Origin of the sequence: Delftia sp. K82, assembly GCF_002193035.1 — a bacterium.
Classification (GTDB): Bacteria; Pseudomonadota; Gammaproteobacteria; order Burkholderiales; family Burkholderiaceae_C; genus Comamonas; species Comamonas acidovorans.
This window is the reverse complement of record NZ_MYFL01000001.1, coordinates 3,440,030-3,481,600: the sequence shown is the minus strand read 5'-3', so window position 1 is coordinate 3,481,600 and position 41,571 is coordinate 3,440,030. Positions and strand designations below refer to the sequence as shown.

Sequence of the window (41,571 nt, the reverse complement as noted above, 5' to 3'; positions counted from 1 at the left end):
TCGTACGGGATGCGACAAGTAGATACGGACTACCGCCCACAACACATCCCGCTGCGCCGCCGTCACCACATCCAGTCAGCTCTAGTCATGAACCTCAACAACGTCTTCGACAAGCGCTACTGGATCCCCGGCTTTGCCGAGCAAAACGGCAACAACGACTTCGGCGACCCGCGCAACGTCATGTTCACGCTCAAGTACACGCCGCGCATCTGAGAGACAGGCGTGCGCGGGGACTGAGGGCACGGGCCGTGCGCGCATTGCCACCACGGCCCAACTCAGGCCCAACTCAGGCTCAACCCACGCCCAACTGCTCCAGCGTGATGCAGGCCAGCCACCTGCATCCATCCAATGGCCAGGCGGCGTCATCCGCGATGCAGCGCCCGGTGGCGTCCATCTGGATGCGGGTGACGTGGCGGTTGGCGCCGGGCCTTGAGCGGCGGGCGGGCATGGCCAGCAAGGCTTCGGGCAGCGGCTGCGCTGGTGGATGGGATTCGAGGCGCGTGAGATTTTTTGCAGAGCGCAGGCGCAGCGGTGATCGCTCCATGCCGATCACCCAGGTCCAGAAGAGCGCCGGGTGGCGAAATCTGTGACCTGGCATTTCCAGCAGCAGCATGGCGCTGCCGCCCCGCTGCATGGCTTGGGCACAACGCAGCGGAGCGAGGGCGGGGAAATTCTCAAGCTGCGCTTGCCAGCCGGGCAGCAGCAAAGCCAGAACCTGCGCCAGCTCTTGCGGACCGGGCTGTGGCGTCAACTGCAGCGGCAATTGCACCTGCAGCCATGCCCGTTGCCGCAGCACGGCAGCGCATCGCCGTGCACACCACCAGGCGCCCAGCGGATCGGGCAGACACTGGGCATCGGGAACCGTGGGCAGTGTGGCCCAGCGCGTCTTGCGCGTCTGTGTACCCACCTCGTAGCGCCATTGCGTATCGAAGCGCAGGCCGGGCATGAAGGTACGAATTGGAGACCTGGGCATGTGCATTGCGGCTGCAGATCCACTACCGTCAGTCCGGTGCGGGCCTGGCTGCAAGCGTGACCGTGCCAAGCCACTGGCATGGGTGCCAGGGGCCGCCCGCATCATGCAGGAGGCAGGTCCCGTCGGCTTGCACCTGGATCCGGGTGGCGTACCCGCTGGACCAGGGCAGGGTCGAACCAAAGGGCATGGCAAGCAAAGCCTTGGGAGGCGCCATGGCCTGCGCGCCCGGTGACGGCAATGTGTCGGGCGCAACGCAATCGTCGGTGCACGACAACGGCAGCTCCGGCTCGTACCCCACCACCCAGGCCCAGAAAATGCCCGGCTTGGGCCCTTCGCATTCCGGTGACTCCAGCATCAGCAAGGCACTGCCTCCCTGCTCGACTGCCTGGGTGCACAGCAAGGGCGTCCGGGCGCATTCAGCAGGTGCCTGCACGTCCCAATCGGGCAGCAGCACATCAAGGATCTGCGCCAGCTCCTCCACGCCGGGAAGCGGGGGCAGGTGAACGGGCAGCCGCAGGAACAACCAGTGCTGCTGCTCCAGAACCACGGCGCACCGGCGAACGCACCACCAGGTGCCATAAGGGTCGGCCGGGCCAGCAAGGTCGGAGGCCATCGGCAGCTGTGTCCAGCTGGTCTTGCCGGCTTCCGCACGCCTTCTGTATTGCCAGTGACCATCAAAGAGCAGGCCGCTGATGAGGCGTTGACCGGGACTGCTTGGCTCCAGCGGAATTTCCCGCTCGTACTGCTCTGGCGTGAGATTGGAGTTCTGCATTTCATCGGGTCAGGAAAGCCGGTCAGGAAAAACCGGTCAGGAGAAACTGCCGTTGATGGCAATGTCGTTGCTCAGTGGCTCCAGCGTGATGGCCGCCGTGCAGCGGTACCGGCTTGCGCGCGCATCCAGGCCATCCACATCACACTGCCCCTCGCCATCCACCGTCACCCTCAAGGCGTGGTTCCATGCCAGGGGCGAGCCGAAGGGCCAGATCAGCAGCGCGCCAGGGCGCCCGGGCATGTCAAAGGCTGAAATGCGCTTGGCGCGCTGGAATCTCTCGTGCATTTCCACGCCGATCACCCAGGCCCAGAAAACGGCTTGCACGCCATCGCTTGAATCCTCGGCCTGCAGTTGCAGCAAAGAGCAGCCACCGGCAAGCAGCGCATCGGTGCTGCGCAGCAGCGGCGCCTGTGTCGAGGGGTCATCCAGCACCTTCACGTTCCAGTCCGCAAGCATTGCGCCCAGGGCCAGCGCCACATCGCCACATTCCGGCTGCGCAGGCAGGCCCGAGGGCAGATGCGCGGAACGCCAGGGCCTGCGATTGAGCACTGCAACGCACTGGCGCACGCACCACCAGGCCCGCTGTGGATCTGCTGCAGCCATGCCGCCTGCCCGGGTTGCCGGCAGCCGTGCCCAATAGGCTCGGCCTGAAGGCGTGAGCGCCGAGTAGGTCCACAGTCCGTCAAAGCGAAGCCCTCGGGTGAAGCGGTGGGTGAGGTGCGTGGTCTCAGCCACAGGACCTCTCATCATCGTGTGCCGAAGGCTGGGCACCGTACGGAGTCTTGATGCCGCAGCGGTCCCCGATGCGCATGAGCGCCATACCCAGGGATGTGCGCGGCTCTTTGGTCTTGCCCAATGCGAGGTCAGAAATCGTTGCTTGACCGCAGCCCACTTCGCGGGCGATCTGGCTTTGACTGACACCCTTCGCAGCAAGTCTGGCGAGGTAGTCTTTCCATTCCATAGTTTCATGCTATCGAAAAGTCGATTTTTTTACAATCGAATTTGACATATCGGTTTTCCGTAAGCTACGGAGCATGTCAACCGATTTCGGCCAACGCCTCAAAAGCGCTCGCAGTCTCGCGGGCCTCACCCAAGCGCAGCTGGGCCGCCAGGCGGGCATGGGGCAATCGACCATTGCTGACCTTGAGAGAAGCGGAAACGGCACCTCCAAAACAGCCACGCTCGCGTCCCTGTGCGGTGTCTCGGCCCTGTGGCTGGAATGCGGCAAGGGCCCCATGTCGGCCGATGCCGCAGCGCTGCAGCGCCAACTGCCCCAGGGCACGCGCCGCTACCCGCTGCTTGGCCTGCAGCAGGCCGGCGGCCGCAGCGCAGAAGACGCCATGGGCGATGCCGACGACGAGCAGTTCCTGGGCATCGAAGTCGCCAGCGACAACGCATCGCCTCGTGCGTTCTTCGTGCGATTGGAAGACAACGCCATGGCCCCGGAAATCCGGGAAGGGGACCGCGTGCTCATCGATCCAGCCCTGACGCCGCGGCCCGGGGACTGCGTGCTGGCCACCGACTGCCGGCAACAGTCCATCTTGCGCAAGTACCGGGTGCGCGGCCTGGACAAGGCCGGTGCGGAAATCTTCGAGCTGGTGCCGCTCAACGAAGACCATCCCACACTATCCAGCGACGAGCAGGCGCTGCAGTTGCGCGGCACCGTGGTGGAGCATCGCCGGCGGTTCCAGGCCCGGTAGCAGGGCCGAGGCCTTGGCACCGCTGCGGCGGCCTTGGTGCTGCCGGCTGCCGCGCCCGTGATTCATGGATGGCGGCAAGGGACAAGCGGCTTGGGCAAATCTTCCGGCTCGGGCGGGCATCAACACAGTGGGTGCCCCTGCAGGAGGCCGGCATGGCCGAATTGGTCGACTTGACCGCATTGGCCATCTCGCGCGGGCGACAGCGTCACTGCGGCCAGGCAGCGGCACTCGCGCCACTGCCCGTCAATGCCATCCACGTCGCAGTGCCCGTCGCGGTTCATCTGCACCCGCGCCGCATAGCCGCAGGCCCAGGGCATGCTCCAGCCAAAGGGAATGGTCAGCAGCGCGGCAGGGCGGGGCGCGCGGCTTGCGGGCCATGGCTTCACCGGCGCGGGCAGCATTCTCTGATGCATCTCCACGCCAATCACCCAGGCCCAGAACGTGCTCTGCGGCCGCTGGTGCAGCGCCTCTGACTGCAGTTGCAGCACCGCTCCGCCCCCGGCCATCACTGCCTGGGTGCAGGACTGCATGGACATGTGCCCGGCCCCTGCGCTCAGTTGTACCTGCCAGCGCGGCATCAGCGCGTTCAGGGCCAGCGCCACATCTTCCGGCCCCGGCCGCAAGGGTATGTCTGAAGGCAGATCCACCGACTGCCACATCTCCCGCCGCAGCACGGCAGCGCAGCGCCGCACACACCACCAGGCGCCATGCGGATCAGCCCTGCCCGCATCAGGCTGCCCCAGCGGCAGCCGCGACCAACAGGCCCGGCCCGATGGCGCGCGGGCGGCGTACTTCCATTGCGCAGCGAAGCGCAGGCCAGGGGTGAAGTGGTGGGTGATGTGCATGAATGTAGGCGTCTGCGTCTAGTTGAAGCTTGTGCGGCCAAGTTGATCCAGAGTTTGGACAGCTTCACCGAAAGCGGTATGAGAAGTTTTAAGTTGAGCCATAGGCTGGCTCTTCAAAACTGGCGAATTCAAGTGAATTTGCACTAACTCTATCGTACCGAAATCGGTATAGCAAGACCAAAGAATGCTGCCCATGCGCAGCTTCGTGAACGCAACATTGGCCGAAAACGCTGCCCTGATGATCAAGGGCAAGGCGATCGGGCGCCTGCGTAGTGACATGAAGAATGCTGGATTCGACATCGGGCAGGGCACTTTGCAGCGCATCGTTGGCGGGGAAACCGGCGTGCGAATGGAGTCACTGCAGAAGTTTGCTGATTACTTCAGCGTGGACGTCGATACCTTGTTGCGAGGCCGTGTCGCGGAAGGTGAGGACTTCATCCAACTCGTCCGCCTGGATGTTGAAGCCGCGCCCGAACGCTCTCGAAAAACCAATCTTGTCGAGGAACTCGGGGCCCTCCAGTTCCGACGCGATTTTCTGCGTGCTATCGGCGTCAGCCCGGTGAACGCAGGCATCGTCCATGTCACCGGAACCAGCATGGAGCCCACGATTCGGGACGGGGCCGTGCTCTTGCTCAATCGTGCGGATCGAACGCCGCGCCGTGGCAGCGTCTATGCATTCGCGTGGGAAGGGCAGATGCTTGTGCGGCGCTTTCAGCGGGTGGGCGATGTTTGGCATGCCGTGGCCGACAACGCTGACAAAAGCGAGCACCCGGATATCGTCATTGCCGGGAAGGCTGAGGGCCTGGTGCAAGGGCGAGCCATATGGGTGGGGGCCAAGCTCTGAGTCTGTGGTTTGTTGATGGCTGACTCTTTCATTCGTCGCGGGAACTTGAATGCCTTGTGCGTTCGTTTGGGATGGGTCAGTCGCAGAGCCAAGCAATTGGGATCTCCCTCGGAACTGATCAACCGGCTTGGCCAGTTGTCCAGCTTCTGGTCTGATATCGATCCATTTGGTGATGCTGATCTGTGGGGTGTGGGTCTCGGCTTTGCAGCGGTTGCCGCTGTTCATTAGTGCCTCGTGATCAATCGCTCACGCTCACGGCTATATAGCAGTCATTCGAGCACCCAAACTGGCGGCGGCCCAACGACAGGTCTGGGCAGCCGACAGTGATCGTCAGCGCAGCCTGAAGGCTGCTGGAAGTCCGCTATTGCGGCTCATGAACTGGTACTGCCGACCCGAAGCAGTAGCTAGAGCATGAGGAGCACCTTCCGTGCGGCGTGCCATATTGTGTTGTTCTCAGTTTCATCGGCCACGCAAGAAGTTGTCATCAAAACTCGTAGCAGCCCATTCGGCACTGCCTAGGCGACAGGTTGTTAGTTATCCTTGCCGCTCATGTATATCGAACTGCACCGCACCTTCCGAGAACTGCTTCCAACAGGGCGGCCAGGCGATGACGTGGCGATGGAGCCCGGTCGGGGACAAGATGCGGTGCTTATGTCTGCTCTGCTGGAGCAGCCCAGGGTGGTCATGCTGGCAGAAGGTGGGTCCGGCAAGACATGGTTGCTGCAGGAAGCTGCGCGGCGCTTGCGCAGCGAGCGCAAGGCGGCCTTTTTTCTCCGCCTAGAGCATGTAATCCAAGAATTCGATGGGTCTTTTGACATCGGCAGTCACGAAGATTTCGAGGCATGGTTGGCCTCTGAGGAGCCCGGTTGGGTGCTGTTGGACTCCATCGATGAGTCGCGGCTGCGCTCATCGCAGGATTTCGAGAGGGCGGTGCGCAGGGTTGCCGTGAAGCTGGCTAAGGCGTTAGACCGGACGCACATTCTGATAACGGGGCGGCCGTCGGCATGGCGGCCCCGGACTGATCTGAAGCTCTGTGGCCAGCTATTTCCGTCATCCGCGAAGCGGTCTGAACATCCCGGCCAGGGTCAGGATGAAGGGCCGGTCTTCCAGGTGGTGGGGTTGGAGCCACTTTCGTCGTCGCAAGTTGAGGGATTTGTAACCGCACGCGGCATCGGGCTCGTCAGGCCGTTCATGGATGCCATCGAACGGGCCGATGCCGGTTCTTTTACCCAGCGCCCTCAGGATCTGGACGAGCTCGTGGGATTTTGGGCCGAACGGGGGCGGATCGGTTCACGGCAGGAACTAATGAACGCCAGCGTGCAGCGCCGCTTGCAGGACAACCAGGATCGCGCACAAGCGCATCCCATGACTCCCGCACGTGCGCGAGAGGGGGTGGAAAAGCTCGCGGCCGCCCTGGTCCTAACGCGCTTACAAAACATCCAGGTGCCCGATGGGCCGCAGGCCGGTCTGGGTCTGCGCCCGCGCGATGTGCTGGGCTGGGACGATGTAGAGATCGCTGCGCTGCTTCAGCGATCTCTGTTCGATCCGGACGTCTACGGTAGCGTTCGGTTCCATCACCGATCCGTGCTGGAATATCTCGCTGCGCATTGGTTTCACAGGCTGCTCAAGCAAGAGGTGTCGCGTCAGCGCGTAGAAGCCCTGTTTATTCGCGAGCAGTACGGGCTTCAGGTGGTGACACCCTCGCTGCGCGGTCTGTTGCCGTGGCTGGCTATGTCCGATACACGCATCCTTTCGCGAGTGCAGCAGGTGGCGCCGGAGATTCTGTTCGAGGGTGGTGATCCACTCCTGCTTCCTTCAAACGTGCGCAGCGCCATACTGACGGATGTCTGCAAGCAACTGGCGTCGGGTATATCTGATCGCAGCCTGATTCAGTACGGCGCTATTCATCGCTTCGCGGCGCCGGATATGTGCGAGACAGTGCGCCGGCTGATTCAAGAGTACAAGGACAAGGAAACCGTAACCGGCTTCCTCATGTGGGTGGTGTACCACGCGCGCATCGCCGACGTTGGCCCGGAGGCCCTGCAGATTGCCCTCTCCGCCATATTGCCTTCCGAGGGGCGCATTGCAGCATTCCATGCCGTGGATGCTGTGGGACACCCGTCGGATATGGCAATCGTTCGCAGTAAGTTCGCCTCGGAAGGCGACAGCCTAGACCGACGGTGCATGGCTGAGTTGCTCAACCGAATCGATCAACCCGACGCGGCGACGTTGCAGTGGCTGATCTACTGCATTCCCCGGCTGAAAGAATTCAACGAATACGAAGTTACGGGGCTTACCACCGCGACAGTACGGTTCTTGGAGCGGACGGACCTTTCTTTATTGCCGAACATCATTGACCAGTTGTATGCACTGTTGATCGAACCCCCGGTCATGGACCGCCATGACTACTACCTGTCCGTCAGGAACCGATGGTTGCGCCGACCTATAGGCGCTTTGCTAAGCCGCCTTGTGACCGCGCGTCATGCGCTCGCGCTGAGGCCGAGCGCTGTAGCCACGCTACATGTGCTGATGCGGGACGTTCCCTACGATGAGGACGTCCACGGCGTGATGGAGACAGGCCTGCCTGAGCAGGTGCAGGCTTGGTCTGCCCTCAAATGGGCTTGGCTTTGGTATCTCGTCGATTGGCTGCGCTCGGAGCAACGCGTCATCAACCATTGGGCAGCACAGGCCGCCATGCACCCCATAGTCTGGGATGAGAACGACTTCGCCGCCGCCATCGCTGCCACTGCCGAACGCGACTTGGCAGAGGACCAACGCACGGCACTGGAGATTGCGTTCTCGCTGTATGTGCAGGTTGATCGACCGCAGGGTCTGCACGATCAGTTGGTGAGCGCCGTGGTAGGTAATGAGGCTTTAGCACTAAGACTGCAGCAGCTTGAGGCGCCTCCAGAGAAGGATGATGCGCGCCAGAAGTTGGAGCAACAGAGTGCCGAATGGACTCAGCGTAACAAAGAAGCTGCGGAACGAGCCAGGCGACAACGCTGCGAGAAAGTCGTCTTTCTCGCTGGCAGGCTGGACATTTTGCGTAACTCGAGCTTCGATGATCCTTCGAACGTGTGCTATGAGCAGCGTTACCTGCTCAACGCTATGCGCAAGCTGGATAAGGTCAACCACTCTCGATGGGCCTGCAGCAATTGGCGCAGCCTCGAAGCAGAGTTTGGAGCGCCGACGGCGCTCGCGTTCCGGGATGGCATGGTAGCGTTCTGGCGCCGGTATTCGCCCCCTTTGCTCTCCGAAGGCGCGCAAATAAGCAACATGCCGCATGCTGACTTGTTGGGACTCACCGGATTGACCGTCGAAGCCGTGGAGACCCCTGGACTGATGGCATCTCTCTCGCCTGCGGAGGCCGGTGTGGCGTTCCGCTACGCGATGCGGGAGATAAACGGCTTCCCGGACTGGTTTCCTGCCTTGTTCGCAGCCCACCCGCAGGTCGTCGCAGCGATGTTGCTGGTCGAGATCGCATTCGAACTTCAGATGAGCGACTCGTACACGGCCGCCCAATATGTGGTTGCGCGCATCCATAGCGCCAGGGAGTGGCTGGCCAACGCTGTGGCGCACGACATCCTTTCGCTGCTGGCCATCCACTCGCCGCAGCGTTCCATTGTGCTGGAGCACCTAGTTGACATTCTCCAGGTGTCAGCTCTGTCCGATGGGCTCATTGCCACCTTGGCGCGTGAACAGATGGGGGCGGCAGGTTCCATGCACCATGCACTGTGGGCCGCGGCATGGACCAGCGTTGATCCTGGCCCAGCCATCCATACCGTGGAGCAGCACTTGAACGTACTGGGCGACGCCACTCAGCGCACGGAATTCACGATGGCGTTTGTCGCGCATCTGCTAGGCAACCGGCGGACCTCGTCCTGTATGCGCGGCGCTTACCGGACGCCAGCGGTGCTCAAGCGCCTCTATCTTCTGGCGCACCAGCATGTGCGCGCCGATAAGGACATTGACCGCTCTGGCAAGGGCGTGTTTACACCTGGCTTGCGCGATGACGCCCAGGATGCCCGCGAGTACTTGGTGCGGCTGCTGCAGGATATACCTGGGCGCGATTCCTTCTTGGCACTGCAGAGCCTTTCGCAGGAACATCCCCACGCCGACTACCGCCCTTGGCTGGCGCGGCAGGCACTAGCCAGGGCCCAGGCCGATAGCGAGCGGCCAGCATGGAGTGAAATACAGGTGAGCGAATTCGCCGAAACCTACGAGCGCTCTCCGGCTAACCACCGCGAGATGTTCGACTTGGCTGTCATGCGCTTGCTTGACTTGAAGCATGAAATGGAAGACAGCGATCTCAGCACTGCGTCAGTGGTCATCCGCACGGAGCTTGAAACCGAGCTGCGCAACTGGGTCGCAGCATGGTGCCAACGACATGCCCACGGTCGATTCGTGATTCCTCAAGAGGACGAGCTTCCTGACGCAAAACGTCCTGATTTGCGATGGACCTGCTCGACATTTTCTGGCGCAGTTCCGACTGAGTTGAAGATCGCTGATAACTGGACGGGGCCGAAGCTATTTGAGCGGCTCGAGGGGCAACTTGCGGGCGACTATTTGCGAGACCAAGCCTCCAACCGTGGGATCTACTTGTTGATCTGGCGGGGTGCTAAGAAGCATCGCTGGGAACTGCCTAATGGTAGCTTCGTTGATTTCGTGACGCTGGTCGCTGCTTTGCAGTCGCATGGGACATATGTGGCCGCCCATCATCCCGGAGTCGAGGAAATCCAGGTTATTGGAATTGATCTGACAAAGCGGGCAAATAAGGCCGGATTGGCTCCGCCCACAGAAGGCTAGCAATTCAATCGCCCGGGCTGCAAGCAAAAGATCTCATCGCTTCACTAAAATCCTGAAAATGAGGCCCAGCGACTACGGCGATAGCCTAGAATTCCCCGCTGCCGGACGTGTGGACTAAGCGCCGCTGCCGGCCATAAACAGTCAAGAAGTCTCGAAGTTAAGGCGATAAAATAGAATGGGCACTGCAATAATTTTTTGAGCTCTTCTGTCATGAAGGGAGTACAAATTTTATATCTCTATTTTAAAATTGTGTGATATCTGAATTTGCCATATCAAATATGGATAAAATTAATAAATTAAATAGATAGGGGTTTATTTTGCAGCGTAAAGATTTTTTCAAGAGGCTTTACAGTGGATTTAAGGCTGAGTATATAGTTGCCGGAAAGATTTTTGGTGCCGGCTTGGAAGCATTCAAGCTTCCTGCAGATTTCGGTTTTGATCTTTTAATCTCTAATCAGATGAATAAATCTTTTGGAGAGAAAAGTGAAATTAACCGGATCTATGATTTTCCTTATGTTCTTCAAGTTAAGTCGAGAATTATTCAGGCTAGTTATTTCCAGGAGAAAAATCAACGACAAGAAGCTGTAATTAATTTCAAGATTACCGAGGATGAATTTTTTCTACTTTCCAAAGAGAAAAGCTCCTACTTGGCGCTTGTTCTTATATTTCCTGAGGAGAAAAATACTCTTTCCGAGAAGCATGCGATTGTTTGGTTTAAAGGTACACAACTTCCTTGTCTTAGAGAGCAAGTATTCCTTGAGCCAGTAATTGAAAATGATCGACGTTTCTATGAAATCTCCGTCGTTATACGCCTTAATAGAAAAGAAAAAGCAAAAGAGATGCTTATGCAATTAGTGAAAAATAATGATATCTCAGAGAAAGTGGCTAAGATCATAGAGGAAAAAATTCCAGCTGAATATCTTTCGGGAAATACTAATGAATATATTTCAATTAGACGCAGAAGCTACACTAAAGATAATTATGAAAGTAAAAAAGCATTTGTGGTTTGTAAAGTAAGTGATGTCCAAACAGCTATCGAAAATATTGGGTGTGAAGTGTTTGACATCTCTTCTGATATAAGGCCTGCTCATCTTAAGTTGCCGAATTTCTAAAATTCAAAGAATAAGTTTTTTCTCTAAAATGGTAATTAATTCTTAATTTATCTATGTAATTGATATTCCCGATTTGTAGCTCAGATGAGATATTGAATTTTTCCATACTGAAATCCGCTTAAGGGCGATTGCCGTCATCCAGTTTCCGTCGTCGAACGCGGACTATTAGCTTAAAGCAGCCATCAAGGTTAGCATCGCGACCGGTCATACCTTGGCATCAAGTCTCAGCCTGCATTAAGCTTGATCTCAAGGAATACGCGCAGGGCATCCTGATGAGCGCCTGAACTGTTTCTTCTTCGAGATTTTCGATGGCCGCATTCAGCCGAGACATGCCGACAGAGTGTCCGAATGCAGTCCTGGCGGGATTGACTACCCCAGGCCGTTAACAGTCCTTCGCTGGAAGCTGTTGCCGACCATGTATTCAACCAGCCTATTCAACAGTTTGAAGTGTGACTTCGCCGAGATCACTTCTAAAGCGGTGGCTGTTGAGGACATGAAGAGCATGGAGCATCTGTTCATTGACTTTGATCTTTCGGCCAGCGAGCATGCGGACTTCAAAGCTGCCTTTTCCGAAGTCTTTGCCGTAGGCAGCCGCCTGTCACCGAGGGCGGACCTGCCGTCCTTTCGCTCTGTACGCTCTGCGCTTTGGCAGGCCTGGGCAGTTTGTCATTGATGGCGGCGCGAAAGACGCATGCACTGCCCGGTGCCTGCGCCTGAGGTCGGTGGAGATGAGTGGCAGCAGCCCTCCACAAGCACCTCAAAACAGGTGCTGCGGGTCGCTGCAACCGCCCTCAAAAACTATGCATCAACCCCGCAGTCACCCCCGTAGCCACATCCTTGTTCTGCCCGCCCTGAAACCCTCCGCTCCAGTGCGTGCGGTCCAGTTCCGCATACAGCTTGCTGCGGCGTGACAGCTTGTATTCCGCAAACAGCAGGGCGCGGGTGTAGCCGTCTGCGGCGCGGCCGCTGCGTTCGCGTTCCACGCGGTACAGGGCGGCGGTCAGGTCCAGCGTGCTGCGGGCGGACCAGGTGGCGCCCAGCGAGTGCACGCGCTGCACGGTGCGGCTGGTGGTGGCGTTGGTCTGGCCGTCGCTGCGCGCGGTGTTCAGCGCCAGGCGCAGGTTGTCCCATTTGTAGCTGGCGCCCAGGGTGGCGGCTTTCAGCTCCCATTGGTCTGCGGTCTTGAAGCGCTGGTAGGCGCCGGAGACCGTCCATGTCTGCGTGCCATAGGCCAGGCCTGCGCCGGCCGATGAGCGGGCGGAGCCGCCTTGCGCCGTCTCGCCAAAGCTGTACATGGCGCGGGCGGTGAGGCCGCCGAAGCGGCCGGTGTACTTGACCGAGTTGTCCAGCCGGTATGAGCCGGTGGTGGCGCCTGCGCTGCCGTATTCCACGCCCAGGCCGTGGCTGCTGAGCGCGGCGGTGGCGATGTTGGGGTTGAAGGCGGCGAAGCGCATGCCCACGGGGTCCACGGGGCTGATGGCATCTGCCAGCAGGTTGGTCTGGCGCCCGGCCGTGACCTGGCCCCAGCTGCCGCCCAGGCCCACGATGGCCGCGCGGTCGAAGAATTTGCTGGAGTTGGCGGTGGTGCCGGTGTCCAGGTTCAGGCCGGTTTCCAGGTTGAACAGGGCGTACATGCCGCCACCCAGGTCTTCGCGCCCGCGAAACCCGAAGCGGCTGGTGGTGTTGACGCCGCTGGACAGCGCGGCGCCCGAGGTGTTGCTGGCCGCGTTGGCGGCGGTGAGGCCGCTGGTGTAGCGCACGCCGGTATCGGCAATGCCGTAGAGCGTGATGCTGGATTGCGCAAGGGCGGACAGCGGTGCGGCGGCGAGGGTGATCAGCACCAGGGTTTTGGTGTTCATGGGTGTGGCGAGGGTGATAGGGCTGGGCAGCGGCATGCCGCAGCAGTGCCGTTGCAGCGCCGCTGAATGGAGGTCGAACCGGGGAGGGGTGAAGGCCCCCTGTGTGTCGAGGGCCCTGAGGGCCTTGAGGGCCTTGAGTGCCTAGAGAGCCTTGAGGGCTCGGGGGCCTGCCGTCAGGGCTTGGCCGCCGGCTCCATGCCGGTGCTGCGCACGATGGGCGCGGCGGCGGGGGCTGCCAGGAAGCGGATCAGGTGGCGCGCCGTGTCAGGGCTCTTGGCGCCGGTGGCCACGCCTGCGGAGAAGAAGACGCGCTGCTGCACTTCATCGGGCAGGGGGCCGACGAATTCCAGTTCCTTGAACGGCAGCAGTTCGCTGACCTGCTGGAAGCCGATGTCCGCATCGCCACGCAGCACCACGGCACCCACGCGCTCGCTGAGGATGCGGGTGGCCTTGCCCTTCATCTGCTCGGCCACGCCCAGGCGCGGGAACAGTTCGTTGGCCAGGTAGGTGCCGCTGGCGCTGGCCGAGTAGGCAATGGTCTTGGCATCCAGCAGGGTTTGCTTGAGCGCGTCCACGGTGCTGATGTCGGGCTTGGGCGTGCCCTTGCGCACGCTCATGCCGATCATGGAGCGCGCCAGGTCCACACGGCTGCCCGCTTCCACCTTGCCTTGGGCGGCCAGATTGTCCAAGGCTCCATCCGCGAGGATGACGATATCGAACTGCTCGCCCCGCGCCAGGCGGCTGGGAATGGAGTCCTGCGCATTGCCCATGGAGGCACCGCGCGAGGTGACGACCTTGTGGCCCGTGGCCTGCTCGTACAGGGGTATCAACTGGTCGTAGGCGGCAGAGAAGCCGCCCGAGGTGACTACGCGGATTTCATCTGCGCTGGCCGTGGAGGGCGTGGCAGCGCCCAGGGCTAGGCCCAGGCTGAGTGCGCCGCCCAGCAGCGCGCCCAGGGTGCGGCGGCGCAGGGTGGATGGCAGGGGGGTGGAACGGATGGCGGTCATGGTTTGTCTCCTGGTTTTTTATGGTTGGGGGATGGCTGCCGAGGCTGCTGAAGCTGCCGAGGCTTCTGAGGCGGATCAATCGGCGGTGATTTTTCGCTCGCGGATGATGCGGCCCCACTTGGCGTGCTCGGCGGCGATGAACTGGCCCAGTTCCTCGCGGGTGCCCGGGGCGGCGGTCTGGCCGTGCTTGAGCAGGTTGTCGCGCACTTCGGGGGTGTTCAGCACCTTGACCAGCTCGGTGTTCCAGCGGTCCAGCAAGGGCTTGGGCGTCTTGGCGGATGCAACGAAGGCGTACCAGTTGGTGGCGTTGAAGCCGGGGAAGCTTTCGGCCACGGTGGGCACGTTGGGCAGGTAGGCCGGGCGCGTGAGGCCCGTGGTGGCCAGCGGGATCAGCTTGCCCGATTCGATGTGGGGCAGGGCCGTGGGCGGGGCTGCGTAGAAGGAGGTCACGCGGTTGCCCAGCACGTCCTGCAGGGCGGGCGCGCCGCCCTTGTAGGGCACGTGCAGGGTGTCGATCTTGGCGACATCGTTGAGCAGTTCACCGGCCAGGTGGGATGCGGAGCCGGGGCCGGTGGAGGCAAAGTCCAGCTTGCCGGGTTCGCGCTTGGCCTTGGCCACGTATTCGCCCAGGGTCTTGATGCCGGTGGCGGCAGGCACGACGAGCACGTTGGGAAAGTTCACTCCCATGGTGATGGGGGCCAGGTCCTTGAGCGGGTCGTAGCCGATCTTCATGAAGTGCGGCGCAATGGCCAGCGGGCCGATGGAGCCGAAGAGCAGCACCGAGCCGTCGGACGGGCCATTGGCCACCTGCGTGTGGGCCAGGTTGCCGCCTGCGCCTGGCTTGTTTTCCACGACCACGCTCTGGCCGATGTTCTCGCCCAGCTTCTTGGCGATGATGCGCGCGGCAATGTCGGCCGAGCCGCCTGCGGCGAAGCCGACCACCATGACCACGGGTTTCTTGGGGGGGAAGTCCTGGGCCTGGGCAGTGCCCACGGCCAGGGAAAGAAGGGCGGCCAGGGCGCCGCCTGCGATCAGTCTGCGTTGGTGCATGTCGTCTCCGTTTGTTGGTCTTGCCTGCCCTCAGGGGGCAGCGTTATCAAGGGCGCCATCCTATGCAGCGGGTGTTATTCTGTGAATTGCAACTTTTGGAAGGACTGTTGCGTGCAGCGCATCAAATTCGACATGGGAGAACTGATCGCCTTCGTGACCACGGCCGAGAAAGCCAGCTTTCGCCTGGCCGCGGAAGCGCTTTTCCTGTCGCCGCCTGCCTTGAGCCGGCGGGTGGAGCGGCTGGAGTCCGTGCTGGGTGCGCGGCTGCTGGAGCGCACCACGCGGCGTGTGGAACTGACCGAGGTGGGCCATGAATTCCTGCGGGAGGCGCGCAGGGCCCTGGCCGGCCTGGACGAGGCCGTGCAGCGCGTGGATGACCAGCTGAAGCTGCGCCGTGGCCGGGTGACGGTTGCCTGCGTGCCTTCGGTGGCCACCAATCTGCTGCCGCCCGTGCTGAAGACCTTTGCCGTGGAGCAGCCCGATGTGCAGGTGCATGTCATCGACGAGAGCGCGCAGCAGGTGGTGGAGGTCGTGCTGCGCGGGGATGCGGACTTTGGCCTGAGCTTCACGGGCAGCCAGGAGCCGTCGCTGCGCTTTGAGGCGCTCACGCGCGAGCGCTATGTGCTGGCCATGCCGCGCAGCCACGCCTGGGCCGGGCGCAGCCAGGTGGAATGGGCCGAGCTGGCGGGCAAGCGCCTGGTCTCCGTCTCCCACAAGAGCGGCAACCGGCTGCTGCTGGACCAGGTGATGGCCGGCCTGCCCGAGCAGCCCGTGGCCTGGCACGAGTGCAACCACGTCACAGGCGCCCTGGCCCTGGTGGAGGCCGGCCTGGGCTTGGCCGCCGTGCCCCAGCTGGCCCTGCGCCAGGACCACGCCCAGGTCTGCGGCGTACCCCTGACCGCACCCGATGTGTGGCGCACGCTGGGCCTGCTGCAAAGGCGTGACCGCGTGCTGGGGCCTGTGGCGCAGGCGTTGCGGGAGTGCCTGGTGCAGGTGCAGGGCGCGGGCGGCTGAACTGGCCTTGGATTCACTGCGCTGCAACCCCGTTGCGCGCAGGGCCTGGCATGGCTGCCGCATAGCGCAGTGCGGAGAAGGATGGAATCACACTTTCACATGAATGCAACTCATGCATCTGTGAATTAAAACCATTTTACTTCATCGATTCGCATCCATACCATTCGTTCCCATTGTTCGTTTGCATTTGGGAAGCAGTCATGGTCATCACCACACCCTCGGATCGCATGGATGCCAGAACCGGCTCCCGCGCTGAACTTGGCCATCTCGCGTGAGCGCAGCCATGTCACGTCCGCTCCGTCTGGTCGCCGTTTCCGGTGGACTGCAACGCCCCTCCAAATCTGCCGCCTTGGCAGAGCATCTGTCTGATCTGATCGCCGACGAAGTTCCGTGCGAACAGCGCCTTGTGGAACTGGGCCAGCTTGCGCCGCAGCTTGCCGGCGCGGTGTGGCGCGCGCAGTTGCCCGAGAGGGTGGAGCGTGAGCTTGCGGCGGTGGAGCAGGCGGATGTGCTGGTGGTTGCCACACCGGTCTTTCGTGGCGCCTACACCGGGCTGTTCAAGCACTTCTTCGACTTCGTCCACCAGGACGCCTTGATCGACAAGCCCGTGCTGCTGGCGGCCACCGGTGGCAGCGAGCGCCATGCCCTGGTGATCGACCACCAGCTGCGGCCGCTGTTCAGCTTCTTCCAGGCGCGCACCCTGCCGCTGGGTGTGTACGCGACCGACAAGGATTTCGTGGACTACTGCCTGCACGACGAGGCCCTGATACAGCGGGCCGCACTGGCGGTGCAACGGGCATTGCCGCTGGTCGAGCTGATGCACCGCGCCAGGCCCTGCCTGGCCGAGGAAATGGCTGCGGCCTGAATCAACCCACTTTTTTTATTTCTAAATCAGGTCATTGGATCACCATGAACGCAGAACTGCATTTCAGCCTCAAGAGCATCCGTTTCGATGAGAACTATCACCCATCGGACAGCACGCGCATTACCACCAACTTTGCCAATCTGGCCCGGGGAGCGAGCCGGCAACAGAACCTGCGCCATACGCTGAGGATGATTGACAACCGCTTCAATGACCTGGCGCATTGGGACAATCCGACGGGAGACCGCTATTCAGTCGAGCTGGACATCATCTCCGTGGAGATGGGCATGGGTGCGGAGATGGGAAGTGGCGTATTTCCGTTGATCGAGATATTGAAGACCAGCATTCTGGACAGAAGATCGAACAAGCGCATAGCCGGCATTGCAGGGAACAATTTTTCTTCCTACGTGCGTGACTATGACTTCAGTGTTCTGCTGCCGGAGTACAACATCAACCGCCAGGAGTTCAGCACGCCGGACGATTTTGGCGACCTGCATGGCAAGCTGTTCAAGCAATTCGTCCGTTCGAGCACGTACAGGGAGCACTTCGACAAGCACCCCGTCATCTGCATTAGCGCTTCTACCAGCAAGACCTATCAGCGCACCGGAAACCAGCATCCCGTACTGGGTGCCGAGTATCAGCAAAATGAGTTGTCATCTACGGACCGGTATTTTGGGAAGATGGGGATGCAGGTTCGATTTTTCATGCCGCCCAATAGCGTGGCACCCCTGGCTTTCTATTTTCAGGGCGACCTGCTGGCCGACTACACGAATCTCGAGTTGATCGGCACCATCAGCACCATGGAGACCTTCCAGAAGATTTATCGCCCCGAGATCTACAACGCCAATTGCGCGGCAGGAAAAATCTATCAGCCGAGCCTGAAGAACCATGATTACTCGTTGACGCAGATTGTCTATGACCGTGAAGAGCGCAGCCAGCTGGCCGTCAAGCAGGGCAGGTTTGCGCAGGAGCATTTCATCAAGCCGTACAGGAATGTTCTTGAGCAATGGGCTGCCGATTGCGCGCTCTAACCGGCCAGACAGACAGACAGACAGACAGACCATTTTTCATTGATTGCGCAGCGGCTTGGGACAACGGTCCTGAAGCACGCTGGCACCACCCCTCTTGCCTTGAAGGAATTCCCCGATGTTTGAAACCTCTATCGCCGGCAGCCTGCCCAAGCCAGCCTGGCTGGCCGAAACCAACAAGCTCTGGCCCCAGTGGCAGGCCGAGGGCGATGCGCTTCGCCAGGCCAAGGCCGATGCGACCCTGCTGTGGATCAAGGCCCAGGAAGATGCAGGCCTGGACATCGTGTGCGACGGCGAGCAGTCGCGCCAGCACTTCGTGCATGGCTTTCTGGAGCAGGTGGAGGGCATCGACTTCGACAACAAGGTGAAGATGGGCATCCGCGACAACCGCTACGACGCGATGGTGCCGCAGGTGGTTGCCGCCTTGCGCCTGAAGGGCCGCGTGCATGCCTTCGAGGCGCAGCTGGCGCGTGCGCACACCAAGAAGAAGCTGAAGTTCACGCTGCCCGGCCCGATGACCATCGTCGATACCGTGGCGGACCGCTTCTATGGCGACAAGGTCAAGATGGCCTTCGCCTTTGCCGAGCTGCTCAACCAGGAGGCCCTGGCGCTGCAGGCCGACGGCGTGGACATCATCCAGTTCGACGAGCCCGCCTTCAATGTCTACATGAAGGATGCCGCCGACTGGGGCGTGCAGGCGCTGGAGCGCGCAGCGCAGGGCCTGACCTGCACGACGGCCGTGCATATCTGCTACGGCTACGGAATCAAGGCCAATACGGATTGGAAGAGCACGCTGGGCGAGGAATGGCGCCAGTACGAGACGGTGTTTCCCGCGCTGGCCAGGAGCCGCATCGACCAGGTGAGCCTGGAATGCATCCACTCCCATGTGCCGCCCGACCTGATGAGGCTGCTGGCCGGCAAGGACGTGATGGTCGGCGTGATCGATGTGGCCAGCGACGTGGTGGAGACACCCGAGGAGGTGGCGGACACCATCGGCCGGGCACTGGAGTTCGTGCCGAAGGAGCGGCTGTTCCCCTGCACGAACTGCGGCCTGGCGCCCATGGGCCGGGACGTGGCGTGGCGCAAGCTGAAGGCGCTGGCAGAAGGCACGAAGCTGGCAAAGGAGCGGCTCGCCAAGGCCTGATGCCCTGCGTGGCCAAGCGCGGGGGCAGAACCCTGGGGTGCAAGGGGTGCCAGGGGTTCATGGTTTGCCCTGTATCGGATTCAGGCAACTGTCTGAAGTCAAGACACTGAATCTGTTCAATAGTCGGGCACTCACTGCCCGTGCTCTGCCCGAGCCCGCCATTGCGCCTGCTTGGCCCACCTGGGCCTGCCTGGCACAAAGCATGCATGGTCCCTCCCCACAGAAGCAGCGGGCGCCAGCCCAGCCGCCAACCCAAGGAGACAAACCATGCAACGCCGCCCCTTCCTGCATTCCGCCCTCGCACTCTCCGCCATGGCCACCATGGCCGCTGCGGCTCCTGCCGCCATGGCCCAGCAGGGCGAGATCCGCATTGCCCACGTCTACAGCAAGACCGGCGCGCTGGAGGCCTATGGCAAGCAGACCCAGGCCGGGTTGCTGATGGGGCTGGAGTACGCCACGGGCGGCAGCATGGCGGTGAATGGCAAAAAGCTGGTGGTGATCGAGAAGGACGACCAGGGCAAGCCCGACCTGGGCAAGAGCCTGCTGGCCACGGCGTATTCCGATGACAAGGCCGATCTGGCCGTGGGGCCCACGTCGTCCGGCGTGGCGCTGGCCATGCTGCCCGTGGCCGAGGAGTACAAGAAGATTTTGCTGGTGGAGCCGGCCGTGGCCGATTCGATCACGGGCGACAAGTGGAACAAGTACATCTTCCGCACGGGCCGCAATTCCAGCCAGGACGCCATCAGCAATGCGGTGGCCATCGACAAGGCGGGCGTGACGATTGCCACGCTGGCCCAGGACAACGCCTTCGGCCGCGACGGGGTGAAGGCCTTCAAGGACTCCATCAAGAAGGGCAAGCTGGCGCATGAGGAATACCTGCCCGCAGCCACCACGGATTTCACGGCAGGGGCGCAGCGGCTGATCGACAAGCTCAAGGACCAGCCGGGCAGGAAGATCATCTGGATCGTGTGGGCCGGGGCGGGCAATCCGTTCAAGATCGCGGACATGGATCTCAAGCGCTACGGCATCGAGATCGCCACGGGCGGCAACATCCTGCCCGCCATGGCGGCCTACAAGAATCTGCCGGGCATGGAGGGCGCCACGTACTACTACTACGGCATTCCCAAGAACCCGGTGAACGAGGCCCTGGTGTCCATGCACTACAAGCAGTACAAGACGCCGCCGGATTTCTTCACGGCGGGCGGTTTCTCTGCGGCCATGGCCATCGTGACGGCGCTCAAGAAGACAGGTGGAGACACCAAGACCAACACGCTGATCAAGGTCATGGAGGGCATGAGCTTCGACACGCCCAAGGGCCAGATGACCTTCCGCAAGGAAGACCACCAGGCCCTGCAGAGCATGTACCACTTCAAGATCCGCGTGGACCCGGCGCTGGCCTGGGGCGTGCCGGAGCTGGTGCGCGAGATCAAGCCCGAGGAGATGCAGGTCCCCATCCGCAACGGCCGCTGAGCAATGTTGCGCACAGAGGATCTGACCATCCGCTTCGGGGGCCATGTGGCCGTCAACGGCGTGAGCTGCGCTTTCGAGCCGGGCACGCTGACGGCCATCGTGGGTCCCAACGGGGCGGGCAAGACCACGTATTTCAACCTGATCTCGGGGCAGCTCAAAGCCACCGCCGGGCGCGTGCTGCTGGGCGGGCGCGAGCTCACGGGGCTGGCCCCTTCGGCGCGCACGCGCGCCGGGCTGGGGCGGGCGTTCCAGCTCACCAATCTGTTCCCGCACCTGAGCGTGCTGGAGAACGTGCGCCTGGCCGTGCAGGCGCGCGACGAGGGCCCGCACCGGCGCGGCCTGAACCTGTGGAGCATCTGGAGCGACCACCGCGCGCTCACGCAGCGGGCGCTGCACATCCTTGACCAGGTGGCCCTGTCCGCCCGGCGCGACGAGGCCGTGGCCGCGCTGCCGCATGGCGACCAGCGCAAGCTGGAGGTGGCCTTGCTGATGGCGCTGGAACCCCAGGTCTATATGTTCGACGAGCCCACGGCGGGCATGAGCCATGACGAGGCGCCGGTGATCCTGGACCTGATACGCAAGCTCAAGCAGGACCGCAGCAAGATCATCCTGCTGGTGGAGCACAAGATGGATGTGGTGCGCGAGCTGGCCGACCGCATCATCGTGCTGACCAATGGCACGCTGGTGGCCGATGGGCCGCCGGCCGAGGTGATTGCCTCGCCTGTGGTGCAGCAGGCCTACCTGGGTGTGATGCCGGAGCAGGGCGCCGTGAAGGAGGCCGCATGACGCTCGACCACAGTTCCCTCCCCAACCTGCTTGAGCTGTCGGGCGTGCACACGCATATCGGGGCCTATCACATCCTGCATGGCGTGGACCTGGCCGTGCCGCGCGGGCAGCTGACCATGCTGCTGGGGCGCAATGGTGCGGGCAAGACGACGACGCTGCGCACCATCATGGGCCTGTGGCGGGCCAGCCAGGGGCGCATCGCCTTTGGCGGGGCCGACATCACGGCCCTGCCCACGCCCGCGATTGCGCGGCTGAACATTGCCTATGTGCCCGAGAACATGGGCATCTTCGCGGACCTGACGGTGCAGGAGAACCTGCTGCTGGCCGCGCGCGGCGCCTCGCGCGCCGACCGCATGGACGCGCAGCGGCTGCAGTGGATCTTCGGCATGTTCCCGGCCGTGGAGAAGTTCTGGAACCACCCGGCCGGCAAGCTGTCGGGCGGGCAAAAGCAGATGGTGGCGGTGGCGCGCGCCATCGTGGAGCCGCGTGATCTGCTGATCGTGGACGAGCCCAGCAAGGGCCTGGCGCCGGCCATCATCGAGAACATGATCGCGGCCTTCGCCCAGCTCAAGGCGGGCGGCACGACGATTGTGCTGGTGGAGCAGAACCTGGGCTTTGCCCGCCGCCTGGGCGACCGCGTGGCGGTGATGGACAACGGCCGCGTGGTGCATGCGGGCGGCATGGCCGAGTTCTCGGCAGACGCGGCGTTGCAGCAGTCGCTGCTGGGGCTTTCGCTATGAACAAGCTGAACAAGCTGGATGTGGATTTCAAGCCGCTGCTGCTGGTGCCGGTGCTGGCCCTGGTGGCGCTGCCGCTGGTGGGCTCGGCCTCGACCTGGCTGACGCTGACGGTGGCGGGGCTGGCCATGGGGATGATCGTGTTCATCATCGCCTCGGGGCTGACGCTGGTGTTCGGGCTGATGGACGTGCTGAACTTCGGCCACGGCGTGTTCATCGCGCTGGGTGCCTTCGTGGCCACCAGCGTGCTGGGTGCCATGGGCGACTGGACGGGGTCGGACCAGTTGTGGCGCAACCTGCTGGCCGTGCTGCCGGCCATGGTGGTGGCCATGCTGGTGGCGGGCGCCATCGGGCTGGCGTTCGAGCGCTTCATCGTGCGGCCCGTGTACGGCCAGCATCTCAAGCAGATCCTGATCACCATGGGCGGCATGATCATTGGCGAGGAACTGATCAAGCTCATCTGGGGCCCGCAGCAGATTCCGCTGCCGCTGCCCCAGGGCATGAAGGGCGCCTGGCTGCTGGGCGATGCCGCCGTGGAAAAGTACCGCGTGGTGGCCGTGCTGGTGGGGCTGGCGGTGTTTGCCCTGCTGGCCTGGACGCTGTCGCGCACCAAGATCGGCCTGCTGATCCGCGCGGGCGTGCAGGACCGCGAGATGGTGGAGGCCCTGGGCTACCGCGTGCGCCGACTGTTCGTGGGCGTGTTCGTGGCGGGCTCGGCCCTGGCCGGGCTGGGCGGGGTGATGTGGGGCATGTACCAGCAGAGCGTGGTGCCGCAGATGGGCGCGCAGGTCAATGTGCTGATCTTCATCGTGATCATCATCGGCGGGCTGGGCAGCACGGGCGGGGCGCTGATCGGCGCGCTGCTGGTGGGGCTGATGGCCAACTACACGGGGTTCCTGGTGCCCAAGGTGGCGCTGTTTTCCAACATTGCGTTGATGGTGGCCATCCTCTTGTGGCGGCCTCAGGGCGTCTATCCCGTCGCGAACCGCTGAAGGAGTGATCGACATGCTCAACCGATTGCTTTCCGGCGACATGCCGCGCAGCCGCGTGCTGGCGGTGCTGCTGCTGTTGATTTTCCTGGGGCTGGCGGCGGCGCCCTTCGTGTTCCCTGGCGTGAAGGCGCTGAACGTGGCGGCCAAGGTGCTGATCTTCGTGGTGCTGGTGGCCAGCTTCGATCTGCTGCTGGGCTACACCGGCATCGTGAGCTTTGCGCACACCATGTTCTTCGGCATTGGCGCCTATGGGGTGGCGATTGCATCGTCGCGCATAGGTGCTGGCTGGGGCGCGCTGGCGCTGGGCCTGGGCGCGGCGCTGCTGGTGTCGCTGCTGCTGTCGCTGGCCATCGGCCTGTTCTCGCTGCGCGTGCGGGCCATCTTCTTTGCCATGATCACGCTGGCCGTGGCGGCGGCGTTCCAGACGCTGGCCTCGCAGCTGTCGGAATGGACGGGCGGGGAAGACGGGCTGAGCTTCAAGCTGCCCGAGTGGCTGTCGCCCAGCTTCGAGCCGTTCGAGAACGAGGTGCTGGGCGTGCTGATCGACGGGCGCATCATCACTTACTACCTGCTGTTCGTGCTGGCCGTGGCGCTGGTGCTGGCGCTGCTGCGCATCGTCAATTCCCCGTTCGGCCGCGTGCTGCAGGCCATCCGCGAGAACGAGTTCCGTGCCGAGGCCATCGGCTACCGGGTGGTGGTGTACCGCACGCTGTCCAGCGTGCTGTCGGCCCTGTTCGCCTGTGTGGCCGGGGCCATGCTGGCGCTGTGGCTGCGTTATAACGGGCCCGATACCTCGCTGTCGTTCGAGATCATGATGGACTGCCTGCTGATCGTGGTGATCGGCGGCATGGGCACCATCTATGGCGCGGCGATCGGCTCGGTGCTGTTCCTCATCGCCCAGAGCTATCTGCAGGACCTGCTGCGCGTGGCCAGCGAGGCCGCGCACAGCCTGCCCTGGCTGGCCGCGCTGCTGTCGCCCGACCGCTGGCTGCTGTGGTTGGGCTTGCTGTTTGTACTGTCCGTGTATTACTTTCCCACCGGGGTTGTGGGCCGTTTGCGTTCCCCCGCTGCCAAGGCTTGACCAGCCTGTGGCGCATTCGTGCATCAGAGAAATATCAAAAGGAGATGAGCATGTTCAAGCGTGAAGGTGTGGCATTGATGGATGGGCGAGACACAAGGCGGGCGCAGCCCTGGCGCTGGACGGCCACCGCTGTTGCGGCTGCCGCGCTGGCGGCCTGCGGCAGCGGCGAGCGAGATCCCAGCAACGATCTGCCCAAGGGCTTTACCGAGCTGGGCGCCACGGTGTATCCGGCCACGGCCACCGGCACGGGCGCCACGGCGGCCACGCAGGACTTGCTGACCGGCGGCCTGGGCAAGACGGGCCTGGGCGCCGCGGCCGCGCCCCTGTACGCGGACCCTGCCAATCCCACGGCGGCGGAGCTGCGGCGCAATGCGCTGTACTCCAACTACCGGGGCATCCTGGACCCCTCGGCGGGCGGCGGCTACGGCACGCTGTACGGCCCCAACATCACGGCAGACGGGCAGGTGACCACGGGCGAAGGGCTGATCCCCGGGCGCGAGTACCTGGCCGTGCTGGACGACGGCACGGGCCGCAAGCAGACCATGGTGGCGGTGCAGGTGCCGGACAGTTTTGACCGCAACCGGCCGTGCATCGTGCTGGGCCCGTCCTCGGGCTCGCGCGGCGTGTATGGCGCCATCGGCACGGCGGGCGAGTGGGGCCTGAAGAAGGGCTGCGCCGTGGCGCTGACCGATGCGGGCAAGGGCGTGGGCCTGCACAACCTGAGCGACGACACCGTCAACAAGCTGGACGGCACGCGCGCCACGCGCACGGATGCGGGCAGCCTGTCCTTCTTTGCCGCACGGCTGACCGATGCGGCGCGCGCCGCCTACAACGCGGCGTTTCCCAACCGCATTGCCATCAAGCACGCGCATTCCCAGCAGAACCCTGAAAAGGACTGGGGCAACGACACGCTGGCCGCGGCCCGCTATGCGCTGTACGTGCTCAATGCCCGCTATGGCACCACGCAGGACCCCGTGCCCTTCGGCAAGGACAACACGCTGGTGCTGGCGGGCTCGGCCTCCAACGGCGGCGCGGCCGTGCTGCGTGCGGCCGAACTGGATGCGGACGGCCTGATCGACGGCGTGGTGGCCTCCGAACCCGTGACCGAGATGCCCACGCGCCAGGGCTACACGATTGCCGTGGGCAATGCGACCATGCCCAACCCGGGCCGCACGCTGGCCGAGTACACCACCTACGGCAACATCTACCAGCCCTGCGCGGCGCTGGCGCCCGATGCGGCGCTGACCGAGACATCGATCTTCAACTACATAGGCCTCACTGCCATGACGGCGCGGGCCGAGGCACGCTGCACCAGCCTGGCTGCCAAGGGCCTGGTCATCGGCAGCACCACGGCCGACCGCGCCGCCAATGCGCTGAGCAAGCTGCGCCTGTACGGCTGGACGCGCGACCATGACCGCATGCACAACGCCCACTACGCGCTGGGCAACGGCCCCATCCTGTCGGCCATGTACACCATGGCCTATGGCCGGTTTGGCGTGGATGCCAACCTGTGCCGCACCAGCTTTGCGGCCGCCAATGCCACGGGCGACGTGGTGCCCGCCACGGGGGCCGCGCTGGCCCAGAGCTTTGCCACGGCCAATGGCACGGCCAACGGCACGCCCGCCACGGTGGTCTACAACGACTCGGTGGGCGGGGCCAAGGCCTGGCAGTTTGCCGTGTCGCCCTCCACGCGCGTGGCCGACCTGGGCCTGGACAACGCGCTGTGCCAGCACGCGCTGGTGACGGGCTTCGATCCGGTGACGGGCTTCAATCTCTCCGAAAGCAGCGTGCCCACGCGTGCTCAGAGCGACGCCGTGCGCGCCGGCATTGCCGAGGTGCTGCACACCGCCAAGCTGCGCGGCAAGCCCACCATCATCGTGGCGGGCCGCAGCGATGCGCTGGTGCCGGTCAACCACAATGCGCGCGCCTACACGGTGCTCAACCGGGGGCTGGACGGCAGCAACACGCGGCTGCGCTATATCGAGGTGGTGAATGCCCAGCACTTCGATGCCTTCCTGCCGTTCTCGGGCTTCGACACGCGCTTTGTGCCGCTGCATCCGTACTTCAACCAGGCCATGGATGCCGTGTGGGCCAACCTGCGCAGCAGCACGGCACTGCCGGCCAGCCAGGTGGTGCGCACCACGCCGCGCGGCGGCCAGCCGGGCGCGGCGCCTGCCATCACGGCGGCCCAGGTGCCGCCCTTCGTGGCGCGGCCCAGCACGGCCAACACCATCGAGGTCAGCGACGGGCTGATCCGCATTCCTGAGTGAGCCAGGCCCTGGAGCGGCCGGCGGCCAAGGCGGCCGGCCGCTCCTGCACAGCAGAGATTTCTCCCATGGCTTCCAAAGCATCTTCCTCATCCGCGCCCGTACCCGCTTCCTGCTACACGCAATGCGCGGGCTACGAGATCCACTACATGGACTGGCGGCCCGCGCCCGAGGTGGCGCCAGCGGGCACCGTCGTCGCCTGGCACGGGCTGGCACGCACGGGGCGCGACATGGATGCACTGGCCCAGTTCCTGGCAGGCCAGGGCTGGCGCGTGATCTGCCCTGACACGCCGGGCCGGGGCCTGAGCCAGTGGAGCCGCGCGCCGCGCGAGGAATACCGGCTGGGCTTCTACGCCCGCATTGCGCGCGGGCTGTTCGATGCGCTGGGGCTGGAGCGCGCGCATTGGGTGGGCACGTCCATGGGCGGGGCGATCGGCACGGTCTGCGCCTCGGGCCTGTTCGAGCCGTCGCTGCGCGCACGCATTGCGACGCTGGTACTCAATGACAATGCGCCGCAGCTGGCCGAGTCAGCGCTTGCACGCATCAGGTCCTATGCGGGCCAGCCCCCGGCCTTCGATACGGTGGGCGAGCTGGAGGCCTTCTTTCGCCAGGCCTACCGGCCCTATGGCTGGCTCAGCGAGGCCGAGTGGCGCAAGCTCACCGAGACCAGCGTGCGCCGCCTGCCCGATGGGCGCGTCACGCCGCACTACGACCCGGCCATGATCGAGCAGTTCACGGCCCATGACGACGACTACGGCATCTGGCCGCACTACGACGCGCTGGAGATCCCCGTGCTGCTGCTGCGGGGCGTGGACTCGGACCTGGTACTGCCCGAGGTGGCTCGGGAAATGACCACGCGCGGCCCCGGTGCGCGCGGCCTGCTGCACTGGCAGGAGGTGCCCGGCTGCGGCCATGCGCCGGCGCTGAACGTGCCCGCGCACTGGCAATGGGTGCTGGAGCATCTGCAGCGCGGCTGAGCATCAACCCGGGCCGGGCGCGGATGTTGCTGCCGCGCTAGCATTTGCGACGGGTGCAGCCTCGCCTTCTTTTCGGGCGCGGGCACCGTCTGGGCAAGAGAGGCCTGACATGGGTTTTCTGGTGGAGCTGATCCGCGAGTACGGCTTCGGCATCGTCTTTCTCAATGTGTTCGTCGAGCAGCTGGGTGCGCCGATTCCGGCCTACCCGGTGCTGGTCGTGACCGGCGCGCTGGAAGGCGCTGACTGGGTGCGCCTGCTGTGGCTGGTGGCCGTGGCCGTGAGCGCGGCGCTGATTGCCGACCTGTTCTGGTACCAGGCCGGCAAGGCCTACGGCCACCGGGTGCTGGGGCGCATCTGCCGCATCTCGCTGTCGCCCGATGCCTGCATCCGCCAGACCGAAACCGTCTATGGCCGCTGGGGCGCAAGGTCGCTGCTGGTGGCCAAGTTCGTGCCGGGGTTTGCCTCCATCGCCAGCGCGCTGGCCGGTGTCATGGGCACGCCGCTGCGCAGCTTCGTGCTGTATGACGGGCTGGGTGCGCTGATCTGGGTGGGCTCGGCCGTGTACCTGGGCTCGCTGTTCAGCTCCACGGTGGAAGACCTGCTGGGCGTGCTCACCGCGCTGGGCCAGTGGGGCCTGTTGCTGCTGGGCGTGGCGCTGGGGCTGTTCATCGTGCGCAAGTGGTGGCAGCGCCATCGCATGGTGCGTTCATTGCGCATGCCGCGCATGTCGGTGCGCGAACTGGCGGGCCTGCATGCCCAGGGCATGCAGCCCACGGTGATCGATGTGCGCGCTCTGCCGCAGTACCGCCAGGGCCATATCCCCGGCGCCCAGTCCTGGGAACTGCGCCCGCGCGATGGCGGCGAGTCGCATGCGCACCTGCTGCCCCAGCACGACCATCCCCACGGGCTGGTGATCTACTGCGACTGCCCCAACGAGATATCCGCCGCCCGCCTGGCGCGCCAGCTGCAGCGCGCCGGCTTTGCCAACGTGCGCCCGTTGGTGGGCGGCCTCAAGGCCTGGCAGGCGGCTGGCTTCGACGTGGAAACCGCGCCGCTGCCCGTGACGGCCAGCGCGGATGAGGGGCCGGCGCCCAGCGTGCCCTGACCTTGGCCTTGGCCTTGACCTATTTCCCCGCCGGCATCGAGCAGTGCCCGCCTTGCGTGGCCTTGCCCGAGCCGGCCGCGATCAGCGGCGCCTCGAAGCGCAGGTCCACGGGCGGCGAGTGCAGGTGGTCCCAGGCCAGGAAGAGGACGAGCACGGCCCAGAAGACCGCGCGCAGGGTGTTTTGCTGTGTCATGGCGGGTCCTCTCAGAAATTGAAGTGGCGGCGGATGCGCAGGCCGAAGATGGTGCCGGCAAAGGCCAGCGGCACCCAGATCCAGCCGTGGATGCTGCCCGTGGAGATGCCCGAGAGCATGGCGCCCACATTGCAGCCGAAGGCCAGGCGCGAGCTGTAGCCCAGCACCAGGCCGGCCACCAGGGCCACCATCCATTGCGTGCCCGTGAGCGGCTTGGCATTGACGGGCTTGGCGGCAGCCACCCACAGGGCGCCGCCCAGGATGCCGATGTTGGTGATGCTGGTCACGTCCAGCAGCACGGTCTCGTGCAGGCGCGCGGCGTTGCCGGGCTGGCTCCAGAACCAGTTGGCGGCCAGGTCCACGGCGCCCGTGGCGTTGGCGATCTTGGCGGCCCACAGGCCGAAGCCGTAGACCACGCCCCAGGGCTGGCCCGCAATGATGAGGTTGAGCGTGGCCAGCACGGCCAGCAGCACGGCGCCCACCACCCACTTGCGCACGAACAGCGGCTTGGCCGGGCGCTTGAGTGCCATGTTGGCGCCACGCACATACCAGGCCACGCCCAGCGCGACCACGGCCAGCGCCGCCAGCGTGGCCAGCAGGGCAGGGGCCCAGCCCCAGGCCGTGACCAGGCCCACGGGCTGGGTGTTGCCCAGGTCCAGCCACCAGCCCAGGTGCAGGCTGCCCAGGAAGCTGCCGATGGCGAACACGGGCAGGATGGCCGCGTTCATGGGAATGCCCATGCCGGCCTTGTACAGCGTGCCGCTGCCGCAGCCGTCTGCAATCTGCATGCACAGGCCGAAGACGAAGGCGCCCACCAGCAGGCTGATGCTGGGCGGGCCCAGGGCGGCCGTGAGTTCGGGATAGTGGCCCAGCAGCGGCATGGCCAGCGCGGCGGCCAGCGCCAGCAGCAGCAACTGGCCGAAGACGCCGCTGGCGTCCTTGTCCTCGATCAGCATGCGCCAGCCCGTGGTGAAGCCGAAGCGCTTGCCGGCCAGCACCGCGCCCAGGCCCAGGCCCACGGCGAACAGCGCGGCCTGGCGCACCGAGACGCTCCACAGCAGCCAGCCAAAGAAAACGGCCAGGATGGCCGCAAGAGGAAGTCGTTTCATATGATTTTTCTCCATGCAGTCGCCCTCCCCGCGAAGCGGGTAGAGAGGCGCCGTGCCACGGGGGGAAGGCGCGCAAGCGCCTCAGGGGGTGTTTATTTGAACTTTTTTTCCCACCACTGCTTGGCGTCGTAGGCCAGGGATTCGGCGCGGCCGGGCTGGTTGGCCATGGGCGGCGCATCGGCCTGCTGCGTCCAGTCCACCATGGAACCCGCATACAGCTTGACGCCCGGCAGGCCTGCGACTTCGGACAGGCCGAACCAGTCGGTGGCCGCCCAGTGGCCGGTGTTGCAGAAGGCCACCATGTCCTGGCCCTGCTCGCGCTTGACCTTGGCCGCGATCTGCTTGGCCGTGGCCGTATCGACAAAGGTGGAGGTGCCGGGCACGAACCACTGGTTGAAGTCCAGCTGCTGCGCGCCGGGCAGGGTGCCCGAGAGCTTGGCGGCGGGTGCGCGCGTCTTGCCCTGGTAGAAGGCGTCGGGGCGCGAGTCCACCAGAGCGGCGTTGCTGAGCTTGACGTGCTGGCCCACGTCCTCGCGCGTGGCGATCAGGCTGGTGTCGAGCTGGGGCTGGTAGCTGCTGCGGGCCACTTTGACGGCCTCGTTGTCCTGCGGGAGCTTTTGCTCGTTCCAGGCCTTCATGCCGCCGTTGAGCACGGACAGCTCCTTGAGGCCCAGCAGCTTGAGCGTCCAGTACACGCGCGCTGCGGCGCCGAAGTCGGTGGCGTCCGCGCCCGAGGTGACCACGATGGCGTGGGTGGCCGGTGTCAGCCCCAGGGACTGCACGAGTTCGGTGAGCTTGGGCAGCTCCGGCAGTTCGCCGGGATTGGTGGCGGGGCCGCGCCATTTGCCGTAGGGAGCGTTGAGCGCGCCTGGGATATGGCGCTCGCCATAGGCCTTGGGATCGCGGATGTCGATGATCCGCACGGCGTCCTGGCCGGCGGCTGCCTGCACGCCGGCAGGGGTGAGCAGGGGTTCGGCGGCGTGGGCCGTGCCGATGGCGGTGCAGGCAAGGCCCAGCGCCAGCAGCGGGACTGCCAGGCGCAGCGAGGGAAGAAATGTCTTGGTCATGATGGCTGGGGCCGATCATGTAAGACCGGCGGAACAAGCAACTGGAGTGCAATTGTCCCGCTTGCAGCATCTATATACAAAGACGCTTATGCATTCTGCTCATGAGGCAGGGTTATATGGCACGGCGCAGAAGATGCAGAACGGCCTCAGCGCTGTGCGCCCACGGCCTTGGCGCGCTCCAGGCTGGCGTCCAGTTCGGCCTGCGGCGCCTTCTGCGTGGGCCAGCCCTGCATATGCTGCTGGGCGATGCGGCTCAGCGCCGTGATCCAGGGCGCGCTGTCGTTGAGGCAGGCAATGAACTCGAACTGCTCGCCACCGGCATGCATGAAGGCCTCGCGCGCTTCCTGGCTGATTTCCTCCAGCGTTTCCAGGCAGTCGCTGGTGAAGCCGGGGCAGACCACGTCCACCCGTTTGGTGCCGCTGCGTGCCAGCTCGATCAGCGAGGGCTCGGTATAGGGCTCCAGCCATTTGGCCTTGCCAAAGCGCGACTGGAAGGTCACCAGGTATTGCGAGGGCGACAGGCCCAGGCGCTCGGCCAGCAGGCGTGCGGTCTTGCGCGATTCGCAGTGGTAGGGGTCGCCCAGGTGCAGCGTGCGCTCGGGCACGCCGTGAAAGCTCATGACCAGTTTCTCGCCACGGCCGTTGCCGCGCCAGTGGGCCTCGATGCGCTGGGCCAGCGCGTCGATGTAGGCGGCATCGTCGTGGTAGCGGTTGACGAAGCGCAGCTCGGGAATATGGCGCTGGGTGCGGGCCCAGTCGTAGACCGCATCGAACACGCTGGCCGTGGTCGTGCCGGAGTACTGCGGGTACAGCGGCAGGATAAGGATGCGCGTGGCGCCTTCGGCCTTGAGGGCATCGAGCACGCTGGGGATGGACGGGTTGCCGTAGCGCATGGCATGGCGCACCAGCACGTTGTGCCCGGCCTCGCCCAGCCAGCCGCGCAGCAGCAGGGCCTGGCGCGCGCTCCAGTGCTGCAGGGGGGAGCCGTCCTTCTCATGCCAGACGGTGGCGTACTTGGCCGCCGACTTGGCCGGCCGCGTGCGCAGGATGATGCCGTGCAGGATGGGCAGCCAGGCAATCCTGGGGATCTCGACCACGCGGTCGTCGCCCAGGAACTGCGCCAGGTAGCGGCGCACGGCCGGGGCCGTGGGCGCATCGGGCGTTCCAAGGTTGCACAGCAGCACGGCGGTGCGCTGGGGTTGGTCGTGGCGGAATGGAGGTTCTGGCGCGAAGCGGGAAGGCATGGGGCCGATTGTGGCAGGACGGAGCCGCCTGCCACGCGAGTCGGATGACCCGGCTGCTGCCGGCAACGGCGGCCTTCGCTATGCTCGAACCATGTCCCAAGCCACCATCGCCCCCCTCTCCGAATCCTCTCTTGACCCTGCATTGGCCGCCTTGCAGCAGCTGCGCCGCAGCGGCCGCATCCGCGCCATTTCCATCGACCTGGACGACACGCTGTGGCCCGTATGGCCAGCCATCTCGCGCGCCGAACAGGTGCTGCTGGACTGGCTGCACGCCCATGCGCCCACCACGGCCGCAGCGCTGCGCGACGTGGCCACCCTGCGCGCCATCCGCGTGCAGATCGAGCGTGACCGCCCGGACCTTGCCCACGACCTGAGCGGCCTGCGCCGCGAGTCCATCCGCCTGGCGCTGCAGCGCAATGGCGACGATGGCGGCCTGGCGGAAACGGCCTTCGACATCTTCTTTGCCGAGCGCCAGCGCGTGGACCTGTACGAGGACGCGCTGCCCGCCCTGCAGTTCCTGGCTGCGCGCTGGCCCGTGGTGGCGCTGAGCAACGGCAACGCCAGCGTGCACGTGGTGGGCATTGGCGAGCATTTCCATGCCGCGCTGAGCGCCACCAAGGCCGGCATGGCCAAGCCCGATGTGCGCTTTTTCCGCGCGGCAGCGGCGGCGGCAGGCGTGGCGCCTGACGAGGTGCTGCACATTGGCGACGACGCGCGGCTCGACGCGCTGGGCGCCATGGATGCGGGTATGCACGCAGTCTGGCTCAACCGCACGGGCGTAGCATGGCCTCACGAGGGGTCCACGCCCCACGTCACGGTGGCCAGCCTTGCGCAGTTGTGCCAGGGGCTGGCTGACAGCTGACCCTGCCTGCCCGCGAAGCCGCGCCATGCCATGCCCACCAGCCACAGCACCGCTTTCTTCCACCCCCCCGTCCTCCCCGCCGTGCGCAGCATCGGCTGGAAACACCCCCTGAGCTGGCTGGCGCGTGGCGCGCGCGACATGGCCAGGGCACCCTGGCTGAGCCTGGCTCATGGCCTGGTCTTGACCTTGATCGGGTTTTTGATCTTGACGCTGGGGCACAATCGCTTTTGGCTGATGGCCGGGGCCCTGTCGGGGTTCCTGATCGTCGGCCCTGTCGTGGCAACCAGCCTCTACGCCATCAGCCGTGCGCTGGAGCGCGGCGAGGCTGCCGATCTGTCCCTGGTGCGGCGTACCTGGACGCGCTGGCAAAACGGCCATGCGGCCAAGGCCGAGGGGCAGGGCGGCTACTGGTGTCTGGTCCAGTTCGGGCTGCTGCTGTCACTGGCGGCCACGGGCTGGGTGCTGGTGTCGGCCTCGCTGATCACCGTGCTCTCGCCCGTGCGCATCGCCACCCCGACGGATTTCGTGCAGCACGTGGTGCTGGCCCGCGACGGGCAGTTGTTTGCGATATGGCTGGCGCTGGGCAGTTTTCTGGCAGCGCCTATTTTTGCGTCCAGCGTGGTGGCCATGCCGCTGATGCTGGACAGGCGGGTGACGGTGCGCCAGGCCGTGCTGACCAGTTGGTTGGCCGTGCTGGCCAACCCTGTGCCTCTGGCACTGTGGGCCGCCCTCATTGTGTTGTTGACCCTGCTGGGCCTGGGCAGTTGGCTGCTGGGACTGGTGGCCGTGATGCCCCTGCTGGGGCACGCGAGCTGGCACGCGTACCGCGATCTGGTCGATGCGTCGGCCTTTCCGGCGCGTTGAGCCGGGCGGGCCCGGACCGGCCGGGCCTGCAGGGGAGGATGTAGGACGGTGTTGTCGTGATATTCGGGTATACAGAAGAACAGATCGCCCATTTCTTCCTCACCTATGGCGTGGGGGCCTTCATCCTCTTCATGGTGTTCATCATCCTTCAGCTGGCGCGCCAGTCCAAGGCAGGAAAGTTCGGCACCTTCGTGATCTTCCTGGGCCTGGGCGTGGGCTTTGTCGGCTACATCGCCAAGATCGTCATCCAGTGGTGGATGGAGAGATGACGCCGCAGGCGTCACACCCATGAGTTGGACGGACTACTACCGCTTTACCGAGGGACGCAAGATATCTCCCCTGCTGGTGCAGGCGCTTGACGCGTTGGCGGGTGATACGGCAGATAGAGCGGCCATCGATCTGGGCTGTGGCGCGGGCCATGAGTGCCGCGTGCTGCTCAATACCGGCTGGCGCGTCCACGCCATCGACAGCGAACCTGCGGCCATCGAGGGCTTGCGCCCCCTGGCATCGCAGGCGACCGGCGCTTTGACGCTGCAGGCTTGCCGTTTCGAGGATCTTTCCTCTTTGCCTGCAGCGCATCTGATCCATGCTGGACTGAGCCTGCCCTTTTGCCACCCTGACCACTTCGACGGGTTATGGGCGCTGGTTCTTTCCTCGCTGCAGCCTGGCGGTGTGTTTGCCGGCCATCTGTTCGGACCGCGTGATGCCTGGGCCGATTCGAAGGTCATGAGTTTTCATTCGCATGATCAGGTCTTGTGCTTGTTTGATGGCTTGGAACTGATGGCCTTCAATGAGTTCGATGGCATGGCCCCCAGCATGCGGGGCCCCAAGCACTGGCATCGCTTTGATGTCGTGGCCCGCAGGCCGGTGTCGTCGTAGTGCGGCGTTACTCGGCCTTGGCACCCGCAGCCTTGATCACCGGGTCCCAGCGCTTGATTTCTGCGGCGGTGTGCTGGCGCAGGGCGTCGGGGGTGAGGCGGTCTGCGGGCGGGATGATGACGCTCATGTCCGTGAAGCGCTTGACCAGGGCGGGCTCGGCCAGGGCGGTGCGCAGGGATTTGTTGAGGCGTTCGATGACGGCCTGGGGCGTGCCTCGCGGGGCGTACAGGCCGTGCCATACGGCAAGCTCGAAGCCGGGCTGGCCGGCCTGCGCGAAGGTGGGCACATCGGGCAGGGAGGGCAGGCGTTCGCGCGTGGCGACGGCGTAGCCCTTGAGCATGCCGGCCTGTATGTGCGGGCCGGTGGCCACGGGCTGGTCGCAGATGACATCGACATTGCCTGCCACCAGGTCCTGCAGGGCCGGGCCCGTGCCACGGTAGGGCACCAGGGTGGCCTCGGTGGAGGTGGTCTGCAGCAGCAGCATGGCGCAAAGGTGGGAGGTGGCGCCTACGCCGGCATGCGAGAAGCGCACTTCGCCCGGCTTGGCCTTCATGTGGGCGATGAAGTCCGCCAGCGTGGCGGGCGCAAAGCCTTTGCTGCGCACCAGGATCATGGGTACGTCGCCGGCCAGCGCGATGGGTTCCAGGTCGCGCCTCACATCGAAAGCGAGCTTGCTGTAGAGCGCGGGTGCCGTGGCAATGCCCATGTTGTGCAGCAGCAGGGTGTGGCCGTCGGCCTGGGCGCGTGTGACGCGGCTGGTGCCGATGGTGCCACCGGCGCCGCCCAGGTTCTCGACGATGACCTGCTGGCCCAGGTCGCGCGTCATGGCCTCGGCCAGCACGCGGGCCAGCACGTCGGTGGAGCCTCCGGCCGCGTAGGGAACGACGATGGTGACGGGCTTGTTGGGGAAGGCCTGGGCGGCAAGGCTGGCCGCTGCCAGCGCGGCGGCGAGAAGGGGCTGGGCGAGGGGATTGCGGATGAGGGGGCGCATGGGTTTGTCTCCTGGAGGCGCGTGCAGGGGCCGCCGGCTCTGTGCGGCCGGTTGTCGGTGGCGTGTTTGGTGGCGTGAGGCAGTAAGGCAAGGGCCGCATGCGGCCCTTGACGACGGCGAGACGGCGCAGGCTCAGGCCGGGGCCACGTACCTGTACAGCTCGGTGTGGTCGGCGGCGGGTCCCAGGGACCTGGAGGCCTCGGCCGCCATGGCGCTGACCTGTTCGGCCAGTGCCATGGGCGTGTGCATGGCCTGGCCCAGCGACAGGGCAATGCCCACGTCCTTGGCCTGCAGCGCCAGCGAGAAGCCCGAGTTGAAGGCGCCGTTCAGCATGAACTGGTGGGCCTTGTTTTCGGTGGTGTTGTTCTTGCCGGTGGAGGCATTGATCACGTCCACGATGGTGGCCGGCGCAATGCCGAAGGCCGCGCCTGCATGGATGGCCTCGGCCGTGGCGATCAGGGCCGCTGCCGAGACATAGTTGTTCAGTGCCTTGAGCGCATGGCCCGCGCCCACGGGACCGACATGGGTGATGGCCTGTCCCATGCGCTGCAGCAGCGGCAGGTGCTGGGCGAGCAGGTCCGCATCGCCCCCGACCATGATGGACAGCGTGCCCGCAATGGCGCGCTTGACGCCGCCGGAGACCGGCGCATCCAGCAGCCCGATGCCGCGCTCGCCCAGCAGGCCGGCCAGCGCGCGCGTGCGGGTGGGGTCGGCCGAGCTCATGTCGATGATGCAGGCGCCGGGCGGCAGGTGCGGTGCCAGTTCGCCGACCACGGCATCGACGATGCGGGAGTCGGGCAGCATGGTGAAGACCACGCTGCAGCCGGCAAAGTCGGCCGCGCCGGATGCCACGGCCACGCCCGCATGCTCCTGCGCGAATCGTGCGGTGGCGGCGGGCACGGCGTCCCGGATGACCAGGGCGTGCCCTGCGGCGTGCAGCAGGTGGGCCATGGGCTGGCCCATCATTCCGAGGCCGATGAATCCTATGGTGGTCATGCTGCGTGCCTCAGATGTCCATCTCTTTGAACACTTCCGAAGCCACGCGGAAGGAGTCGATGGCGGCCGGCACGCCGCAGTAGATGGCGGTCTGCAGGAAGACTTCCTTGACCTCTTCCTTGGTCAGGCCGTTGTTGATGGCGCCGCGCACATGCAGCTTGAGTTCATGCGGGCGGTTCAGCGCCGTGATCATGGCCAGGTTCAGGAGGGAGCGCGTCTTGCGGTCCAGGCCCGGGCGGTTCCAGACATCGCCCCAGCAGTACTGGGTGACCAGTTCCTGCATGTCGATGTTGAAGTCCGTGGCGTTCTGGATGGACGCATCGACATACTCGGCGCCGAGCACCTCGCGGCGGGTGGACAGGCCCTGGTCGAAGAGGGCGGGGTTCTTGGGTGCATAGGCTCGGGTCATGAAAACTCCTGATGGAAGGCGGTGAAGATGTCTTTCGATGGAGTGGATTTAATCAGATTGTCAGACAATCCTACTTGATGAAAATCGGGATTGCCTGCCGCGCCAGGTGTGTGTATGACAATCCGTCAGTCCGTCCACCCCCTGGATTGGCGGGTAGGATTCGTCCCATGAACCAGATGCTGCGTGTCCCCCGCGAAGAAACGTCGCTGCGCCTGCGCACGACGCAGACCCTGCGCACGGCCATCCTCGATGGCGTGTTTGCGCCGGGCCAGAAGCTGTCCGAGCGCGAACTATGCGAGAGCCTTGATGTGAGCCGTTCGTGCCTGCGCGAGTCGCTGCAGCACCTGCAGGCCGAGGGGCTGATCACCATCGTTCCGCACCGTGGCCCCGAGGTCACGGACATCTCGGTGCAGGAGGTGCGCGATATCTACGAGGTGCGGGCCAGCCTGGAGGGCCTGGCCAGCCGGGGCTTTGCGCTGCATGCCTCGGCAGGCCAGCGCGCCGCGCTGCGCGCCAAGTTGGGCGAGCTGGCCGTGCCCGCCGTGGCCAGCGACAAGGTGGCCCTGCTGGCGATCAAGAATCAGTTCTACGACATCCTGATCGAGGGCTGCGGCAATCTGGTGGCCGGCCAGATGCTGCGGCAGCTGAACAACCGCGTGACGGTGCTGCGGCGCATCTCCATGTCCCAGCCCGGGCGCTTGCCGCAGACGCTGGCCGAGCTGGATGCCATCGTGGCGGCGATAGAGCAGGGCGACGCGGACCAGGCCGCGCGCCTGAGCGCCGAGCATGTGCAAAAGGCCGGCCAGGGCGTGTTGCGCGCCATGGCCGAGAAGGCAGGCCCGGCCAGCTGATGCCGGGGCCTGTGCCTGGGGGTGTCAGTCCGTGTGCGCTCAGTCCGGCTTGACCTGGGCGCGCTTGAGCACCTTTTGCCAGCGTGCCTGCTCGGTGGCAATGAACTGCGCGAACTGCTGGGGCGTGCTGCCGATGGGCTCGGCCGCATCGCCCTGCAGGCGCTTGAGCGCGTCCGGCGCCTTGACGGCCTTGGCGCATTCGGCTGCCAACTTGTCCACGTGGGCTCGGGTCATGCTGGAGGGGGCGAGCATGCCGTACCACTGCGTCATCTCGAAGCCCGGGAAGCCCTGCTCGGCCACGGTGGGCACGTCGGGCAACTGGGGCAGGCGCTGGGTCGATCCCGTGGCGATGCAGCGCACCTTGCCCGCCTTGATGAAGGGCAGCAGGGCGGCGGCGCCGACCGAGGCGGCGTCCAGGCGGCCCGACATCAGGTCCGTCATCATCGGCCCCGTGCCGCGATAGGGCACGTGCAGCATGAAGATCTCGGCCGTCATCTTGAGGTACTCGAAGGCCAGGTGCCCGGCGCTGCCATTGCCGGCCGAGCCGTAGCTGAGCTGGCCGGGCTTCTTCTTGGCGTAGGCGATGAGTTCGCGCAGGTTCTTGACCGGCACATCGGGGTGGACCACGTACAGGCTGGGCACCTTGGCCAGCAGGCTGACGGGCTGGAAGTCCTTGTTGGCGTCGTAGGGCAGCTTGTCAAAGATGTAGGGATTGACGGCCAGCGTGCCGATATGGCCCAGGATGACGGTGCTCTGATCATCGGCGCGCGCCACTTCCTGCATGGCGATGTTGCCGGCCGCGCCGGGCTTGTTGTCCACGAAGACGTTCTGGCCCAGGGTCTTGGACAGCTCGGCGGCCGTGGAGCGCGCCACGATTTCCGAGCTGCCGCCCGGCGCAAAGGGCACGACAAAGCGGATGGGGCGCGTGGGCCAGGCGTCCTGCGCCAGCGCGGCCGCAGGCAGCAGGCCCGACAGGGCCATGGCGCCCGTGCCGGCCAGCAGTTGGCGGCGGCCGAGCAGGGGCAGGTCTGCGTGGTGAAGAAAGTCGCGCGAAGGCATGTCTGGTCTCCTGGCTATCGTTGTAGTGAATGGGCAGCGGATGCGGCGCCAGCGATGGTGGCGCCGGCGGCTGTCAATCTGCTGTCAAACCAGGGTCTGCAGGCTACGGAGATACCCGGGGGATCAGGCTTTTCCCTCGGCTCCCAGGGCCTGGCCGATGGCCTCGGCCGCCTGCAGGCCGCTGCGCACGGCGCCTTCGATGGTGGCCGGATACGGTCCATCCACATGGTCGCCGCAGGCCCACAGGCCGTGGCCCAACTCCATGCCGGGGCGCTGCAGCTGCGGCAGGCAGGCGAAGGTGGCGCGCTTGTCGATCACGGTGCGCAGCGCTACCAGTCCATGCCAGCCCAACTGCGCCTGGGCCTGGGCCAGCACCTGGGCCTGCAGGGTTTCGCGGTCCGATGCGCTGTCGCTGATGACGAAGGCCATCAGGCCCTGCGGGCCGCCGAGTTGCCCACGGTCGAAGACGAATTGCGCAGGCGCATCGGGCGTGGAGCGCAGCGCCAGCCAGGGCGCGCCCGGGGGCAAGGTGTGGGAGGAATCGCCGGTCTGCGCATAGACGGTGGCAATGGGGCGGTGCTGCAGGTCCTGGGCCAGTTGCGCCCAGCGCTGCAGGGCTATGCCGTCGCGTGCAGGCAGGCTGTCGTGCTCGGCGGCGGTGAGTGCCAGGCGCGCTGCTTCGGGCGCTGGGCAGGCCAGCAGCACGGCGTCAAAGGGCGCGTCTTCGGCCTGGGCTGCGCCCAGCGTCCAGTGCGGGCCCTGGGGCTGCAGTTCGGCCACGCGGCTGCCCAGGTGCACGGCGTGGCCGCGCTCTTGCAGCCACTGCGCGGCCGGCGCGGGGAACAGGCTGCCCAGGTCACGGCGCGGCACCAGGAAATGCGAGCCGCCACGGCCGCTGAACAGCGCATCGCGCAGCACGCGAAGGAACACCGTGCCGCTGGCCAGGTGAATGGGCGTGTTGAGTGCCGAGATGCACAGCGGGTCGATGAACTCGCTGACCAGGCGCTGCGGCAGGCCGGCGCACAGGTCGGCCACGGTGGCCTGCGGCGCGCAGCGAAAGCCTGCCAGCCGCCAGCGCACGGCACGCGCCAGCAGGGCTGCACGCTCGCCCAGGCTCCAGCCGCGTGCGGTGGCAATGCCGGCCAGCGCATCCAGCGGCGCAGGCCAGTCGGGAAAGCGCAGGCCGCTGCCATCGATATAGGGCAGGGCCATGGGCTGGCGGTGCAGGGCCTGTTCAGGGTCCACGCCCACCTCGCGCATGAGGCGCAGGCTTTCGGTGTAGGCGCCGATGAGGATGTGCTGGCCGTTGTCCACGCGCAGCGGGCCCTGTGGCGTGTCGAGGTCCATGCCGCGCGCACGGCCGCCGGGCTCGCGTGCGGCCTCGTGCAGGGTGATGTGCCAGCCGCTGCGGGCCAGCGCAAGGGCGGCGGCAAAGCCGGCCCAGCCTCCGCCGAGGATGGCGGCGTGAGGCGTGTCCTTGGCGCTGTCTCTGCTCACCGCGCCATGCGCCCCAGCGCCTGCATCTTCCAGGCCAGCCACAGCTTGCGCAGCGGCGGCAGGCTGATGCGCTGGTGCAGCACACGGAAGTCGTCGGCCTCGATCTCGCGCAGCAGGGTGCGGTAGATGCTGGCCATCATCAGGCCGGGCTTTTGCGTGCGGCGGTCGGCGGCGGGCAGCAGGGCCAGGGCCTCGTCGTAGAGGCGGTGGGCGCGCTCGGCCTGAAAGCGCATCAGCGCGGTGAAGCGGTCGGAGTATTCGCGCTTGGTGATTTCATGCGCCTTGACGTCGAACTGCTGCAGCTCGCTGATGGGCAGGTAGATGCGTCCGCGCATGGCGTCCTCGCCCACGTCGCGAATGATGTTGGTCAGCTGGAAGGCCAGACCCATCTTGTGGGCGTAGGCGGTGGTTTCTTCCTGTGTTTGGCCAAAGATGCGCGCGGCCACTTCACCGACCACGCCTGCGACCAGGTGGCAGTAGCGCGCCAGGCCCGGGAAGTCGAGGTAGCGGGTCTGCTCCAGGTCCATGCGGCAGCCGTCAATGACGGCCTGCAGGTGGCGCTCTTCGATGGCGTAGACCGGAGCGTGCGGCATGAGCGCCCGCATCACGGGATGGGAGGGCTTGCCTGCAAAGGCCTGGTGCACTTCGTTTTGCCACCAGCCGAGCTTGGTGGCGGCCACGCCGGGGTCGGAGACTTCGTCCACCACGTCGTCCACTTCGCGGCAGAACGCATAAAAGGCGGTGATGGCGGCACGGCGCTCGCGCGGCAGGAAGAGGAAGGCGTAATAAAAGCTGCTGCCCGAGGCGGCAGCCTTGTCTTGGACGTACTGATCCGGATTCATATGGGGCCGGATTGTCCCATGGACGGCTGGGAGCCAAAGCCTGGGTGTCGCAACGGCCGGCCCGCCATCACATGCGCAGGGCGCGCCACAGCAGCAGCGGCGCATCGGCCTTGCCGACGGTGGGGCGGCGGTAAAGGCTGGCGCCCTGCAGCGCATCGACCTTGTCCAGGATGCGCAGCCCGCCTTGCACCACCAGACGCAGCTCCCAGCCGATGCGGCCCGGCAGGCGGTGCACCAGCGGTGCGCCGGACAGCATCAGGGCGCGCGCCCAGGCCGA

General features: G+C 65.0%; 42 protein-coding genes (1 of these 42 running past the window's edge). 23 read left to right on the top strand and 19 right to left on the bottom strand.

The features are described 5' to 3' along the window. Positions 1–87: 87 nt before the first annotated feature. On the top strand, positions 88–213 hold the full coding sequence (locus KDK82_RS15375) for a hypothetical protein (RefSeq protein ID WP_016449625.1): 126 nt from the start codon (positions 88–90) through the stop codon (positions 211–213). A gap of 79 nt (positions 214–292) precedes the next feature. Here the strand turns inward: KDK82_RS15375 and KDK82_RS15370 are convergent, their stop codons facing one another. The 4 genes from KDK82_RS15370 to KDK82_RS15355 are packed head-to-tail and all read right to left on the bottom strand — an operon-like array spanning position 293 to position 2,706. Further along, entirely contained in the window at positions 293–973 is a 681-nt protein-coding gene (locus KDK82_RS15370) for a hypothetical protein (RefSeq protein ID WP_256974487.1), read from the bottom strand. A gap of 28 nt (positions 974–1,001) precedes the next feature. After that, complete coding sequence (locus KDK82_RS15365; RefSeq protein WP_088165382.1) at positions 1,002–1,745, bottom strand: hypothetical protein; 744 nt, start codon at positions 1,743–1,745, stop codon at positions 1,002–1,004. A 36-nt stretch (positions 1,746–1,781) separates the two neighbouring features. After that, the gene (locus KDK82_RS15360) at positions 1,782–2,480 is read right to left on the bottom strand and encodes a hypothetical protein (RefSeq protein ID WP_088165381.1); all 699 of its coding nucleotides are present in this window, start codon (positions 2,478–2,480) and stop codon (positions 1,782–1,784) included. After that, positions 2,473–2,706 carry a hypothetical protein gene (locus KDK82_RS15355; RefSeq protein ID WP_065347044.1) on the bottom strand — a complete coding sequence of 78 codons (234 nt, stop codon included), beginning with the start codon at positions 2,704–2,706 and terminating at the stop codon, positions 2,473–2,475. The genes KDK82_RS15360 and KDK82_RS15355 overlap by 8 nt, the downstream gene beginning before the upstream one ends. Positions 2,707–2,779: 73 nt before the next feature. On the opposite strand from KDK82_RS15355, the gene KDK82_RS15350 reads away from it, so the two are divergent. Further along, the gene (locus KDK82_RS15350) at positions 2,780–3,445 is read left to right on the top strand and encodes a LexA family transcriptional regulator (protein WP_088165380.1); all 666 of its coding nucleotides are present in this window, start codon (positions 2,780–2,782) and stop codon (positions 3,443–3,445) included. 119 nt (positions 3,446–3,564) lie between these two features. Here KDK82_RS15350 and KDK82_RS15345 read toward each other — a convergent pair whose 3' ends face one another. Then, positions 3,565–4,290, bottom strand: a complete 726-nt coding sequence (locus KDK82_RS15345; RefSeq protein WP_088165379.1) for a hypothetical protein — start codon at positions 4,288–4,290, stop codon at positions 3,565–3,567. 193 nt (positions 4,291–4,483) lie between these two features. Here KDK82_RS15345 and KDK82_RS15340 point away from each other — a divergent pair, with 193 nt between their 5' ends. The 4 genes from KDK82_RS15340 to KDK82_RS15330 all read left to right on the top strand — a co-directional run bounded on the left by KDK82_RS15340 (position 4,484) and on the right by KDK82_RS15330 (position 11,725). Continuing rightward, positions 4,484–5,134, top strand: coding sequence for a S24 family peptidase (locus tag KDK82_RS15340; RefSeq protein WP_256974486.1), 651 nt, complete (start codon positions 4,484–4,486; stop codon positions 5,132–5,134). A 549-nt stretch (positions 5,135–5,683) separates the two neighbouring features. Continuing rightward, positions 5,684–9,940, top strand: a complete 4,257-nt coding sequence (locus KDK82_RS15335; RefSeq protein ID WP_088165377.1) for an NACHT domain-containing NTPase — start codon at positions 5,684–5,686, stop codon at positions 9,938–9,940. Between the two features lie 317 nt (positions 9,941–10,257). Then, positions 10,258–11,052, top strand: coding sequence for a hypothetical protein (locus tag KDK82_RS32095; RefSeq protein ID WP_143343470.1), 795 nt, complete (start codon positions 10,258–10,260; stop codon positions 11,050–11,052). 415 nt (positions 11,053–11,467) lie between these two features. Next, positions 11,468–11,725 (top strand): hypothetical protein, encoded by a 258-nt coding sequence (locus KDK82_RS15330; RefSeq protein WP_043823834.1) that lies wholly within the window; start codon positions 11,468–11,470, stop codon positions 11,723–11,725. Positions 11,726–11,843: 118 nt separating this feature from the next. Here the strand turns inward: KDK82_RS15330 and KDK82_RS15325 are convergent, their stop codons facing one another. The 3 genes from KDK82_RS15325 to KDK82_RS15315 all read right to left on the bottom strand — a co-directional run bounded on the left by KDK82_RS15325 (position 11,844) and on the right by KDK82_RS15315 (position 14,968). Next, a complete protein-coding gene (locus tag KDK82_RS15325; RefSeq protein WP_088165375.1) occupies positions 11,844–12,947 on the bottom strand; it encodes a porin in 1,104 nt (367 codons plus the stop codon). Between the two features lie 137 nt (positions 12,948–13,084). Beyond that, entirely contained in the window at positions 13,085–13,918 is an 834-nt protein-coding gene (locus tag KDK82_RS15320) for a substrate-binding domain-containing protein (protein WP_088165374.1), read from the bottom strand. A gap of 75 nt (positions 13,919–13,993) precedes the next feature. After that, a complete protein-coding gene (locus KDK82_RS15315; RefSeq protein WP_034391632.1) occupies positions 13,994–14,968 on the bottom strand; it encodes a tripartite tricarboxylate transporter substrate binding protein in 975 nt (324 codons plus the stop codon). A 111-nt stretch (positions 14,969–15,079) separates the two neighbouring features. On the opposite strand from KDK82_RS15315, the gene KDK82_RS15310 reads away from it, so the two are divergent. From KDK82_RS15310 to KDK82_RS15255, 12 genes are all read left to right on the top strand, one after another. Continuing rightward, complete coding sequence (locus tag KDK82_RS15310) at positions 15,080–15,982, top strand: LysR family transcriptional regulator (protein WP_088165373.1); 903 nt, start codon at positions 15,080–15,082, stop codon at positions 15,980–15,982. Between the two features lie 283 nt (positions 15,983–16,265). Further along, positions 16,266–16,847, top strand: a complete 582-nt coding sequence (gene msuE / locus KDK82_RS15305) for an FMN reductase (protein WP_088165372.1) — start codon at positions 16,266–16,268, stop codon at positions 16,845–16,847. A gap of 44 nt (positions 16,848–16,891) precedes the next feature. Beyond that, a complete protein-coding gene (locus KDK82_RS15300) occupies positions 16,892–17,875 on the top strand; it encodes a DUF1852 domain-containing protein (protein ID WP_088165371.1) in 984 nt (327 codons plus the stop codon). A gap of 115 nt (positions 17,876–17,990) precedes the next feature. Further along, positions 17,991–19,016 carry a methionine synthase gene (locus tag KDK82_RS15295; protein WP_088165370.1) on the top strand — a complete coding sequence of 342 codons (1,026 nt, stop codon included), beginning with the start codon at positions 17,991–17,993 and terminating at the stop codon, positions 19,014–19,016. Between the two features lie 267 nt (positions 19,017–19,283). Further along, complete coding sequence (locus tag KDK82_RS15290; RefSeq protein WP_088165369.1) at positions 19,284–20,486, top strand: substrate-binding domain-containing protein; 1,203 nt, start codon at positions 19,284–19,286, stop codon at positions 20,484–20,486. Positions 20,487–20,489: 3 nt separating this feature from the next. Beyond that, a complete protein-coding gene (locus tag KDK82_RS15285) occupies positions 20,490–21,272 on the top strand; it encodes an ABC transporter ATP-binding protein (RefSeq protein WP_043791655.1) in 783 nt (260 codons plus the stop codon). After that, a complete protein-coding gene (locus KDK82_RS15280; RefSeq protein ID WP_088165368.1) occupies positions 21,269–22,012 on the top strand; it encodes an ABC transporter ATP-binding protein in 744 nt (247 codons plus the stop codon). The genes KDK82_RS15285 and KDK82_RS15280 overlap by 4 nt, the downstream gene beginning before the upstream one ends. Next, a complete protein-coding gene (locus KDK82_RS15275; protein WP_088165367.1) occupies positions 22,009–23,001 on the top strand; it encodes a branched-chain amino acid ABC transporter permease in 993 nt (330 codons plus the stop codon). The genes KDK82_RS15280 and KDK82_RS15275 overlap by 4 nt, the downstream gene beginning before the upstream one ends. A 13-nt stretch (positions 23,002–23,014) precedes the next feature. Then, on the top strand, positions 23,015–24,082 hold the full coding sequence (locus tag KDK82_RS15270) for a branched-chain amino acid ABC transporter permease (RefSeq protein ID WP_088165548.1): 1,068 nt from the start codon (positions 23,015–23,017) through the stop codon (positions 24,080–24,082). Positions 24,083–24,159: 77 nt separating this feature from the next. Further along, positions 24,160–26,352 (top strand): 3-hydroxybutyrate oligomer hydrolase family protein, encoded by a 2,193-nt coding sequence (locus tag KDK82_RS15265; RefSeq protein ID WP_088165547.1) that lies wholly within the window; start codon positions 24,160–24,162, stop codon positions 26,350–26,352. 65 nt (positions 26,353–26,417) lie between these two features. Continuing rightward, entirely contained in the window at positions 26,418–27,326 is a 909-nt protein-coding gene (locus KDK82_RS15260; protein WP_088165546.1) for an alpha/beta fold hydrolase, read from the top strand. A gap of 109 nt (positions 27,327–27,435) precedes the next feature. After that, positions 27,436–28,431 carry a rhodanese-like domain-containing protein gene (locus KDK82_RS15255; protein WP_088165366.1) on the top strand — a complete coding sequence of 332 codons (996 nt, stop codon included), beginning with the start codon at positions 27,436–27,438 and terminating at the stop codon, positions 28,429–28,431. A gap of 19 nt (positions 28,432–28,450) precedes the next feature. Here KDK82_RS15255 and KDK82_RS32805 read toward each other — a convergent pair whose 3' ends face one another. The 4 genes from KDK82_RS32805 to hemH form a co-directional block, all read right to left on the bottom strand. After that, positions 28,451–28,624 carry a hypothetical protein gene (locus KDK82_RS32805; protein WP_012204476.1) on the bottom strand — a complete coding sequence of 58 codons (174 nt, stop codon included), beginning with the start codon at positions 28,622–28,624 and terminating at the stop codon, positions 28,451–28,453. Between the two features lie 11 nt (positions 28,625–28,635). Next, on the bottom strand, positions 28,636–29,733 hold the full coding sequence (locus tag KDK82_RS15250; RefSeq protein ID WP_088165365.1) for a YeeE/YedE thiosulfate transporter family protein: 1,098 nt from the start codon (positions 29,731–29,733) through the stop codon (positions 28,636–28,638). Between the two features lie 92 nt (positions 29,734–29,825). Beyond that, entirely contained in the window at positions 29,826–30,800 is a 975-nt protein-coding gene (locus KDK82_RS15245; RefSeq protein ID WP_088165364.1) for a sulfurtransferase, read from the bottom strand. Positions 30,801–30,946: 146 nt separating this feature from the next. Then, positions 30,947–32,044, bottom strand: coding sequence for a ferrochelatase (hemH, locus tag KDK82_RS15240; protein WP_088165363.1), 1,098 nt, complete (start codon positions 32,042–32,044; stop codon positions 30,947–30,949). Between the two features lie 91 nt (positions 32,045–32,135). Here hemH and KDK82_RS15235 point away from each other — a divergent pair, with 91 nt between their 5' ends. Genes KDK82_RS15235 through KDK82_RS15220 form a run of 4 tightly spaced genes read left to right on the top strand, consistent with a single transcriptional unit; the run spans position 32,136 to position 34,649 of the window. Next, positions 32,136–32,906, top strand: a complete 771-nt coding sequence (locus KDK82_RS15235) for an HAD family hydrolase (protein WP_088165362.1) — start codon at positions 32,136–32,138, stop codon at positions 32,904–32,906. A 30-nt stretch (positions 32,907–32,936) separates the two neighbouring features. Further along, complete coding sequence (locus tag KDK82_RS15230) at positions 32,937–33,770, top strand: DUF2189 domain-containing protein (protein WP_088165361.1); 834 nt, start codon at positions 32,937–32,939, stop codon at positions 33,768–33,770. 56 nt (positions 33,771–33,826) lie between these two features. Beyond that, positions 33,827–34,039 (top strand): DUF2788 domain-containing protein, encoded by a 213-nt coding sequence (locus KDK82_RS15225; protein WP_046240878.1) that lies wholly within the window; start codon positions 33,827–33,829, stop codon positions 34,037–34,039. Between the two features lie 19 nt (positions 34,040–34,058). Then, on the top strand, positions 34,059–34,649 hold the full coding sequence (locus KDK82_RS15220) for a trans-aconitate 2-methyltransferase (protein WP_088165360.1): 591 nt from the start codon (positions 34,059–34,061) through the stop codon (positions 34,647–34,649). Positions 34,650–34,656: 7 nt separating this feature from the next. Here the strand turns inward: KDK82_RS15220 and KDK82_RS15215 are convergent, their stop codons facing one another. From KDK82_RS15215 to pcaC, 3 genes are all read right to left on the bottom strand, one after another. Next, entirely contained in the window at positions 34,657–35,640 is a 984-nt protein-coding gene (locus KDK82_RS15215) for a tripartite tricarboxylate transporter substrate binding protein BugD (protein WP_088165359.1), read from the bottom strand. Positions 35,641–35,772: 132 nt separating this feature from the next. Then, entirely contained in the window at positions 35,773–36,636 is an 864-nt protein-coding gene (locus tag KDK82_RS15210) for an NAD(P)-dependent oxidoreductase (RefSeq protein WP_088165358.1), read from the bottom strand. A gap of 10 nt (positions 36,637–36,646) precedes the next feature. After that, on the bottom strand, positions 36,647–37,045 hold the full coding sequence (gene pcaC / locus KDK82_RS15205; RefSeq protein WP_088165357.1) for a 4-carboxymuconolactone decarboxylase: 399 nt from the start codon (positions 37,043–37,045) through the stop codon (positions 36,647–36,649). Between the two features lie 167 nt (positions 37,046–37,212). Between pcaC and KDK82_RS15200 the strand changes: the two genes are divergently transcribed. Beyond that, entirely contained in the window at positions 37,213–37,896 is a 684-nt protein-coding gene (locus tag KDK82_RS15200; RefSeq protein ID WP_034391668.1) for a GntR family transcriptional regulator, read from the top strand. Between the two features lie 39 nt (positions 37,897–37,935). Here the strand turns inward: KDK82_RS15200 and KDK82_RS15195 are convergent, their stop codons facing one another. The 4 genes from KDK82_RS15195 to hpnC form a co-directional block, all read right to left on the bottom strand. Continuing rightward, positions 37,936–38,955, bottom strand: a complete 1,020-nt coding sequence (locus KDK82_RS15195) for a tripartite tricarboxylate transporter substrate binding protein (RefSeq protein WP_034391671.1) — start codon at positions 38,953–38,955, stop codon at positions 37,936–37,938. 123 nt (positions 38,956–39,078) lie between these two features. Further along, on the bottom strand, positions 39,079–40,452 hold the full coding sequence (gene hpnE, locus KDK82_RS15190; protein ID WP_088165545.1) for a hydroxysqualene dehydroxylase HpnE: 1,374 nt from the start codon (positions 40,450–40,452) through the stop codon (positions 39,079–39,081). After that, entirely contained in the window at positions 40,449–41,294 is an 846-nt protein-coding gene (gene hpnD, locus KDK82_RS15185) for a presqualene diphosphate synthase HpnD (protein WP_016449592.1), read from the bottom strand. Before hpnD ends, hpnE begins: the two co-directional genes overlap by 4 nt. A 67-nt stretch (positions 41,295–41,361) precedes the next feature. Then, positions 41,362–41,571: the final stretch of a squalene synthase HpnC gene (hpnC, locus tag KDK82_RS15180; protein WP_088165356.1), read on the bottom strand. The gene runs 675 nt beyond the window's last position; the window shows 210 of its 885 coding nt (coding positions 676–885); its start codon lies beyond the right edge, outside the window; its stop codon occupies positions 41,362–41,364.

What these genes read in the sequence shown, in the direction of transcription:
- KDK82_RS15375 (WP_016449625.1), top strand. Translation starts at nt 88, where the DNA reads ATGAACCTCAACAACGTCTTCGACAAGCGCTACTGGATCCCCGGCTTT.
- KDK82_RS15370 (WP_256974487.1), bottom strand. Translation starts at nt 973, where the DNA reads ATGCCCAGGTCTCCAATTCGTACCTTCATGCCCGGCCTGCGCTTCGAT.
- KDK82_RS15365 (WP_088165382.1), bottom strand. Translation starts at nt 1,745, where the DNA reads ATGCAGAACTCCAATCTCACGCCAGAGCAGTACGAGCGGGAAATTCCG.
- KDK82_RS15355 (WP_065347044.1), bottom strand. Translation starts at nt 2,706, where the DNA reads ATGGAATGGAAAGACTACCTCGCCAGACTTGCTGCGAAGGGTGTCAGT.
- KDK82_RS15350 (WP_088165380.1), top strand. Translation starts at nt 2,780, where the DNA reads ATGTCAACCGATTTCGGCCAACGCCTCAAAAGCGCTCGCAGTCTCGCG.
- KDK82_RS15345 (WP_088165379.1), bottom strand. Translation starts at nt 4,290, where the DNA reads ATGCACATCACCCACCACTTCACCCCTGGCCTGCGCTTCGCTGCGCAA.
- KDK82_RS15340 (WP_256974486.1), top strand. Translation starts at nt 4,484, where the DNA reads ATGCGCAGCTTCGTGAACGCAACATTGGCCGAAAACGCTGCCCTGATG.
- KDK82_RS15335 (WP_088165377.1), top strand. Translation starts at nt 5,684, where the DNA reads ATGTATATCGAACTGCACCGCACCTTCCGAGAACTGCTTCCAACAGGG.
- KDK82_RS15330 (WP_043823834.1), top strand. Translation starts at nt 11,468, where the DNA reads ATGTATTCAACCAGCCTATTCAACAGTTTGAAGTGTGACTTCGCCGAG.
- KDK82_RS15325 (WP_088165375.1), bottom strand. Translation starts at nt 12,947, where the DNA reads ATGCCGCTGCCCAGCCCTATCACCCTCGCCACACCCATGAACACCAAA.
- KDK82_RS15320 (WP_088165374.1), bottom strand. Translation starts at nt 13,918, where the DNA reads ATGACCGCCATCCGTTCCACCCCCCTGCCATCCACCCTGCGCCGCCGC.
- KDK82_RS15315 (WP_034391632.1), bottom strand. Translation starts at nt 14,968, where the DNA reads ATGCACCAACGCAGACTGATCGCAGGCGGCGCCCTGGCCGCCCTTCTT.
- msuE (WP_088165372.1), top strand. Translation starts at nt 16,266, where the DNA reads ATGTCACGTCCGCTCCGTCTGGTCGCCGTTTCCGGTGGACTGCAACGC.
- KDK82_RS15300 (WP_088165371.1), top strand. Translation starts at nt 16,892, where the DNA reads ATGAACGCAGAACTGCATTTCAGCCTCAAGAGCATCCGTTTCGATGAG.
- KDK82_RS15295 (WP_088165370.1), top strand. Translation starts at nt 17,991, where the DNA reads ATGTTTGAAACCTCTATCGCCGGCAGCCTGCCCAAGCCAGCCTGGCTG.
- KDK82_RS15290 (WP_088165369.1), top strand. Translation starts at nt 19,284, where the DNA reads ATGCAACGCCGCCCCTTCCTGCATTCCGCCCTCGCACTCTCCGCCATG.
- KDK82_RS15285 (WP_043791655.1), top strand. Translation starts at nt 20,490, where the DNA reads ATGTTGCGCACAGAGGATCTGACCATCCGCTTCGGGGGCCATGTGGCC.
- KDK82_RS15280 (WP_088165368.1), top strand. Translation starts at nt 21,269, where the DNA reads ATGACGCTCGACCACAGTTCCCTCCCCAACCTGCTTGAGCTGTCGGGC.
- KDK82_RS15275 (WP_088165367.1), top strand. Translation starts at nt 22,009, where the DNA reads ATGAACAAGCTGAACAAGCTGGATGTGGATTTCAAGCCGCTGCTGCTG.
- KDK82_RS15270 (WP_088165548.1), top strand. Translation starts at nt 23,015, where the DNA reads ATGCTCAACCGATTGCTTTCCGGCGACATGCCGCGCAGCCGCGTGCTG.
- KDK82_RS15265 (WP_088165547.1), top strand. Translation starts at nt 24,160, where the DNA reads ATGGATGGGCGAGACACAAGGCGGGCGCAGCCCTGGCGCTGGACGGCC.
- KDK82_RS15260 (WP_088165546.1), top strand. Translation starts at nt 26,418, where the DNA reads ATGGCTTCCAAAGCATCTTCCTCATCCGCGCCCGTACCCGCTTCCTGC.
- KDK82_RS15255 (WP_088165366.1), top strand. Translation starts at nt 27,436, where the DNA reads ATGGGTTTTCTGGTGGAGCTGATCCGCGAGTACGGCTTCGGCATCGTC.
- KDK82_RS32805 (WP_012204476.1), bottom strand. Translation starts at nt 28,624, where the DNA reads ATGACACAGCAAAACACCCTGCGCGCGGTCTTCTGGGCCGTGCTCGTC.
- KDK82_RS15250 (WP_088165365.1), bottom strand. Translation starts at nt 29,733, where the DNA reads ATGAAACGACTTCCTCTTGCGGCCATCCTGGCCGTTTTCTTTGGCTGG.
- KDK82_RS15245 (WP_088165364.1), bottom strand. Translation starts at nt 30,800, where the DNA reads ATGACCAAGACATTTCTTCCCTCGCTGCGCCTGGCAGTCCCGCTGCTG.
- hemH (WP_088165363.1), bottom strand. Translation starts at nt 32,044, where the DNA reads ATGCCTTCCCGCTTCGCGCCAGAACCTCCATTCCGCCACGACCAACCC.
- KDK82_RS15235 (WP_088165362.1), top strand. Translation starts at nt 32,136, where the DNA reads ATGTCCCAAGCCACCATCGCCCCCCTCTCCGAATCCTCTCTTGACCCT.
- KDK82_RS15230 (WP_088165361.1), top strand. Translation starts at nt 32,937, where the DNA reads ATGCCCACCAGCCACAGCACCGCTTTCTTCCACCCCCCCGTCCTCCCC.
- KDK82_RS15220 (WP_088165360.1), top strand. Translation starts at nt 34,059, where the DNA reads ATGAGTTGGACGGACTACTACCGCTTTACCGAGGGACGCAAGATATCT.
- KDK82_RS15215 (WP_088165359.1), bottom strand. Translation starts at nt 35,640, where the DNA reads ATGCGCCCCCTCATCCGCAATCCCCTCGCCCAGCCCCTTCTCGCCGCC.
- KDK82_RS15210 (WP_088165358.1), bottom strand. Translation starts at nt 36,636, where the DNA reads ATGACCACCATAGGATTCATCGGCCTCGGAATGATGGGCCAGCCCATG.
- pcaC (WP_088165357.1), bottom strand. Translation starts at nt 37,045, where the DNA reads ATGACCCGAGCCTATGCACCCAAGAACCCCGCCCTCTTCGACCAGGGC.
- KDK82_RS15200 (WP_034391668.1), top strand. Translation starts at nt 37,213, where the DNA reads ATGAACCAGATGCTGCGTGTCCCCCGCGAAGAAACGTCGCTGCGCCTG.
- KDK82_RS15195 (WP_034391671.1), bottom strand. Translation starts at nt 38,955, where the DNA reads ATGCCTTCGCGCGACTTTCTTCACCACGCAGACCTGCCCCTGCTCGGC.
- hpnD (WP_016449592.1), bottom strand. Translation starts at nt 41,294, where the DNA reads ATGAATCCGGATCAGTACGTCCAAGACAAGGCTGCCGCCTCGGGCAGC.